46 protein-coding genes (2 of these 46 cut by a window edge) are annotated in these 57671 nt (G+C 60.2%); 16 read left to right on the plus strand and 30 right to left on the minus strand.

The window, feature by feature from the left end; translation table 11 throughout:
- Positions 1-25, minus strand: the 5' portion of a protein-coding gene (locus SH664x_RS01310) for an FmdB family zinc ribbon protein (RefSeq protein ID WP_437204352.1). The gene continues 365 nt to the left of window position 1, outside the view; 25 of the gene's 390 nt are visible here — the first part of the coding sequence; its start codon is at positions 23-25; its stop codon lies off the left edge, out of view.
- 173 nt (positions 26-198) lie between these two features.
- Between SH664x_RS01310 and SH664x_RS01315 the strand changes: the two genes are divergently transcribed.
- From SH664x_RS01315 to SH664x_RS01330, 4 genes are all read left to right on the plus strand, one after another.
- Positions 199-990 (plus strand): YqjF family protein, encoded by a 792-nt coding sequence (locus tag SH664x_RS01315; protein WP_437204353.1) that lies wholly within the window; start codon positions 199-201, stop codon positions 988-990.
- A gap of 179 nt (positions 991-1169) precedes the next feature.
- Entirely contained in the window at positions 1170-2588 is a 1419-nt protein-coding gene (locus tag SH664x_RS01320) for an ammonium transporter (protein WP_437204354.1), read from the plus strand.
- A gap of 171 nt (positions 2589-2759) precedes the next feature.
- Entirely contained in the window at positions 2760-3098 is a 339-nt protein-coding gene (locus SH664x_RS01325; protein WP_437204355.1) for a P-II family nitrogen regulator, read from the plus strand.
- A gap of 206 nt (positions 3099-3304) precedes the next feature.
- Positions 3305-3643, plus strand: coding sequence for a P-II family nitrogen regulator (locus SH664x_RS01330; protein ID WP_437204356.1), 339 nt, complete (start codon positions 3305-3307; stop codon positions 3641-3643).
- Between the two features lie 275 nt (positions 3644-3918).
- Here the strand turns inward: SH664x_RS01330 and SH664x_RS01335 are convergent, their stop codons facing one another.
- Together SH664x_RS01335 and SH664x_RS01340 are read right to left on the minus strand one after the other, a co-directional pair.
- Positions 3919-4686 (minus strand): 3-ketoacyl-ACP reductase, encoded by a 768-nt coding sequence (locus tag SH664x_RS01335; protein ID WP_437204357.1) that lies wholly within the window; start codon positions 4684-4686, stop codon positions 3919-3921.
- A gap of 87 nt (positions 4687-4773) precedes the next feature.
- On the minus strand, positions 4774-5256 hold the full coding sequence (locus SH664x_RS01340) for a DinB family protein (protein ID WP_437204358.1): 483 nt from the start codon (positions 5254-5256) through the stop codon (positions 4774-4776).
- A 276-nt stretch (positions 5257-5532) separates the two neighbouring features.
- Here SH664x_RS01340 and SH664x_RS01345 point away from each other — a divergent pair, with 276 nt between their 5' ends.
- Positions 5533-6225: an amino acid kinase family protein gene (locus SH664x_RS01345; protein WP_437204360.1), complete on the plus strand. Its 693-nt coding sequence runs from the start codon at positions 5533-5535 to the stop codon at positions 6223-6225.
- On the opposite strand, the gene bioD is transcribed toward SH664x_RS01345, so the two are convergent.
- From bioD to glnD, 3 genes are read right to left on the minus strand one after another with little or no spacing between them, the layout of a single operon-like run.
- The gene (gene bioD / locus SH664x_RS01350) at positions 6149-6847 is read right to left on the minus strand and encodes a dethiobiotin synthase (RefSeq protein WP_437204362.1); all 699 of its coding nucleotides are present in this window, start codon (positions 6845-6847) and stop codon (positions 6149-6151) included. The two genes, SH664x_RS01345 and bioD, sit on opposite strands and share 77 nt — an antisense overlap.
- Before the next feature lie 14 nt (positions 6848-6861).
- Complete coding sequence (locus SH664x_RS01355) at positions 6862-8022, minus strand: glycosyltransferase family 4 protein (protein ID WP_437204364.1); 1161 nt, start codon at positions 8020-8022, stop codon at positions 6862-6864.
- Positions 8019-10709, minus strand: coding sequence for a [protein-PII] uridylyltransferase (glnD, locus tag SH664x_RS01360; RefSeq protein WP_437204366.1), 2691 nt, complete (start codon positions 10707-10709; stop codon positions 8019-8021). Before glnD ends, SH664x_RS01355 begins: the two co-directional genes overlap by 4 nt.
- Positions 10710-10893: 184 nt before the next feature.
- On the opposite strand from glnD, the gene SH664x_RS01365 reads away from it, so the two are divergent.
- Entirely contained in the window at positions 10894-11274 is a 381-nt protein-coding gene (locus SH664x_RS01365; protein WP_437204367.1) for an SET domain-containing protein, read from the plus strand.
- Positions 11275-11486: 212 nt separating this feature from the next.
- Here the strand turns inward: SH664x_RS01365 and SH664x_RS01370 are convergent, their stop codons facing one another.
- Entirely contained in the window at positions 11487-12458 is a 972-nt protein-coding gene (locus tag SH664x_RS01370; RefSeq protein ID WP_437204369.1) for a GHMP family kinase ATP-binding protein, read from the minus strand.
- Positions 12459-12657: 199 nt separating this feature from the next.
- Positions 12658-14523, minus strand: coding sequence for a polysaccharide biosynthesis protein (locus SH664x_RS01375; RefSeq protein WP_437204371.1), 1866 nt, complete (start codon positions 14521-14523; stop codon positions 12658-12660).
- A 497-nt stretch (positions 14524-15020) separates the two neighbouring features.
- Between SH664x_RS01375 and SH664x_RS01380 the strand changes: the two genes are divergently transcribed.
- Positions 15021-17003 (plus strand): hypothetical protein, encoded by a 1983-nt coding sequence (locus tag SH664x_RS01380; RefSeq protein WP_437204373.1) that lies wholly within the window; start codon positions 15021-15023, stop codon positions 17001-17003.
- 108 nt (positions 17004-17111) lie between these two features.
- Here the strand turns inward: SH664x_RS01380 and SH664x_RS01385 are convergent, their stop codons facing one another.
- The 8 genes from SH664x_RS01385 to SH664x_RS01420 all read right to left on the minus strand — a co-directional run bounded on the left by SH664x_RS01385 (position 17112) and on the right by SH664x_RS01420 (position 29534).
- Positions 17112-18752 carry a hypothetical protein gene (locus SH664x_RS01385; RefSeq protein ID WP_437204374.1) on the minus strand — a complete coding sequence of 547 codons (1641 nt, stop codon included), beginning with the start codon at positions 18750-18752 and terminating at the stop codon, positions 17112-17114.
- Positions 18752-21367 (minus strand): ABC transporter substrate-binding protein, encoded by a 2616-nt coding sequence (locus SH664x_RS01390; protein WP_437204376.1) that lies wholly within the window; start codon positions 21365-21367, stop codon positions 18752-18754. The genes SH664x_RS01385 and SH664x_RS01390 overlap by 1 nt, the downstream gene beginning before the upstream one ends.
- Positions 21364-24939: an outer membrane protein assembly factor BamB family protein gene (locus SH664x_RS01395; protein ID WP_437204378.1), complete on the minus strand. Its 3576-nt coding sequence runs from the start codon at positions 24937-24939 to the stop codon at positions 21364-21366. Before SH664x_RS01395 ends, SH664x_RS01390 begins: the two co-directional genes overlap by 4 nt.
- Positions 24940-25014: 75 nt before the next feature.
- Positions 25015-25719: a biopolymer transporter ExbD gene (locus tag SH664x_RS01400; protein WP_437204380.1), complete on the minus strand. Its 705-nt coding sequence runs from the start codon at positions 25717-25719 to the stop codon at positions 25015-25017.
- A 76-nt stretch (positions 25720-25795) separates the two neighbouring features.
- Positions 25796-26236 carry an ExbD/TolR family protein gene (locus tag SH664x_RS01405; protein WP_437204382.1) on the minus strand — a complete coding sequence of 147 codons (441 nt, stop codon included), beginning with the start codon at positions 26234-26236 and terminating at the stop codon, positions 25796-25798.
- 64 nt (positions 26237-26300) lie between these two features.
- Positions 26301-26948 (minus strand): MotA/TolQ/ExbB proton channel family protein, encoded by a 648-nt coding sequence (locus SH664x_RS01410; RefSeq protein ID WP_437204383.1) that lies wholly within the window; start codon positions 26946-26948, stop codon positions 26301-26303.
- Between the two features lie 159 nt (positions 26949-27107).
- Positions 27108-28061, minus strand: a complete 954-nt coding sequence (locus SH664x_RS01415; RefSeq protein WP_437204385.1) for a hypothetical protein — start codon at positions 28059-28061, stop codon at positions 27108-27110.
- A 192-nt stretch (positions 28062-28253) separates the two neighbouring features.
- Positions 28254-29534: an adenylosuccinate synthase gene (locus SH664x_RS01420; RefSeq protein WP_437204387.1), complete on the minus strand. Its 1281-nt coding sequence runs from the start codon at positions 29532-29534 to the stop codon at positions 28254-28256.
- A 305-nt stretch (positions 29535-29839) separates the two neighbouring features.
- On the opposite strand from SH664x_RS01420, the gene SH664x_RS01425 reads away from it, so the two are divergent.
- A complete protein-coding gene (locus SH664x_RS01425; protein ID WP_437204388.1) occupies positions 29840-30868 on the plus strand; it encodes a S1C family serine protease in 1029 nt (342 codons plus the stop codon).
- Positions 30869-30871: 3 nt separating this feature from the next.
- Here the strand turns inward: SH664x_RS01425 and SH664x_RS01430 are convergent, their stop codons facing one another.
- The 6 genes from SH664x_RS01430 to SH664x_RS01455 all read right to left on the minus strand — a co-directional run bounded on the left by SH664x_RS01430 (position 30872) and on the right by SH664x_RS01455 (position 38063).
- Positions 30872-31696, minus strand: coding sequence for a segregation and condensation protein A (locus tag SH664x_RS01430; RefSeq protein ID WP_437204390.1), 825 nt, complete (start codon positions 31694-31696; stop codon positions 30872-30874).
- Positions 31697-31848: 152 nt separating this feature from the next.
- Positions 31849-32733, minus strand: coding sequence for a rhomboid family intramembrane serine protease (locus SH664x_RS01435; protein ID WP_437204391.1), 885 nt, complete (start codon positions 32731-32733; stop codon positions 31849-31851).
- Between the two features lie 138 nt (positions 32734-32871).
- Positions 32872-33387 (minus strand): hypothetical protein, encoded by a 516-nt coding sequence (locus tag SH664x_RS01440; RefSeq protein WP_437204392.1) that lies wholly within the window; start codon positions 33385-33387, stop codon positions 32872-32874.
- Positions 33388-33608: 221 nt separating this feature from the next.
- Complete coding sequence (gene thrC / locus SH664x_RS01445) at positions 33609-34979, minus strand: threonine synthase (RefSeq protein ID WP_437204393.1); 1371 nt, start codon at positions 34977-34979, stop codon at positions 33609-33611.
- A gap of 297 nt (positions 34980-35276) precedes the next feature.
- Entirely contained in the window at positions 35277-37217 is a 1941-nt protein-coding gene (locus tag SH664x_RS01450) for a sigma-54-dependent Fis family transcriptional regulator (RefSeq protein WP_437204395.1), read from the minus strand.
- Between the two features lie 141 nt (positions 37218-37358).
- Positions 37359-38063, minus strand: a complete 705-nt coding sequence (locus SH664x_RS01455) for an RsmE family RNA methyltransferase (protein WP_437204397.1) — start codon at positions 38061-38063, stop codon at positions 37359-37361.
- 260 nt (positions 38064-38323) lie between these two features.
- Between SH664x_RS01455 and SH664x_RS01460 the strand changes: the two genes are divergently transcribed.
- The 3 genes from SH664x_RS01460 to SH664x_RS01470 are packed head-to-tail and all read left to right on the plus strand — an operon-like array spanning position 38324 to position 41328.
- Complete coding sequence (locus SH664x_RS01460; RefSeq protein WP_437204398.1) at positions 38324-39115, plus strand: phytanoyl-CoA dioxygenase family protein; 792 nt, start codon at positions 38324-38326, stop codon at positions 39113-39115.
- Between the two features lie 60 nt (positions 39116-39175).
- Positions 39176-40018, plus strand: coding sequence for an ATP-dependent sacrificial sulfur transferase LarE (gene larE / locus SH664x_RS01465; protein ID WP_437204400.1), 843 nt, complete (start codon positions 39176-39178; stop codon positions 40016-40018).
- A gap of 41 nt (positions 40019-40059) precedes the next feature.
- A complete protein-coding gene (locus tag SH664x_RS01470) occupies positions 40060-41328 on the plus strand; it encodes a MauE/DoxX family redox-associated membrane protein (protein WP_437204402.1) in 1269 nt (422 codons plus the stop codon).
- Positions 41329-41417: 89 nt separating this feature from the next.
- Here SH664x_RS01470 and SH664x_RS01475 read toward each other — a convergent pair whose 3' ends face one another.
- On the minus strand, positions 41418-41810 hold the full coding sequence (locus tag SH664x_RS01475) for a carboxypeptidase regulatory-like domain-containing protein (protein ID WP_437204404.1): 393 nt from the start codon (positions 41808-41810) through the stop codon (positions 41418-41420).
- A gap of 416 nt (positions 41811-42226) precedes the next feature.
- Entirely contained in the window at positions 42227-43393 is a 1167-nt protein-coding gene (locus tag SH664x_RS01480) for a DUF1559 family PulG-like putative transporter (RefSeq protein ID WP_437204406.1), read from the minus strand.
- A gap of 680 nt (positions 43394-44073) precedes the next feature.
- On the opposite strand from SH664x_RS01480, the gene SH664x_RS01485 reads away from it, so the two are divergent.
- The gene (locus SH664x_RS01485) at positions 44074-44745 is read left to right on the plus strand and encodes a DUF2306 domain-containing protein (RefSeq protein WP_437204408.1); all 672 of its coding nucleotides are present in this window, start codon (positions 44074-44076) and stop codon (positions 44743-44745) included.
- 224 nt (positions 44746-44969) lie between these two features.
- On the plus strand, positions 44970-46283 hold the full coding sequence (locus SH664x_RS01490; RefSeq protein ID WP_437204409.1) for a PLP-dependent aminotransferase family protein: 1314 nt from the start codon (positions 44970-44972) through the stop codon (positions 46281-46283).
- Positions 46284-46291: 8 nt separating this feature from the next.
- On the opposite strand, the gene SH664x_RS01495 is transcribed toward SH664x_RS01490, so the two are convergent.
- The 3 genes from SH664x_RS01495 to SH664x_RS01505 all read right to left on the minus strand — a co-directional run bounded on the left by SH664x_RS01495 (position 46292) and on the right by SH664x_RS01505 (position 49945).
- Entirely contained in the window at positions 46292-47725 is a 1434-nt protein-coding gene (locus SH664x_RS01495; RefSeq protein WP_437204410.1) for a UbiD family decarboxylase domain-containing protein, read from the minus strand.
- Positions 47726-47803: 78 nt separating this feature from the next.
- Positions 47804-49084, minus strand: coding sequence for a glutamyl-tRNA reductase (gene hemA, locus SH664x_RS01500; protein WP_437204412.1), 1281 nt, complete (start codon positions 49082-49084; stop codon positions 47804-47806).
- Between the two features lie 18 nt (positions 49085-49102).
- Complete coding sequence (locus SH664x_RS01505; RefSeq protein WP_437204414.1) at positions 49103-49945, minus strand: hypothetical protein; 843 nt, start codon at positions 49943-49945, stop codon at positions 49103-49105.
- Positions 49946-50261: 316 nt separating this feature from the next.
- Here SH664x_RS01505 and SH664x_RS01510 point away from each other — a divergent pair, with 316 nt between their 5' ends.
- Positions 50262-50942: a hypothetical protein gene (locus tag SH664x_RS01510; protein WP_437204418.1), complete on the plus strand. Its 681-nt coding sequence runs from the start codon at positions 50262-50264 to the stop codon at positions 50940-50942.
- Between the two features lie 223 nt (positions 50943-51165).
- Here SH664x_RS01510 and SH664x_RS01515 read toward each other — a convergent pair whose 3' ends face one another.
- Positions 51166-51738, minus strand: coding sequence for a Uma2 family endonuclease (locus SH664x_RS01515; protein ID WP_437204420.1), 573 nt, complete (start codon positions 51736-51738; stop codon positions 51166-51168).
- 300 nt (positions 51739-52038) lie between these two features.
- On the opposite strand from SH664x_RS01515, the gene metH reads away from it, so the two are divergent.
- Positions 52039-55734 carry a methionine synthase gene (metH, locus tag SH664x_RS01520; RefSeq protein WP_437204421.1) on the plus strand — a complete coding sequence of 1232 codons (3696 nt, stop codon included), beginning with the start codon at positions 52039-52041 and terminating at the stop codon, positions 55732-55734.
- Between the two features lie 129 nt (positions 55735-55863).
- Here metH and SH664x_RS01525 read toward each other — a convergent pair whose 3' ends face one another.
- On the minus strand, positions 55864-56598 hold the full coding sequence (locus SH664x_RS01525) for a hypothetical protein (RefSeq protein WP_437204423.1): 735 nt from the start codon (positions 56596-56598) through the stop codon (positions 55864-55866).
- Between the two features lie 26 nt (positions 56599-56624).
- Positions 56625-57245, minus strand: coding sequence for a peptidoglycan recognition protein family protein (locus tag SH664x_RS01530; RefSeq protein ID WP_437204425.1), 621 nt, complete (start codon positions 57243-57245; stop codon positions 56625-56627).
- Positions 57246-57528: 283 nt separating this feature from the next.
- Here SH664x_RS01530 and SH664x_RS01535 point away from each other — a divergent pair, with 283 nt between their 5' ends.
- Positions 57529-57671 carry the 5' portion of a hypothetical protein gene (locus SH664x_RS01535; protein ID WP_437204427.1) on the plus strand. It continues 37 nt past the right edge of the window, so the window shows 143 of its 180 coding nt (coding positions 1-143); its start codon is at positions 57529-57531; its stop codon lies beyond the right edge, outside the window.

Below are 57671 nucleotides of genomic sequence, written 5' to 3' on the forward strand. Positions count from 1 at the left end.
GTGTCTGTTCCGGAACAGTCATCATCTGCCGAAAGCGGATCGGTGTAAAGTGAATGTTCTGCGGTTGCGTGTGGGAGCCGTTCGTTGGTTCTGCTCGCGTGGAAGAATCCGCGCTGCATCGCGTGCGGATCGACTGCCGTTGGGTTTCACCGTCGACGGCAGAGAACCGCAGAGCGGTCGCCGGGGAATCTCATTCTCATGAGCGTGACTTCGTCAATCGAGATCGACCGTGAACATTGGCGCCGTCGGCCGGACAGCCCGGTGGTCATGTACCAGTCCTGGCGACGTCTGCTGTTTGTCCACTGGACCGCGGACCCGGATCGCGTGCAGTTGTTGCTGCCTCCCGGGCTGAGGGTCGATACGTATGCGGGGAAGGCCTGGCTGGGAGTGGTCCCATTCGAAATGCGGAACATCCGCCCCCGCTGGTTGCCGGCTGTCCCCTACGTGTCGAACTTTCTGGAATTGAATGTCCGCACCTACGTCGTCAGTGACGAAGGAGTCCCCGGCGTCTGGTTCTTTTCTTTGAACGCCGACCGGGTGCTGGCGGTGTTGCTCGGCAGAAGCTGTTTTGGACTCCCCTATTTTACGAGCCGCATGAGCTGTCGGACTTCAGCCGATGGACAGATCGACTACCGGTGCTGCCGAATTTCGGACGGCGATCAGCGGGAAGACCGCTACTGTTACACTCCCGTCGGTCCCTTGACCGCAGCCGTACCGGGGACGCTTGAGTTCTTTCTGGTCGAGCGGTACGTCCTGTTCGCTCCTGGCCGGCGAGGTCTGAATGCGGGACAGGTCTTCCACACACCCTACCCGATTCAGAAGGTGAACACTGAATTGGCCGCCGGTCGCTTGCTGCAGGTTGACGGTTTGCCACAATGGGACACTCCGCCGGAACATGCTCTGTATTCTCCGGGGGTGGACGTGGAAATTTTTGCTCCCCGGTCGGCAGGGATGCTGTCTCCTCCGTCGTTGTCGATTGGTTCCGGCTGAATGCCGTTTGAGGAGGCAGCGTGTGTGCGGAATCGTGGCACAGGGGTTGCAGAAATTGACAGGACTCGATGCGTTGAGCCCGAGGTCTGGTCACGCTGAACCCTGCGAGCGACTGATGATTTCCCAACACTTTCCCGAACTGTGCGGCTCCGAATTCTGATCAACGCCACGAGATGACCATGCAAAATCGCTTGCGGAATCAGCTGTTGTGGGGAGCCGCCCTAGTGCTGTGCTGCTTCACAGGCGGTTTCGCGCAAGCCGAAATCCCGACGCTGGAGGCGCCTGCCGCTCCCCTCGCTGCGGACGCTCCGGTGGTGATTGACTCCGGAAAAGTGGCTTGGATGCTTACTTCGTCAGCACTGGTGCTTTTGATGACAGCACCCGGGCTCGCATTGTTTTATGGTGGGCTCGTCCGGAAGAAAAATATTCTCGGCGTGATGATGCAATGCGTCTTCCTCATGGGGCTGATGTCCACATTGTGGGCGGTCATCGGCTACAGCTTTGCATTCGGGGGAACGAGTCCCTGTTTCGGAAACTTTGAGCATGTCTGCCTGCGGGGAGTGATGGCGGGGCCCGATCTCCCCTTGGAGAAGTCTGTCGACAAAATGCTGTTCTGTATCTTTCAGGGGATGTTTTTCATCATCACTCCCGCCCTCATCTGTGGGGCCTTTGCCGAAAGAATGAAGTTCAGCACGATGTGCGTTTTTTCGGCGCTGTGGGGTCTCTTCGTCTACTGTCCGATCGCTCACTGGGTCTGGTCCGGAACGGGCTGGCTGAGCATGGCGAACTATGATGCTCTCTGTCCTGCCTATGACTTCGCGGGGGGGACGGTGGTCCACATCAGTTCGGGGGTCTCGGCCCTCATCTGTGCCCTGCTGATCGGCAAGCGACTCGGATTTCGACAGGAGCCGATGCCTCCCCATAACCTGACTTATACCTGCATCGGAGCGGCACTGCTCTGGTGCGGATGGTTCGGCTTCAACGGCGGGAGTGCCTTGTTTGCCGATCAATGGGCGATCAACGCGTTTTATGCCACCCATCTCGCAGCCGCCGGCGGTGTTCTGGGATGGGCCGGCTCCGAGTGGATGACCCATGGCCGACCGACCACCCTGGGAGCCTGCTCCGGTGCGGTGGCCGGACTGGTCTGTATTACTCCCGCAGCGGGAGCCGTCAATCCCATGCAGGGACTGATCCTGGGCCTGGCGGCCGGAGTCGTCTGCTTCCTCGCCTGCGGAAAGATGAAAAATGCCCTCGGCTACGACGATACGCTGGATGCCTTCGGTGTCCACGGGATCGGAGGGACTCTCGGGGCCCTGCTCACGGGGGTCTTCGCGACTCGCAGCGTTGTGGACGGGTTGCTCATTCAGGCGGCGGATGGTTCGGTTCGTCCTGCGCCGGTAGGGCTGCTGGAAGGGAACGCCGGTCAGCTCGCAAATCAGGCGATCGGCGTGGCCGCCTCGGCGGCGTGGGCGGTGGTGGGAACCTTTGTCCTGCTCAAGCTGCTGGACATTGGAATGGGACTGCGTGTGACACAGGAGCAGGAGCTGCAGGGACTCGATGTTTCACTCCATGGGGAAGAGGGATACATCTTCCTGTAAGCAGCAGAATCTGGTGTCAGTCATTGAATCTGACTGATATCGGAAGTCGTGATTGGCACGGTATTTGTCGAAATTTTAATAACCCCGGTTTTGGTTGGGCTCATCCTTGACTCATCTGGTTCACTGAATCAGAGTGGAGGAGCGCTTACTACCTCTCAACAGGACGATTCGATGAAGAAGATCGAGGCAATTATCCGGCACTTCAAACTCGAAGAGGTTAAGGACGCACTGACCGCTGCCGGCGTTTCCGGTATGACCGTGTCGGAAGTGCGGGGCTTTGGTCGACAGAAGGGGCATAAAGAGCAATATCGCGGTGCGGAATACACCGTGGACTTCCTCCCCAAAGTGAAGATGGAAGTGGTTGTCGCCGACAGCCAGGTGCAGACCGCTGTCGATGCAATCCTGAAGACGGCACGTACCGGCCAGATCGGTGACGGAAAAATCTTCATCAGCGACCTGTCCGAAGCGATCCGCATCCGCACCGGCGAAACCGGCGGCGAGTCCCTGTAGCGCCGGTGGCCGTTTCGCAGCCCCGCGCGGGGACGAGTCGTTCGCTACCGATTGACGTCTCGCCGGGTGTGGACCGGTCGACCTGTATTCAGGCCGCTTCCACGGACCTGAACATTCCGTTTGCATCACTCCTGGGCGCGCTCGCCCCTTGGCGGTGGTGAAGTTGTGAACCTGTTGAGAGATCATTCACCCAAGGCGCTGCTTTCATGAAGAAAATTGAAGCCGTTATCCGGCATTACAAACTCGAAGACGTCAAAAACGCTCTGACCGAGGCGGGCATCGTCGGTATGACAGCGAGCGAAGTCCGCGGTTTTGGCCGTCAGCGCGGTCACAAGGAACAGTACCGCGGCGCGGAATATACCGTCGACTTCCTCCCCAAGCTCAAACTGGAAATCGTGGTCAACGACAGCGACCTCGACAAGGCGATTCAGGCCATTACAGAATCGGCCCGCACCGGACGGGTCGGCGACGGCAAGATCTTTATCAGTTCCATTCAGGAAGTGATCCGGATCCGCACCGGTGAATCCGGCTCCGAAGCGATCTGAGAGCCGGAGTCGCTTTTCTTGACCGCTGGAATCAGCAGGTGGCCGCTCCGCAGGGGGGGCGGCCACCTCATCCTGATTGCAAAGAGTGAACACCACCCGGGCGAGTGAATCGCCTGCCGGCTCACTCACAGCACCACGGGACAGCGCCACGGGACGGCACCGGACGCCCCGTCACCAGATTTCTTCTCTGCAGGATCACGCCTGATGCCTTTGCGACGAAACCGTCTCCGCAATGATCTGCGTCCGGCCACATCGTCCGGACTGGCACGGGTCACTTACAGCGTCCGAATCGTCATGCCGCCGTCGACCTTCAGCAGCTGTCCGGTCGCATATGGCAAGTCTCCTTCCACCAGCACCCTGACCGCTTTTCCGACGTCGGCGGGTTCTCCCCATCTGGGTTCGAGCGTCAGTCCGCCGGCAATCAGCTTGTCATACTTCTCGGTCACGCCCGCTGTCATGTCGCTGCGAATGATTCCCGGGCGCACCTCGTAAACGTCGATACCGTACTCGGCGAGTCGAGCGGCCCACAACTGGGTCGCCATCCGGATGGCGGACTTGGTCAGGCAGTAATCTCCGCGGTTCGTGGAGGGAATTTCGGCTGACACGGAAGAGACGAAGACGACCGATCCCCGGACCTCTGCCTGTCCCCGGTCCTGACTCACCATCTGACGAGCGGCGAGCTGTGTCAGGAAGTAGGGACCTTTCAGGTTGATCGCCATCACCTGATCGAAACCGGCCTCTTCTGCTTCCAGCAGGTCCTTGCGTCCGGGCGATGTAATTCCCGCATTGTTGACGAGCGAGTCGATGCGCCCAAAGCGACTGACCACCGCAGCGATGAGTCGTTGGCGGTCCTCCGCCTGACCGATGTCGGCTGCACAGTAATCGACATCCGCTCCCAGGCTGCGGATTTCTTCCAGCGAGGTCTGCACCGCTTCCACGGGGCGAACTCCGTTCAGCATGAGCGACCAGCCGGCGCGGGCCAGCTCGGAGGCGATTCCCAGACCGATCCCCCGGGCACTTCCGGTGATTAAAGCGACCTTCAACGCACTCTCCTCAGCAGATCGATGGTGAAACAAATTGTGTTGTTGATGTCTGACGCGTGGCGCGGGCCCTGGAAAGAGCAACCCGCTCTAGAAGAGGGGGGGGCGTCCCAATTGCCGACGAATGACGGTCCACTGGCCGGAATGCATTAACCAGTGAACTCCCAGCATCGAATACATGGCGCCTCGAGTGGGGGCGTAGTTGACTCCGGTCGGCACGTCGAGCTGCTCGGGCTCCTCACTTGCAAGCAGGTTCAATCCGACCGCAAGCAGCTGTGCATGGAGTGCTAAGAGGGTTTCCTTGCTGTCGAAGTCGGCAGGATTGTCTGAAGCGGCATTTTCTTTGGAGTATCTCTGAGCAAACCCCGCCGGGAGATCCGGAGCGGCCCCGGGAGCAAGGATATTGAGGAACTCCCATTCCGACTGGACGAGATGCCCCACCTGCCAGGCGATATGATTCGCATTCGGAGCCGGACGATGCAGCAGTTCCGCATCGGTCAGATCCTTCAGCGAGCTTTGTGTAATCATTTCCGCGGTCTCGATGGTCGTTCGCAGCGCATCACGCACGTGCATCTCAATCTCCCGGTCCGACAACTGAAGGGTTCCAGAGCATTTTCAACTTCGATCGATGCGGGGCACGACCGGAGGAGCAGAATCTACCGCCGACTTCGGCAACAGGGCATCGGTGACGGACAAGCTGCTCCTGCGACATCTTTGCGTTTCCGCGAGCTATTGTCCAAGATTCGCCCCATCGCCTCGAGAGGGGCGGTCGTGAAAGTGGGCTCTCCGCTGCGTGGCGAGACCGGGGCCATCCAGAATCAGAATGCTCCAGAACCGGCAACTCCCTGAATGCTGACGATGAAAAATGGTCGCCTCATCATCAAGGTCGGAGGGAGCCTTTACGATCTTCCCGATCTGTCGCGGCGACTTCAGCAGGTCCTGTTCGGCGCGAGATCGTCTCAGATTGTGCTGATCCCCGGTGGCGGAGATTTCGCAGAAGCGGTCCGCAGACTTGATGAACTGCATCGTCTTTCGGCGGATGTCAGCCATCGGCTGGGGATCGCGAGCATGTCGCTGGCTGCCCGGTTTCTCGTGGCGATTTTATCCGGTTGCCGAATGGTTTGTTCTCGCGATGAACTTCAATCCTGCTGGGATGCTGCGTGCGTGGCGATTGCTGATCTGGCGAACTGGGACGAGCCTCTGAAGGCTCATCGCCTGCCGGCAAGCTGGGACGTCACCAGCGACTCACTTGCGGCTGCGGTCGCTGAAGAGCTGTCAGGAGACCTGCTGTTGCTCAAATCGGTTGATCTTTCGTGTCCGCAACTGACCTGGGAGGCAGCGTCGGCGGAGGGGCTCGTGGACAGGTACTTTCCGACCGCGGCGGCGAAGGTGGGACGTGTGTGCTGGATGAATCTGAGATCGGATTCGCCCACGACTGATGACTGGTCCGGCTCGACGCCCGACGTCATGCGAAACTCGACCAACCCTTCATCAGCTTCGTCAGCAGCTGACTCCACACAGGATCATCAGCGCTGGCGTTGAACGGAATGGTCGCCAGCAGGGGCACGGTCGTCCATGCGCGGAGCAATTCACCGTTCGTCGCTGCCGACTGGTCACTCTCCCGGCAGATCTGATTCAGAACGATCCCGGCGATCGCCCGTCCCCGAGATTGAATTGATTCCAGAGTCAAGAGTGTGTGGTTCACCACGCCCAGGCGATTGGCGGCCACCACCAGCACCGGCCAGTCCAGCTCCGACGCCAGATCCGCTACGGTCTTCGCGTCTGAGAGCGGGCACAGCCACCCCCCGGCCCCTTCCACCAGCAGCGTCCCAACCTGAGCCCGCCATGGCTCAACTCCCGCCCGCAGCAGATTCGCATCGACCTGTTTGCCTTCCTGCTGCGCAGCCAGGGGAGGAGCCAGCGGGGCGTGAAAACATTGCGGACAAATCTGCTCGCGGGGAAAACGCTGCTGCAACGTGCCCCAGATGCGTTCCACATCAGCCCAGCAAGCGTGGCCGGTGGCGGGATCAAGTTCACTGCCCGAGCAGACCGGCTTATAGATTCCAGTGGAAACGCCGCTGTTCTGCAGGGCAGCTGCGAGTCCGCAGGTGACAAATGTCTTGCCCACGGAGGTGTCGGTGCCGGTGATGATCAGACCGCGCATAGGGGGTCAGCCTTTCAGGCCGAGGTGGATTCGTTGGTGAGTGGTCGCTGGCGGATCACCTCCTGCCAGGCGTGCCAGTGCCGTTCCGCAGCCACCTGAATCGGGAAGTTGTCGCTGACCCGACGACGGGCCGCCTCGCCGAGTCGTTGTCGCAACTCATCATTCTGCAGGGCATGGGTGATCGCAGTCGCCAGCGCTTCCGGATCGCCGGCCGGCACCAGCCACGCGCTCTCTCCGTGCTCGAGGAGTTCGGGGGTTCCCCCCACGTCGGTTGCCACAATCGCTGTTCCCATCGCTGCCGCTTCCAGCAGAACGCGGCCGAACGGCTCCTGTCGGGCAGGGTGGACCAGCAGATCGACTTCACTCAGGATGTCGGCAATCCGATTCTGAAAACCGCAGCGGTGGAGCCGGTGAGACAGGCCTGCTGCTGCGAACAGTGTGTCGATTTCAGCGTCGAACTCAATGCTCTCCGGCTTGGTGGAATGGCGTTCTCCGATCAGGAGCAGATGCCATTCGGGTGGGGAATCCCCACGCAAAACCGCAGCCCGCGCCAGATCGTGCTGACCCTTGCGGAGACAGATCTGGCCGATCGTTGCAGCGAGTTTGACCTGAGGGTCGAGCTGGAGTTCGCGGTGCAGCCAGCCGCTACGCTCGCGTGGTTGCCAGAGTGCGATGTCGATGCCGTTGTGAATCGTGATGGCCTGCTTCGCGGGAAGTCCCCGTTGAATATGAAACTGACGGGTCGCCTCGGAAACCGCAAACAGCCGGGCATGTTGTTGCAGCGATTGCAGAGCAGGCTGCGAGAGCTTCACAATGTCGCGCAGGTGAGATGTTGTCGGACAGGGGAGCGCCGGGGCGAGTCGGCCGAGTTTACGTCCCATGGCCAGGCTGTTCGCATGCAGCAACTGAACCTGATGGTCGTGGACGAACTGCCGGAGTTCCGCGAGAGAGATCGGATCATTCCCCTGTAGCAGCGCGGGGCAGGGGCGATGCGGAATCCCTCGCTGTTCGAGCTGACTCGCCAGCGGTGAGTTTTGCGGGCAGATGGCAGCGACGCGCAGGGGAAGTGCTTTCAGATTGTCCAGCACGGCCAGCATCGAGAACTCGCCCCCATTGAGTGAGCCGTACTCAAAGAGGAGCCCGATGGCGAGCGGCGCCGTGTCGGCGGGAGTCATTTCCGTCTCACGAACTGAAGATGACTGGAGTGCTCGAACTGCTCGAGCGCATGTTGCAGCCGGGTCTTGATTTCTCCCAGTCGCTCCAGGGACTCGACCTTCGAGCCATCCGCCTCCTGCACGTAGAAGACGTCGACCACCTGATCGAAATGCGTCGCGATCTTGGCCATATCAATCGACAGCCGCAGGTCGTACAGGGTTGTCGCCACGGTGTAGAGCAATCCCGGACGGTCGTGAGCAAAGACGTCGACAATCGTTCGTCCGTCGGACGACTCGTTGTCGATTCGCACCCGTGTCGGCAGATCGGAGACAGGTCGCTCGACTCGTTCGCTGCCAAATCGTCCATGCCGGACGAACAGCGACTCCACTGTCACATTCCCCTGCAGAACATCGCGAAAGGCTTCGGCCACTTCATCAAAACGATGCTGCGGCGGCTGACCGCTGTAGTCCGGATCGACAACGCGATAGCTGTCGACAACCACGCCGTTTGTCGTGGTATTAATGTCGGCGGAGAGAATTTCCAGCCGCTTCGCTGCGAGCACTCCGCACATTTTGTGGAAGCAGCCGCTGGCCGCGAGGGGATTGCGAGTAATGATCCGGTACTCGGTCGTCCCTGTTTCGGGAGACCAGGAGGGGACCACTTCAATCGCGGTGGGGCTCAGCTTTTCGATGATCTTCAAGTCGGCAGCAATCTGTTCAGCGGGAGTCGCCGTCAGATAATAGGCCGAGAAGCCGCGCAGTCGTTTATCAACCTGATCGAGGGCATCGGGTCCGAGGCTGCCGGCCCCCAGATGGCCGGCCACCTTCTGCTTGACGGCCCGCACCCGTTCTTCTTCGTGGAAGGAGTAGCGCTTGCCGCTCAGAATCACCAGACAGCGGTCAAACAGTTCCGCGAGCAGCCCTGCCTTCCAGTTCGTCCACGTTCCCGGTCCGACCGAGGTGACATCGGCGGCGGTCAGAACATACAGCATCCGCAGTGTATCCGGAGAACCGATCTCCCGACTGAAATCGAGGACCAGTTTGGCATCGGTGATGTCGCGCCGAAACGCGAGATCGGCCATTTCCAGATGTTTCAGAATCAGCAGCGCCATCTGTTCCACCTGATATTCGGGCAGGTACAGGCGCGTGCCGATGCGGAGCGCAATCTCGTGGCCGACAATGCAATGGTCGCGGTCGAAGCCCTTGCCGAGATCATGCAGGAAGATGCTCAGATGCAGAATTTCCTTGTGCTTGAGCGCCCGGTAAGCGGTTCCGATGGGACCGTCATCCGTTTCATAGGAAGTGACCGTTTCAATGGCCCGCAGCGTATGTTCATCGACGGTGAAGTGATGGTACTGATTGAACTGCATCAGATTCCGGACATGGGACACGTCGGGAATGATGACATCGAGGAGTCCTGTCTCGAACATGCTGCGGACAATCGGTCCGAGCGAGCGGGTGCAGCGAAAGATATCCATAAAGAGGCGGGCACTGGCGGGGGTGACCACCTGCTCCACGGTCGGGACCGCCTGCTGAATGGCATCGGTCACTTCCGGAGCCAGGCTGACGTTGTAAAGAGCCGCCGCCTTGTAGACCCGCAGCATCGACTCCACCGAGTCGCAGATGCGGGGGAGATTTCGTTTCGACACCGTGATGCGGTCAAGCCCCACGTACAGGATGCCTTCAGCGCGATGTCCCATCAGCAGATCACTGACCCGCGAGGACCATGAACGCGGCAGTTGCAGCATCGCAAATCGTTTGGCCACTGCAGCGAGCTGGGAGCTGTGATGGAAATACTGCTGCATGAACTGTTCAACCGGCCGCTGCTGCGGATTCCCGGTGAAGCCCCGTTCCTCAGCGATGCGCAGCTGTTCATCGCGGGTCAGTCGATCCTGTGCCTTTCTGGCTTCGAGATGCAGATCAATCCGCAGCCGGGTAAGAAATTCCCACGCGTCCTTGAGCTTGGAAGCATCGGACTTGGAAAGCGCTCCGACCAGCCTCAGCGAGTCGATGTCCCGCACATTGTGGCGGGCAAAGCCGATCCAGCGGATCAGGTGCAGGTCGCGCAGTCCCCCGGATGAGGCTTTCACGTCCGGTTCCAGTTCCTGGGCAGCGGGGCGGTGTTCGCTCCAGCCTTCGGTGCGGGCCTCGAGGCAGTCTTCGATGAATTGCCGTCGACGGGAATTCACGACGGTTTTCAGAAATCGGGTCGTCAGCTGGTCAACAAGTTTTTCGCTTCCCCAAAGATGGCGGGCCTCGATCAGGGCGGTGGCAATCTGTGGGTCCTGCCGAGCGAGCGTCAGACAGGTCGGGATATCCCGCGTGGCATGGCCGAGTTGAATCCCCGAATCCCAGCAGGTCTGGACGAAGCCGGAAACGAATTCCTGAAACAGCGGATCTTCGCTGTCGTCCGACAGGAACAGCAGATCCAGATCGGAGTAAGGGGCCAGTTCTCCCCGTCCGGTTCCGCCGATGGCGACGATCGCCCCGCTGCGCATCAGCTGCTCGCGGGTAGATGAGTCATAAGTGCTCAGACATTCGTCGACGAGTTTCAGCAGCAGCTGACTGGTCGCTTCCGAGATGGCGGCTGCGATCTGAATTCCAGGAGTTCCCGCTTGAAACAGTCCGCGGGCCCGTTCGCGTACCGCTGCCACCATTGCCTTTCGCCGGGCAATTTCCTGAATCGGGGAGGGGGGTGCGGCGGACATCGGATGGGCTATCTGTGTGAGAGGAAACCTGTCTGTGAATTCTGAACGAAGTGTCCGGTTCTGTCCAATCGAGCTTTCTCGGAACAGTCGCACTTCTGTCGGTTGAAAGTGCGCGCGAATTGGAGAAGATAGCGTCCCCTCAAGGTTCTCATACCCATAGCCCGTACCCCGAACGCTGGGATCTATGCCGCATTATCAATCCGATCTCGTCGAAATCCGTTACACGAAGCACAAAGGCCGGGGCGTCTTTGCTCGACGGGATATTCGCAAAGGGACGATTATCGAGCGGGTGCCGGTGATTGTGGTGACCTGGGAGCAGATCGAGGATTCCGAACTGGCGAGCTACGCCTATTCGTGGACGGATACCAAAGCAGCGATCGCGCTCGGTTATGGTTCGCTCTATAACCACAGCTTCAAGCCGAACGCCTATTATCAGGACGAAGGCCGGCAGACCAAGGTTTATACCGCAGTCCGCAACATCACGGCAGGAGAAGAGATCACCATTAATTACAACGGTGATCCGAAAGACAAGACGAACGTCCTCGATTTCGAAATTCTGGACTGATCCTCGCCCCGTCGGGGGTTGCCCCACTTCCGGTTTCGTCGGGCAGTCTGGCCCGATGGCTGGTGGCACAGGCGACGATATTCCGGCAGGGGGAGCAGGCGTTTTGCCTGTGAAACGGATCGAATGTCGACACGGCTTGAGTGGTGACTCACTTGAGTGGTGACTCACTTGAGTGGTGACTCACTTGAGTGGTGACTCACTTGAGTGGTAACTCAGTGGACGGGCTCTGTCCACTGCAGTCGGCGCCCGGTATTGCGGGGAGTGGTCGGCAGGAGCTGGCAATGCTCCCCTTCCGGAAGCCGCTCGATTTTCTCTCGCAGCTCTTCAAGATGGGCTTCGCTGTGAGCCGGAATCGCCAGCGTCGGTCCCCAGGAAGACTGTGCGTAGCCCTCGATTCCCGCTCCGTGCAGGCGTTCGGCCAGGCTGCGGATCACCGGTGAGGAATAGACCCCGCCCTGACTGGAAGCAAAGAACTCGCCCACCCGGGTTCCATAGAGCTCCAATGCCGCGGCGAACGCCGGGAAGTCGCGCATGTGCAGGGCGGGAAGCAGTTCGGTGAGGACCAGTCGACACTGCTCTCCGGTCAGTCCGTCAGGCATAGGCGGCAGTGTCGCGAACACCTGACGTTCTTCAGCCCCATGCAGTCCTTTGGTCTGGCAGGGAGTGACTAACAACACCCGCCATTCGTCAGGCAAGGGAATCCGAACGGCGAGTTCTCCCAGCGAGTTTGCGCTGCGATGACCGGCGTCAACCAGCAGTCCCCCCTCCTGATAGCCAAAGATTCCGATGGCGGAGCGCTCACCCCGCAGTGCCAGTCGGGCCACTTCGACGGCGGAGAGGGTGACTCCATGCAGCACCGCCAGGGCTTCGGTTACCGCGAGGGCCAGTTGCGTTCCCGAGCCCAGCCCCGCATGTGATGGGATTTTCTGTTCGAGCCGCCAGTCGATGGGCAGGTGAAACTCTGGTCGATTCGCGCGGAGCGTCGCGAGGAGTTGTTGCATCCGGGGTGGGAGTCCGGAATCTCCCACTCCCCCTGCAGCGGAGACTTGCGCCCGCAGGCGAACACCCGGATGTCCGATCATCAACCCCAGACCGCCGAAGTGCCGTCCTTGCTGCGGCTGATACGACAACGGCCCGAAGTGCAGTCGCGAGCCGGTTTCGATCAGGAGTGCAGAGCCAGTCATGAACAGATCAGCGTTGAACGAGGGGTGAGAACTCCAGAGAGTCTGGATTGTGAAGAGTTTCCCCGCGTTCTGCCAAGGAACGTGCGGCTGATCGACGGAATTTCATCCTCGATTTTGTCGGAGGTCTGCTGATCGCAGCCGGTGCGGGTCGCGCATGAGCCGCCGTGAGGCGGGCGGAGACTGTCGCCAGGCGTGCCGCTCAGGCTGCACGCGAGAGTCGGGCCGGCGTCCATTCGCTGTCGGAGTACCGGGCCACCACTTCACGGAACATCGCGAGCGTTTCTTCGCGCCCCGTGGCAGCCGCTTCTTCCAGCTTCCGGACATCCGCGAGAATCAGCGGCATGGGGGGAATTTCCTGCCCCCCTCCGCAGTAGATCTTCTCGTGAATCTTCGCGGAACCCGATTCCGCGGGATAGAATAGTTCCTCGTACAGCTTCTCGCCCGGACGCATTCCGGTGAAGACGATCTCGATATCGTCAGGATACCGCAATCCGGACAGCAGGATCATGTCCTTTGCCAGATCGACGATCTTGACCGGTTCACCCATATCGAGGATCAGCACGCCGCCTGTCGGTCCGATCGCCCCCGCCTGCAGAACGAGTTGCACCGCTTCGGGGATCGTCATGAAGAACCGCTTCATTTCGGGGTGGGTCACCGTGATGGGCCCCCCCTGTTCAATCTGCCTGCGGAATGTCGGGACGACACTTCCCATCGAGTTCAGCACGTTCCCGAAACGGACAGTGATGAACCGGGTTTTCGATGTGCGCGAGAGCCCCTGCACATATTTTTCGGCGATCAGCTTGCTCGCCCCCATGACGCTGGTGGGACGAACCGCTTTATCGGTGCTGATGAGAACAAACCGTTCGACTCCGCAGCGGGAAGCGACATCGGCGACGGTCTTGGTCCCCAGAATATTGTTGAGCACGGCGGCCTGCGGATTGTCTTCCATCAGGGGGACGTGCTTGTAGGCGGCAGCGTGGAAGATCAGTTGGGGACGCAGTTCTTCCACGACCTGTGTCAGCGTCTGTTCGTCGACGACATCGCCGACAATGTAATGCATCTGGACAGAGCCCAGATCTTTCTCAGCGAACTCCTGCTCAATGGAAAACGTGCCGAACTCAGACTGATCGAACACGATCAGCATCTCTGGCTGAAGTGCGGCAATCTGGCGGCAGAGTTCGCTGCCAATGCTGCCGGCTCCTCCGGTCACCAGCACTCGTTTGCCCGTGACATAATCCTTGATGGAATCCATGTCGAGCTGATTGGGATCCCGGCGCAGCAGGTCGGAGACCGTCACGTCACAGACGGTCAGTTTGAACCGGCCGTCCATCAGGTCTCCCACGGCGGGAATGACGAACACGTTCACACCCTGCTCGGCACATTCGTGCAGCAGCTCGCGCACAATGCGACCCGGTGTGTCGCCCGGGATCAGCAGGTTCTGGGCTTTTGTCAGTTCACAGATCGTTTTCAAATCGTTCTGTTCGGAAATCCTGTGCACCTTCAGGCCGTTGATCAGGCACTGGTTCGAATTCTGGTCACGAGACACGAAAGCGACCGGCTGGTAGGGCTGCTCGCGAGGAGAAATCGCCGACAGCATTCGCAGAATGCCGACCGACGGCTGATTGACGCCAAAGATCAGTGTCCGTTTCCGGCCGGTCCGATTCAGTTTGGGACGCAGAACTTCGAACACGGTTCGATAGACCAGCCGCATGCCTCCCAGCAGCATGATGCTGAGCAGCGCATCCAGACAGATCACCGAACGGGGGATGAACAGGTCGCCATCGAGAAAGAAGTTCAGCACCCACAGCGCGACCAGGCCGACGCTGGTGGATCCCGCCAGCCCGATCAGATCGTTTACGGAAACAAAGCGGAACGATCGGCGGAACTCATTGAAGAGCGTCGCACAGTTCACTTTGATCAGCATCACGAGGGGGAGGGTTCCCCACATTAACTCAAGACGCTCGCGGGTTGGCTGGAATTCAAACCGAACGACATACGCCAGAACATAAGCCAGCCCCTGCAGGGCCAGATACATCGGCAGAATGGCGGCGAGGCGGTGGCGCATGTCGTTACTGACGCAAGACTGCGAAAGGGAACAGTCGGTTGTGTACGGTGGTCAGCCAGCTTTCTGAAACGAAAGCTGCCGGTTGAGGCGGAGTGCCCGGTGCGAATCGTGTTCTGGCAGGTCGGGAAGGAATTTCTCTGGAGATCGTTCAAACTGCGAATTTCGAGAAACTTACTTCCGATGCGGAAAAAAGGTCAAGAGGGATCCGCCTTCGTCCGCACAGTCTCCCTCTGCCGGATAGATTGGCTGGTTTTTGCTGTGTTTCAGCCAACATTCCCACCGCGAGTCGTCTGCATGGGCGGATTGAAAGCTGTGCGGACGGCTGGGGCTTACAATTGTCTTTGGCGCAATTTCCCGCATTGCCGCTAAAGTTTGCCAAATTGCTTCAAGCTGCAGCGTTGTCAATGTCGATCTCCGAGTAACTCTGGTCGTGCGCCCGGATTCCAGTGGTCTGGATCTGCGGCTGAGCCTGACGAGTTGAGTGCAAGGAGATCGTTATGCGTCGGAGTGCGTGCTTCCTGGCCCTGTTAGGATTATCCGTACAAACTGCGGTCGGCGAAGATGCTTCCAAAGCCGCCACCCGACCCGCGACCCCATCGCAGCGGAGCATGCAGTTTTTCAGTGCTGCTCCGGTCACCCCGGTTGCGGAAGTGACACCGCAGCGCTTCTCTCGCTCGACCGCGACCAAAGAGCAGGAATCGGATCTGCAGAACTACTACAAGGAACTGTTTGGCGAAGCGGACATGCCGACCGCCAAACCAGCTCAGCCGGCCAAGCCGAGTGCCGAAGCCAAGAGCCGTGTCGTGCAGGCGGAATACCAGGCCGACCCGGTCGAAAAAGGGAACGAGATTCAACAAGTCCGGGCCGAGCGGTTCAACGCCCGCCCCTTCCCGGGAGCTGGAAAAGCTGCCGAGCCGACAGCGGCGACTCCCGCGACACCCGCCACGAGTCCCGCAGCATCCAGGAGTTCACTGACCCAGCCGATCTCCACCAAGCCACAGCCCGCACCGGAAACTCCCGCTGGCGGCCTCTCCATCTCACGTGGAACACCCGCAACCGCTGCCAAGATCAAACGGGCCGAGCCGACCGCGCAGCCCCGGATCACTCAGGAAGAATTCGGAACCGCCGCTCCGGCCGTCTCGGTAACCTGGCGGAAGGAATCGGAAATCAACGTTGGTCAGGAATGCCGCTGCCATCTGGTGGTGAAGAACTCCGGCCAGACCGCCGCTCAGGAAGTGCAGCTGCGGGCCTTCTTCCCGGAAAACGTCCGGCTTGTCAAAGCGGTTCCGGCTCCGGCCTACAGCCAGGAATTCCTCGGGTGGCAGATCAGCGAACTGAAGGCCGGCGAAGAGCAGGTGATTGAAATTTCCATGATCCCGCTGCAGCGGGGAGACATCGCGACCCGCGCCGACGTCCGCTTCTCGGGGACGGCCAACGGTCTGTTTGCCGTTGCCGAACCGATGCTCGGACTGGAAATTGAAGGTCCGGCCCAGGTCCTCATCGGTGAACCGGCTCCGCATACGGTGACCGTCACCAACCCCGGAACCGGCATCGCCAACAACGTGCAGATCGAAGCTCATATTCCGGAAGGTCTGGAGCACGCCCGCGGTCACCGACTGGTGATGGAACTCGGTTCTCTGAACCCCGGTGAATCCCGCAGCGTCCGGCTGGCACTGGCCGCCGTGAAGGGTGGCTCGCAGAACCTGCAGGTCGAAGCACGTGCCGAGTCGGGTCTCGTACGTCATCAGGCGACGGAACTCGTCGTCATTGCTCCGAGTCTGAATACCACGATCGCCGGTCCCTCGATGCGATATCTCGGACGCCAGGGGACATTCGCCCTCACGGTGTCCAACGACGGTGCGGCCGCTTCCGACAATGTGCGGGTCATGCACAAGATTCCGAGCGGATTCGAATTCGTCAGCTCCGATCGTGGAGCCCAGTACGATTCCGCCACCGGGCTGTTGAACTGGTTCGTCGGTCGTCTCGAGAAGGGACAGAAGGCTGAGATCAAAGTGACCCTGCTCGCCAAGGAAGCGGGTGAACAGCGACACCTGGTGCGGGCGACTTCCGAACATGGCACGACCAGCGACGCCGACATGACCACGATGATCGAAGGGACCTCCTCACTCGCCCTGCAGGTCAAAGATCTCGAAGATCCGGTCGAAGTCGGCTCCGAAACGGTCTACGAAGTCCGCGTGAAAAACGAAGGGTCCGCCGCGGCCCGCAATGTGGCTCTCGGTTGCGAACTGCCCGCCGGAATGTCCTTTGTGAGTGCTGAAGGCCCGGTCGAGTTCCGTGCTGAGCGGGGGAGCGTGCTCTTCCGATCGATCCCCGAACTGGGGGCCGGCCAGTCGGTCACCTTCAAGGTCAAGGTTTCGGCAGCAGCACCAGGCAGCCTGCGGTTCCGGGCTCTGCTGACCAGCGAATCGGTGGGAGAACCTCTGGCCGCCGAAGAAATGACGAAGTTCTACGGGGAATAACACAAGTCCCTGAACGTCATCAACCTGTCTGATCAACTGAGACAGCCATCCGGATTTTCGGGTGGCTGTTTTTGTTTTGGGGATCGGAAGTGATGAACCCCACAGCCGCTACTTCGGGCGACCCAGATTCACGTCGCGCCGAAAGTCACTGATGCGCAGCGGATCGAGATGCTTCTCCGCCGATTTGCGGACCGACTCACACAGCCGTTTGATGCGGGCCTCGGCCACTTTGTCCTTTGCCTGCTGCGCCTTGTACACCGCCTGGACCTGCAGGGTCTCGATCCGGCCTACGAACTGAACGAGTGTCGGCAACCGGCTCAGTTCCCCCAGAAAACGATCGACTTCGCTCCAGCGATTGGCTGCCGCGGCTGCGCGAGCCCGCGACATCAACACTTCCCGTGTCGCCACCAGATCGATCAGTTCCGTCTGCAGCAGCGAAACTTCCCCCTCGACATTCAGCCGGGCCCGATCATCGGGGACTTCGATCAACAACTCCGGCACGTTCCCGGGGATGAGGGGAATCCTCGCCAGCAACGCCTCGCCACTGAACACATGCAGGTATTGCAGCGGATGTTCAGGAATGACCGGCACGGTAACAATGCCGCGGCGGTCCGTGATCAGTTTCAAACGGTCTTCGACCGGGTCCTGATCGGTTGGATTCCGGTTCAGGAGTTCACAACGGTAACCGACGAGCGGATTCACCAGATCTCCGCGAGGGGCGATATGAACCTCGGTCGCCGGCAGGTGGGGTCGAATCCGCATCGCCATCACTTCCATCCGTCGACGGGTGGCGGGAATCGGACTGCGGAATGTCGAGATGAGCGACAGCACCAGTCGGCTCCGCTGGACAGCATCTACCTTGAGGTACGTCCAGGGGAGGAGCTGAATCATCCGCAGCTCTTTTTTGCGATCGAGATAGCGAAGGTAGGGGACCAGATAATCGCCGGGCTGAAACGGCGCCAGTGTCGGGTCTGCCGGAAACAACTCTCCGGCCCGCACCAGAAACTCGATGCGGTTCCCTTCCAACACTTCAATTTCGGCGAGCGGCCGAAAGGCGTCGGTCACGGCGTTGGCGATGAGCGCCGGCAATTCCCGTCGATCGACCGTGCTGAAAATGTATTCGCTGCTCAGCGTCCGCGAACTCGTATCCCATTCGCGACAGTGGATTGTATAGCTGCCCAGCGCCGCCTGAACCGTGACAAAGAAGACTTTGTCTTCGGGCACCAGTTCGAACCGTTCGAGCACCGCCGCATCGGTCCAGCTGGAGAGCGAAGTTCCGGAAACCGGCAGCGACGTGACCAGCTCCTGCTTCAGCGACCACATCTGCCGGAATCGTGCAGTGAGAATCGCTTCCGTCTGGGCGACGATCTGATTGCGGGTGGCGTACGGGAAGGCGGGATCAGCGTCGATGCGAATCAGGACCTGTACGTCATACGGTCGCAGGGTGACGGGGATTGATTCCGGTGCGGGGGTCTGCGTGGCGACTGCCGGAGCCGTCGTGGCAGTCGATGGAGCCGCTGCGGGCGTTGAGCCGGTTGGCCCCCCTTCCGTCACGGGGGTGGAAGGAGACTCGATGCGGTCCGTGGCTTCCTGAGTCGCCGCGGGGGCGGCGGTGTCAGCCTGTGCAAAGACCCACGAGGGAACGGCGCCCGCGCCAACCAGCAGCAGCGCAACGATCAGCAACGGACCGCACCGTCGTGGCGATGTCGTTGTGCGGGAAGAGGTGTTTTCGAAGAGCTCAGTCGGCATCACGGGAGCTCCGTCTGGTACCAGGGATCAATGGTCCAATGGTCGATTTCATCGTAGCAGTGCACCATTCCCTGTCGAATCCCCGGCGGTGTTCCCTGAGGAAACCGCTGAATGTTCTTCCGCAAGACAAAGTACTGTTCGATTTCCCACAACGGGACATAGGCCGTGTCGTCCCAGAGATGACGATGCAAGGTCTGCAGGGCATTGACGGCGCGGCTCTGGTCACTGGTCCGATCCAGCTGGACCAGCTCCTGCTTGAGCCAGTCCGGATAAATATCCAGATCCTTCAGTCGGGCCTGTTCCTGAAAGGTGAGAAAGGGCCACATCTCCACAAGCGGTTCAGTCATCTGCAGCGTGCGGTAGACGATGTCCCATGACTCCGGCTTCGGCTCATGCGCGTAAACCAGATTGATCTGCAGACCGGTTCTTTTCCACGTGGCAGCAATCTGTCGGGCTGCCTCTTCGACTTCATCCCCCGGGGCGACAATCATGGTCAGGGGAGGAATCTTTTCGTTCAGCTGCTTGCTGGCTGCGATGGTCAGTGCCAGGCAGGCGGAAAGGTCAAAACGCCGCGCCTGCACGAGCACGTTTCGTCCTGGGCTGTCGGAAAGAAATGGCGTCGTGATCGTTTTTCCATGAGCAGCAGTCGGGTCTCGCAAAATCACGTCCCGCAACACGCGTTCGCGATCGACACCATATGACAGGGCCGTTCGCAGTTCGCGATTGCGGAGCGGCCGGCTGGCGGGATTGAACTGCAGCAGATGTGTGGTCGGCACCAGACTTTTCAGGACGAAGAAGTCTTTGAGGAATGCCTGATCTCCCTGCATTCGGCGGATGATCCAGTCCGGCAGCTGCGGCAGCATAGAGACTTCACCCAGCGAAAGGGCCTGCACCGCTTTCTCGGGAGTGTCGTAGCGATGCTCAATCACTTCGGCCACATGAAAGCGCTTAGAGGCTTCCGGCTCAGGGATCACGCGGAGATACGTGGCGGCCTGTTCGGTCTGTTCCATCAGTCGAAAGCCGCCGGGGTTGGCGAGGGGACCGATGGCGAGGGGATCATCGTTGTCGTGGTGCAGACGGAAACCGGACAGCAATGGTTCCAGCCGGGGAGGGACCCGGCGAAAGACCAGTCGAAACTGGGTGGGCGATTCGACGATGACCGACTCCACGAACGACGACAGCCGCTCGTCGAATTCCGTGTCCGAAGGATCGAGTCGCCGCAGTAAGGGCGAGACCACATCGGCTGTCGTGACGACCCCCTGCATCTCATAGGGCTGGCGGAACTGACGGAGTGTGAACCGCATCTCCTTCCCCAGATTCAGCGGCTCCCACTCATCGAAAAAGCGAGTCCGGTAATACGCGGTGCCGTCGCGGACCCGGTCAATTTCAAACAGCGGCAGTTCCGTCAGCTCGCGACGTCGCAGATCGGCTGCCGAAGGAAACGGATAGGCATCATTTTCACCCGGCAGTGATGTCACCCCGACATGGAGCCGCTGATATTTCTCCGTGTAGAGCCGATACTGCGAGCGCAGCTCGGGTGCACGGGGCCAGATGCGAGCCGCCACTTCCGCTTCGATGGCCGCCTGACGGGGATCTCCCTGTTGCAGCGCGGCAGCGGCCTGTTGCAACGTGCTGCGGGTCTGAGCCGCCAGCTCCGCAGCATATCTCTGGTAGACCGGGTGATCGGGGAAATTCTGGAACAGCCGCTTCAGGTAAAACAGGGCACGGCGTTCATCGTGATCCTCCCGGGCCTGTTCAATCAGCTGCTGGACAGCGATGCCGGTTTGCTCCGACAGCCCCGGGTAGTTCTTGTCCCGTTCGAACAGCTCATCGAGGGGGATGAGTGCGGACAGGGGCTGCCCTTGAGCAATCCGCTTTTCCGCGTCGGCCAGCAGGACCTGATGATACGCTTCGGTGACTCCCGGCCAGGTCGGTGCGGTCCGTTGGAGTCGGGTGAGGAGCTCCAGCGCGATATCGATCTTCTGTTCCTGCAACAGCATCGACATCCGCTTCAGCAGATTGGTCTCGTAGTAGATAATCTCCCGGACCTTTTTGTACTGAATCCGGTATTCCGGACTGGAAGGGACGTCGGCCAGAGTTAACACTAGATGCGCGGCGTCATCAATTTCGCGCAGCAGCCGGTCACGATTTTCGAGGGTCGCCTTGGCCCGCTCCGCTTCTTTCTGGCTGACCCGTTCTTCGATCTTCTTGAGCGTATCCGGACGGGGAGTGACCGGATCGACGATCAACACCTCATCCGTGAACAGCACTACCCAGTCTTTTCGTTTTTCGTTGAGCAGTTCTTGTGCAGTGGGAACCTGCAGATCGGCCAGCTTCGGCAGCGCGGGCTCATCCTGAGCGTGGGCCACCAGCGGCGTCAGCGCTGCCGACAGCCAGAAGAGCCCCATCAGCAGGCGCAGCCGACAACAGACCGAAACCTCGCGACGGAAGACAAAGGCAGACGGCATCGCCGCCCAGCTTGTCGCCAATGAATTCAGGCGATTCCCACGCTCGCGACGGAAGACAAAGGCAGACGGCATCGCCGCAGCCTCCGGGCAGGTTCGGAGGAAGTCGCGGGGGACGTCGGGCTGAGTCAGGGTGAAAGAGCTGTTCATGGCAATGCGATCAGTGTGCCGTCCGTGGTCGCGACAAAGATCTTTCCTCCAGTCTTCAGGGGGCCCAGTGACAGCGGTGACCGGGTGTCAAACGATGTGAGAACCTCGCCTGTGCCGGGATGAACCGTCAGGACCATTCCATCCTGACGGGCGATCAGCAGCTGGTCATCGATCAACTCGATTCCGGCCACGGGGAAGCGATCCAGCGGCAACGTCCACGCACTTTCCAGATCGCGTTGCGGATCGAGGGCATGCAGCGTCGTCCCATCCACTTCGACGAAGATCTTCCCCGCAGCAATCCAGAGTCGATTGGAAACGGGAGCGTCAAACTGCCGCTTGCCTCGCGGTTCCAGATGATCGGTCGCAAACACGGACACCTGCTGCGTGGAGTCGACCACCGCCAGTAATCCTTCAGCGGCCGCAGGGAGTCGCTGCAAGGATTGTCCCAGTTCCACCCGTGCTCCTTCGGCCAGGTTCGGACGAGGCGATTCATTGAGCCGCAACTGCAGGATCAGACCATCCTTGGTGAAGGCCAGAGAATTCGATTTGTCGACCGGCAGGACGGACAGCCAGACGCGCGGCTCGCCAGTGGGCTGCAGGTAGTCCTGCACGGCTGCCTGACCAGACTGACGGACCACGTGCAGCCGTCCCGGAAGTGGAACCACGATGAAATTTCCGATGCTCGAAGGCGCCGCCTGTGGAGGTCCGGGGAGCTGCGGCGACGCTTCGATCTTGCCGGCGGCATTCAGAATCCAGACGCGCGGCTCCGGGTTGCCGCAGGCGATGGCCAGACGTTCTCCCGGAATGGTGGCGGCGAGAAGCGGATCGACCAGATCCGCGTGCAGCGGGAGACGCTCGGTCGGTTCGGTGATGAACTTGCTTTCACCAAACTGGCGATCAGTGATGCGAAAGGCCTGTCCGGCGGAGTTCACAGCTGCGATGTTGAGGGGGCCTGTCGGTTTGCAGACCCAGGCCAGAATTCGGCCACCGACCACCGCCTGCCAGTCGCTGGTCAGTTCATCCCGATCGGTGCGGGTGAACGTCACCGCCTGCGTATAGGGGCGGCGACGGGCATTGAAGAGGTATCCCGAGATGAACTGCAGCGGTTGTGTGGCGACTCCCTGCGCCACCGGATTCCCATCGAGTTGCAGTGAATCGGTCGACAGCTGCAGCCGTGCCAGTGCACCCGTGGCCATCCAGAGTTGACGATCGGGCCCCGTCAGCAGAAAGACGGGTCCGGAATGCTTGCCTTCACCGCGATAAACGGGACCGGTGGTCAGTGGCGGCTGTCCGGGATCGGCTGACAGTGAAAAAGCGCTGACCCGTTCGCCAGAGGAGGGGACAAACAGATCGCGTCCCCGTAATACAGCGGGATCGATGACCCGTCCGTTCACTCTGGCACTGGCGGCCTCGGTCAGCGGCTTGGCGGGGTCTTCCACCGTCAGCAGACGCAGCGTCGCCTGATCGGTTCCGTTCTGAATCAGCAGCAGATAGTTCGAGGCCGAAAGGAGCGGTGCCTGCACCGAAGCGGGAGGCTGTCCCAGATAGGTAACCGTTTCACAGGCAAACGGGCGGCGTGTGAGCGTATACAACACCTCTTCATTGCCGGCGACGACGATTCGGGATTTGTCGGACAGTTCGACGGGCCCCGAAACGGTCTGCGAAAACAGCAGCTCGTTCAGGATCTCGCCCGATGCGACGTCGACGGCGAGGAGACGCCGGTCGGCAGTCGCCACGTAGATTGCATCGCGCGTCAGCAGCGGTTGTCCAATGACATTCGTTCCGAGCGGCTGTCGCCACAACAACGCTCCGGTGTTCTGATGGAGCCGGACCAGCTCCTGATGCCGAGTATCGAACAGGAACACGCTCGGATGCGTTTCTTCCGTCATCGGGAAGAAGGGGGTGTCAAACCCGATCTCGCGGCGCCACAGCGGGAGGCCGGTGACCATCTCAATCCCGAACACGCAGTCCTGTGCGACAACAATGACGGCCCGCCCGGAAGCCACTTCGTCCTGTCGGGTTCGACTCTGCGAAGCCAAAGTCAGGAGGGATTTTGGCCAGTCATGGTCGGTGGTGAGCGCCTTCTGGTCCAGGTCCTTCTGCAGGACCCGATCCTTTTCGGCAGCCAGCGTTTTCTGCGTGGCAGCGACGACCTTGCGATCGGACTCGAACGGGGGATAGCGGATCAGCAGATCGCGACGAGCTTTCAGGGCTGCCAGCGGATCGTTCCGCGCCAGTGCGGCGTCAATCGCGGCCAGCTGTTCTTTGAAGACACCTTCCTTCAGGATGGCGGCCTCGGAAGTTCGCATGGAACGTTCGATCTTTTCGAGCGTTTCCGTCGGCGGTGTGGCTTTGGGGGCATAGTTCTTCAGAATGGTGCGCGCCTGATCCGCAATCTGCAGCAGATTCGGATCGAACTGTTTGCCGGCCGCAACGGCGGCTCCCAATGAAATCGTGCGTGCGTGATCTACGAACTCTTGATGCAGACTCTCAAAGCCATTGCGGTCTTTTTCGGAGTCGATGAACTTCCGCAGTTCGGTCAGACCTTCGCTGTATTTGGGAGTCGCACTCTGGATCTGCTGTTTCACCCGGGCGGAACCGAGAAGGTGCCGGGCATCGGTTGCCAGTCCATCCTTCGGATGATTGGTAATGAAGCTCTGCAGCGATTCGATTCCCGCGGCATACTTTCCTTCATCGTAAAGTGACTTGGCGGCGTCGAAGGCCTGCTGCGTCGACTGTCGCGTGCCGAGGAAGTAGACGATCAGCCCGGTCAACGCGAGCACGACCGCACCGCCAGCCAGCCCGAGGACCAGCGGAGACCGTAACGGATCTTCCTCTCCGGGCCGCACCTGCCGGGCACGCATGACCTGCCGCATGCGGTCAGACATCGCGTCCATTTCTGCGGGAGCGGGCCGTGCCACGGGAGCGGTGACCTTCGGGGTCGGTGCGACAGCCGGACTCGCACTCACGGGGGAGGGGGCTCGCGCGGCGGGAGGCGTGGGCTCAGCGACAGGCCTCACCGGTTTCGGTGGGTTGACGGGGGACTTGGGAGTTCTCGATTTGGGAGTGACCGGAATTTCCGCAAGACTTTCGGCGGCCAGCGCATCGAGTGCGGCGGTCAGACTGTCGAGATTCGGCACCTCCACATCCCGTTCGGGGCGGGCAGAGGACCTCTTTTTATCGGGCTCGCCGGTCGGCTTTTTCCGTTTGGCGATCTCGTCGGAAATCGGTTTCAGCCCCTGGTCGCGGGCCGGCTTCACTTCCGCGGCGTGCGAGCCGTCGTGCTCCCCTTCGCGATACCGGATATCCACGGTGCCGAACCGCAGCACATCTCCCGCCTTCAGCGTCGTCCGCTGCATCGGTGTGCCGTTGACTTCGATCGGATCGACCCCGGCAGCGACTGCCTCAAAGCCGGTGCTGCCCCAGCTCACGCGGCAATGCATAATGTCGACGCCGTCTTCGTCGATGCAGAGATCATTCGACGGGTGACTGCCGATTGTGATCGGCGTCTGCTTGGACAGTTCCCGGCGTTCGTTCTCGCCGGTGTAGTGCATGATTTCCAGGAAGGCCATGCGTGAACTAACGTTGCTAGGGAATGGATTACCGCTTGGTCCGGTCGGCGGCAGCGAGGGCTGCTGCGGTCCGGCTCAGTCATCATCGCGTTTCGAGGATCGTCGGATTTTCTGCATTTCAGCAGCGAGTCCCGCATCCATCACCGACACCACCGTGCCGTGCGTCGATTGCGGATGCGCTTCGATCAGCAGCTCATTCTTCTTTTCATCGCGGATCTTCGACTTCAGAACTTCGACCAGCTCTTCGACTCCGGCGACAGGGACGTCGTCCACGCGAATGGCGTTGTTCTCATCGATATCAACCACCACGGAGTCCGACTCGACATCCTCCGCCGAGATCGCCTGTGCCCCGTAGCCGTCGCTGGCCGGTTCCGGAGCGGTTGACTCCAGTGACTTCTGCGTGCTGAACGACGCGGTGATCATGAAGAAGATCAGCAGCAGCATCACCACGTCGACCATCGGAGTCATGTCGAGCCCCGATTCCGGAACGACATCTTTCCCGAAGGAGAGTTCCAGCTCCTCCCCTTCTTCCTCTTCGTCGTTCCAGGGGTTGTGTTCTTTTTTCCAGGCGGACTCCACCGGCAGGTTGTCGGTCGACGCGGGGCGGACCAGATGCAGGCCCCCACCCGCCTGATCTTCAGCACCGACGGGAATCGGTTCTTCGGGCACGGGCACGGTCGTCCGGTGCAGACATTGCGGACAGGTCACCGCCTTCCCCGCTTTCCGCTGGGAAATGCTCAGCAGCTGTCCACAATGATGACATCGAAACTGAATAGGCATACGTGCTACCGGGTAAATTCTGCTGCCAGAGCGGTCGCGGAACAGGAGGATTCCGGCCTGAGTGCGCGGCGTTTCGCTACTTCAGGCGGTCGACCACTCCCATGTAATATTTCAGGTCCGGATCCACTTCGCTCGCAGCCCGTGCCACTTCTTCGACCACACCCGAGGGGACATCGCGGTCGGCCTTGAGGATCAGCACATTGCGATTTTCCCTGACCTGCTCCTGCACATACTCTTTCACAGCCGCCAGATCGGCGGGACCGTTCTCCTTGCCGTCCGACAGATAGATCTGCGGATCACTGTCCGTTTTGAAGATCGAGATCACGATCGATTTGTCGGTGGGGACTTCAATGCCGTGATCGGCCGGCGGAATCTTCATTTCCGTCGACTTGCTCATGTTCGACGAAATCATGAAGAAGATCAGCAGCAGCATCACCACGTCGATCATCGAGACGATGTTGATTTCATCGTCTTCGGGAGGCTGCTCGCGGCCTTTGCCAAAAAGTCCTCCTGCCACGTCTTGGTCCTTGTCCGGGGTCTCGAATCGATGCGGGGTGACCGCCACTCAGAAGCGTCGCGCGTCAGGTGGTCTTCATCGCCTTTTCCAGATCGTGCAGGAACTCGCTCAACTGCTCCTGCACATTGTCCGTCAGCTTCCCTTTCTTCACGTGCACGGCGGACCCCAGAACCGTCATCGAGACCGCGATCGACAACCCGAACGCTGTCGCAAACAGCGCGATACTGATCCGGCGGGCGAGGTCGAGCGGGTCGACTCCGGTTGTGGAAGTGGCCAGAGCCGCGAACGCCGCGATCATCCCGGCCGTCGTTCCCAGCAGTCCGAGCATGGGGGCGATCTTCACAATCGTGCCGATCCAGGCGTTCCGGTAATCGAGTTCCGCGAGCACATCACGCTCGTACTTTTCTCCGAGCAGCTGTCGCAGCTTGTTCAGCCCACGGTCGCGATTGGCGAGGGCCACGAGAATCAGCTGCGCGCTGGCCTTGCTCCAGTAAGGAGGCGAGTCACACAACTCAGCCACACCGTCAAAATCGTGGCTCGACAGTTTGACCCGAACCTCATCCAGGAACTCACTGGCCCGCGCCGGTGAGCTGAAGCTCTTCTGCCGGATTTTGCGATAGATCAGCACAGCACAGAAGATGCCGTACAGCAGAGCCAGCCCCTGCAGACCGTACACGGCCGGCTCAACCACCAGCCTGATAAAATCGTCCATTCACACACCCTGAAGATCGGTGGAAATTCGCTACCCGGATTCCGGCTCTCACAAATCACGCATTCAGATTCAATGATTCACCGCCGGAACGCCGGAAATATGCCTCAAAAACCGGCCAGATTCCGAAAGATCAGGCCTCCGCCTCGTCTGTCAGCTGACTCAGCGCAGATGATTCTGCCGCGTGACCACAAACGCATACCCACTCCCCTGTTTGACCACGGAGAAGTAAGTGCGGCTGATGTCCATCGTCCGCTTTTTGGCGTAGGCATACTCCTGTGTCAGGAGCAGCTGTTCCGTCTGCTTCGGATAGAAATGAAACAGCGTGGCCCCGGTGACGTCGACCCCCGCCTTGGCAAACAGCTTGACGTCGGCTTCCTTGCGCGAGCCTCCCTGCCAGGTCATGTAGAGCCGTTGCTCGTCTTTCCCCGAGCGGGTTTCCCGTTTAACCGGCTGTGGCTGTGCGACCTTGCTGAGATAGACCATGCGCCCGTCACGGAAGAGGGCTCCCAGTTCAATGTTGAAGAAGTCCAGCTGATTGGCGTACTCGTTGAGTCCCGCTTCATCCGCGAAGCGAACAAACCAGCGCTGTTCGTTGCCCAGGCCTCCTCCTCCGGGGCCGGGGCCATTCCCCAACCCGCGGCGATTTCCGGTTCCGTCGGAACTGCCGGGGGTCCCCCCCACGGTCACGACTTCGCCGAAGTTCTGCTGCTGGGGTGCCACCTTGGTTCCGAACTCGGAGAATTCCAGCGGCTCGCCGCCGGCGGGAGCTTCGCTGATGGCACTGACCAGTGAGTCATCGATGGCGTCGGCGACGGGAGAAGCGTTGTCGGCGTAGTCTTCGGGCGATTCCACCCGCAGGGACTCACCCGCCACTCCATCCGGATCGCCGCCGCGGCCATCCATCATCTCCATGGGGGCGAGGATCATGGGCGGAGCGGGTGGGCGGTTTGTGAACCACCAGATAAAGACGCAAAAGACCGCCATTGCCAGCCCGAAGACGAGCGCAATCATCCCCGCGCTCAGCCTGTCGAAGAATGTGACCTTCAATACCGGCTGAACGACGTGCGATCTTTTCACCCCTGCCTCGGCAGGCGGAGCACTCTTCACAGCCATGCAGTTCACCCAACTTGAACAGCGCTGCTGTAATTCTCTGAACCGATCTGGTTCAGACGAAAGATAGCAATCAGAAAAGAATTTTGATGCTATGACCCCGGCCAGGCAGTGTCAACAAACAGACACGCCCGCCGGGTGGTGCTCCCCGTCTGGCTGTAGCCCGGACCCGAGACTGGCGCGGATCGCTGTCCCTCAGGGGATAATCACCGTCTGTTCGCGATCCGGTCCGATCGACAGATAGCCGACTTTGGCTTCCAGCAGTTCGGAAATCGTGTCGATGTACTGCCGGGCTTCTTTCGGGAAGTCTTCCAGTCGGCGAACCCCGGTGATGTCCTTCTTCCAGCCGGGAAGCGTGCGGTAGACGGGACGAGCTTTCGCCAGATCGTCGATATGGCTGGGGAACGCAGTTGTCCGCTCCCCATCGATTTCGTAGGCCTCGCAGATCTTGACTTCATCGAGCTTGCTGAGGACATCCAGCAGCATGATGGCGATGCAGTCGATGCCGCTGATCCGCGCACCGTAACCGGTTGCGACGGCGTCGAACCAGCCACAACGACGGGGACGGCCGGTGACGGTTCCGTATTCGTGACCTTCATCACGAATGTGCTGGCCGATCTCATCGACCAGTTCCGTGGGGCAGGGGCCTCCACCCACGCGTGTGGTGTAAGCCTTGACCACGCCGATCAGACGATCAATCGCCCGTTCGGGGACACCGCTGCCGGAGTGAATTCCACATCCGGAGCTGTTGGATGAGGTGACGTAAGGGAATGTTCCGTGGTCGATATCGAGCAGGCTTCCCTGGGCTCCCTCAAAGAGCAGGCTTCGCCCTTCCTTCAGTGACTTGTGCAGGAAGGTCGTAGTATCGGTGACATGCGGACGCAGCTGTTCCGCGTACCCGCTGTACTCGTTGAAGATCTCATCGACCGAGGGAATCTGCGCTGAAGGATCGAGAGCTTCGATCACGATCTTCTTCTGCTCAATCACTTCGGTGAGGCGTTCGCGGAACAGTTCGGGGCGGTACAGGTCGCCGACGCGAATGGCGTGAGTCCGGCCGATCTTGTCCCGGTAGCAGGTCCCGATGCCGCGCATCGTGGTGCCGATCGCTTTCGCACCGCGGGCTTTCTCCAGCACCGCCTCTTCGAGCAGATGATACGGGAAAATGACATGGGCCCGATCGCTGATCAGCAGCTGGCCGACTTCCACTCCCTGCGCGCGGACGGAGTCGATTTCCTTCAGGAGGGCCTTCGGATTGATCACAACCCCCGTGGCGATCACCGAGGTGACCCCCGGTCGCAGAATTCCGGCGGGGAGCAGCGAGAGCTTGTAGGTCTTGCCACCGAACATCACGGTGTGTCCGGCGTTGTTGCCTCCGAGAAAGCGGCAGACGATTTCGTGCTGGTCGGTCAACAGATCGACGATTTTCCCCTTGGCCTCATCACCCCATTGCAGACCAATTACCGCAGTCACCGACATTGTTTTTTCCCGGAAATCAAAAGCATTCAAGCAGGAACGGCGCGCAGGCCGGTTCCATCCGACAGACAAATACTCAACGAGTGTAGCGGCCCTTCCCGCGAATGTAGAGCCCCGACCCGGACAATCAGCCGGCGGGTGGGGTTCGACAAGCTTCCCGGCGGGTGGCGCGGGGTGGCAGCCTCGGAATTGCATCAAGCCTGGCAGATGGGTTATTTTGCAGAACTTTTTCAACGCTCGGGTGATAAAAATGGAGAGCTTCTTCCACGACAATCCTTTTCGCCCCTCGCCGGTGCAATGAGGCTGCAATGGCGCCCCGGAATCGCAAATGGCTGACTGATTTGTTCAGGCGACTTCTGTCGTGCAGTCTCCTTGTTCATCTGCTGGCTCCCCAAGTCGTGTGGGGAGCCCCTGTTTCCGAGACGGAGCAGGTCAGCGTCCCGGCCGTTTTCTCGGAACCGGTCCCCCGCACCCTCGACGATCTGAAGGCCATCCAGAACCACGTGACCCGCCTCGTACCGAGACTCTCCGCAGCCACGGTCAGCGTGAAAGTGGGACGAAATCAGGGGAGCGGAGTGATCGTCACCGCGGATGGCCTGGTGTTGACCGCCGCCCATGTCTCGGGGAAGCCGGGCAATGCAGCGTCGATCATTCTCTCCGACGGCCAGCGTCTTAACGGGACCGTACTCGGTCGAAATGACACACTGGATGCCTCCATGATCCGTCTGCAGTCGACACGAACCGACTGGCCCCACTGCCCGTTGGCTCGTGAGGCACCTCATCCGGGGGACTGGTGTCTGGCGATGGGGCATCCCGGAGGTTACATCCGGGGACGTGAACCTTCGGTCCGCCTCGGACGCCTGATTCTCATTAACAGCTGGATGGTGCAGACCGATTGCGATCTGGTCGGGGGCGATTCGGGTGGACCGCTGCTCGACATGCAGGGCCGGGTCATCGGCATCAACACCCGGATCGGTGATCGGACGGATTACAACTTTCACATCCCGGGTCAGGTCTTCGTGCGGGACTGGGATCGGCTCGTGGCCGGTGATGATTTCCGCTCTCACAGTGGCGCCTATCTGGGCGTCGTTGGCGATGAAGCCCCCGGTCGCAGCGGGCTCCTGATTAAAGAGATTGTGGCCGGAAATGCCGCCGAGAGAGCCGATTTGCGCGTCGGCGATGTGATTCTGGAGTTCGAGGGAAAGCCGGTCACCAATTTGAAAGAGCTTTCGGAGTATGTCGGTCAGGAGCCACCGGGAAAAGCGGTGAATGTCCGCTACTCGCGACAGGGTGAAGTCAAGGAAGTCAAAGTCCGACTCGGGATGCGCTGGGACTGACCGTCACGGAGTCTCCGGAGGCGGGTGAGCCGCTGACTCTTCGGAGGCCGCTGGGTGTGCCACGGGAGCACTCTCGTTTCGCTCCTCTTCGGGGAGCGGCGAGAGAATCAGAATCTCTCCGAAATCCTGTGATTGATCGACACGGAATCCGTGGTGCCGGATCAGTTCCAGAATCGCCAGAAACATGCCAACGATCTTGCTGCGAATCGTTTCGTGATCGAACAGCGATGTAAACGGCACGGACCCCAATCTGCGAACGTGCGAACCGATCTGCTCGACATACGTCTGCAGCGGGGTCTCGTCATAGCGGATGGTGGTGTCCGATTCGACTTCCTTCCGTTTCAGGATCCGGCCCAGCGCACTGACCAGGTCCCACAGCTCGACCTCCTTGATCCGGTCGGCGGCCGGGTCTTTGCTGGTCTGCGGGCGCTCATCCGAGAGCCGCGGATAGCGTTCCTGCCATTGCAGTGCCTGTTCCTGCAGGGCAGAGGCCGCTTCCTTGAATTTCTTGTATTCAAGCAGCTGCTGAATCAGATCAGACCGCAGATCACCCGGAGGAAGTTCCGCGGCGGCGTCATCTTCTTCATTGACTGTGGGGAGGACGCTGCGGCTTTTAATTTCGACCAGCATGCTGGCCATCACCACGAAGTCGCCGATCAGGTCGAGATCGATCTGCTGCAGGACATCCAGGAACTCCTGAAACTGCCGGGTAATCTCGGCAATCGGCAGATCGACAACGTCGACTTCGTTACGTCGAACCAGATAGAGCAGCAGATCGAGTGGACCTGTAAACAGGTCGAGCTCGACACGATAGTTCCGCGTTTCCATCGATTCATCCGGCGAACGGGCAGCTGGGGAGCGGTTACTTTACCCCCCGCAACGGCAATGCGAACAGTGCAGATCCGTGAAGTCGCCGAGACTCCGGCCGGACTGCAGACCTGCCGGGAAGGCAAATCAGTGGCGCGGACTGCCACGAGGTTCTATCCCCGCTGGCGGTAGCGACGGCTGGCGTCGGTCAAAAACTCACGTTCTTCCCGCGTCAGGCTTGCTTCGCCTTCATCGCTGATCTTCTGCAGCAACTGATCGAGACGGGCGGAAATGTGGGGCGGAATCGTTGCTTTGACTGCGGGGCGGACTTCATCTGCCACGTCGGGACGATGCACCCGCAGCTTCGGTCGACGGCGAAACATCTTCCGGAACGAATCGGTCCAGTCGAGAATCTGCCAGCGGTTCCGGACATACAGATACGCGAACAGCATTCCCCCGGCGTGCGCTGCGTGGGCCACTTCGTCACCTGCCCCGGCCCGTCGGCCCAGCTGTTGCAGCATGGGGAAGATGTCGAAGGCTGCGGTCAGGATGGCGATCCACATGACCGGCATGGGGATGATTCCGAAGATGAACCAGCGCTCTTCCGGCCAGTTGAGCGCGTAGACAATCAGAACGGCAACGACAGCACCCGAGGCCCCGATCGCGGGATTGCTTTGTCCCACGACAAGATTCCACAGCAGATAAAACGCTCCGGAAAAAATCCCTGCCAGCAGGTAAAAGCTCAGGAATTCCTTCGATCCATATTTGGATTCCACCCGCGTCCCGGCCATGTACAACAGCCACATATTGAACAGCAGATGCCAGATGCTGGTCGGATCATGCAGAAAGTCATACGTGGTGAACCGCCAGAGCTGCCCTTTCAGGACAGCATCCTCTGTCAGCATAAACCATTTTTCGACCCACCCGCCGACAACGACCTGAATGACGAAGATCACCACATTCGTGATGATCAGCCCCTTGACCATGGTCATGGCGGGACGTCGCTGGAAGCCATAGCCCGGCTCGTCCTGCATATATCCGCGGTATTCGATCCCCATTCCGGTCTCTGCTCCGACTCGCCTGGCGGTGAGTTCTGAAATCCGTTTCCTCGCGCGTGGAAGACCGGCGCGATCCCGCCGGCTGCCCTTTCCACGACTCTGTTCCCAGTTCCGCCGATCCTAGCACAGCCTGCCGAATCAGGTCAGCGTGAATTCATCGTTCGGCTCCCATTCGATAAGCTCGTCGAGAACGGCCCGCAACTCTACGTGCTGACGGACTCCCGCAATCAGGGCGGCGGGGGAAATTCCGTGCTGCAGCAGACTGGGTCTCAAACCGGGCAAGATCTTCTGTCGAAACAGCTTGCGCTGGCGAATCCGAATCCATTGAAAGACGGCAAACAGCAGCACGAAGGCCAGTCCCGGCACGAAAAACCAGCCGGACCAGCTCAACAGGTGCATCAGATGCAACAGAATTCCGGCCCAGACGACCCCGATCACACTCAGCCAGAGAGGTAAAACCCCCGCGGCGTGCAGCCGCTCGTTGGCTTTGACCAGCAGACCGTACAGTTCGGCGTCCTCAATTCCTCCCCGCAGGTTGGAACGCGACACCGACTTGCAGATCAGTTCGCCCGATTCCCGGCTGACGAGGAGCGTCTCCCCCTCTTCGGGAAGATGATCCGCCAGATACTCCAGCTCTTCATAGGGACTGTTCATGACCACAACTCCAGGCGGCAAGATCTGGACTGGCAACTACCTGCCGTGGCCCGCATTCCAACATTGACAGCGTCCGGCGAATGCCCTGGGCATTCCACGCCGCTGATCTTCAAGAGCACTTTTCCTCGAGAGTCTTATGCACCGCTCCCTCCTGGCCGGGAAACTCTACTGCTGACGGGAGCTGCAGGATCCCTGCGCGGGAAAGACCGATCAATTCCAGCTTAACTGATTCCCCGGATGACATCCATAATTGTTTCGAAGTCATTTTTGACCACGATCGGCTGATTGCGGAAGGAGGCCCCCCGCGCTGCAGCCTCATCTCCCGCGTGGTAATTGACCGTCGCGGTCGGATCTTTCAGCTGATGACCCGTCAGAATGCAGACGACCCGGTCGCTGGGGGCGATGACTCCCTGTTCGCGGAGCAGACGGGCGCCGGCGACGCTGGCGCCGCTGGCCGGTTCACAGCCAAAGCCCCCCGCCCCGACCTGCGCCTTGGCGTCGAGCATTTCGGCGTCGGTGACTTCCCGGACCACACCGTGACAGACGTCGAGTGCTCGCAGGCATTTCTCCAGATTCACTGGACGATTGATCTCAATCGCACTGGCCAGTGTGTGAGCCCGATGGTTCTCGCGATCCATCGTCTGATAGAAGGTGTTCACCAGGGCCTCGTCTGGGGCGCCGTGATTCCACCGGAGCCCCTGCTTCTCATACAGCTGATAGAGAGTATTCGCCCCCGCCGCGTTGATCACCGCCAGCCGGGGAATGCGGTCAATCAGTCCCAGCTGCTTGAGCTCCAGAAACGCCTTGCCGAACGCACTGGAGTTCCCCAGGTTTCCGCCCGGGACAACGATCCAGTCGGGGATCTCCCAGTTCAGCCCTTCCAGCACCCGATACATGATCGTCTTCTGCCCTTCGAGCCGGAAGGGGTTCACGCTGTTGCAGAGATAGATCCCCGCCTGCTCGCAGACGGCGCGGACCTGTTTGAGGGCGTCGTCGAAGTCCCCTTCGATCTGCAGGGTGACTGCGCCGTAATCGAGGGCCTGGGAAAGTTTTCCGTAGGCAATTTTGCCGCTGCCGACGAAGACGATCACTTTAAAGTGTCCGGTCGTGCCGGCGTAAATCGCCAGCGAGGCACTCGTGTTCCCGGTCGAGGCGCAGGCTGCGAGTTTGGCTCCGGTCATGCGGGCGTGCGTCGCGGCAGCGGTCATGCCGTTGTCTTTAAAGCTGCCCGAAGGGTTGAGACCTTCGTACTGCAGATACAGTCCCCCCGACTTCAGCCCGACATATTTCCCGACCTGATCCGACTTCTGCAGAATGGTCTGCCCTTCGCCAATCGTGACGATCTGGTCATCGGGAGCAAACGGCAGCAGCTCGCGGAAACGCCAGACGCCGCTGAAGTCGAGCGGATGATTCCGATTGCTCCACCGCTTCTCAAACTCTCGCAGCGATGAGGGGACCGCGACTTTGTTCCAGTCGTACTGCACATCCAGCAGGTCACCGGTTTCCGGGCAGGCGGTCAGAACTTCTTCGATCCCGTAGCGTTGAGTGCGACCGGAGCGGATGCTGGCTTGAAAAGCGACGTCGGCTGGCATGGAACAGATTTCTAATGGCGTTTGTCGGAGGTGGCGGGGCGTGCTGTTTTTCGTCAGAAAGGCAACAATCCGCGAGACACCGGAATCGATCAGATGAAAACAGGAGGCTCAGTTTCGAAACTCTTCGAGGTCAGTGCAGATGGTCCATTCATCGGCACGGATCTTCAACACTGTTCAGTCACACTGTGGAGAGAGGTTCATTGTCCTGACGATCCCCGCCGGAAGCAACGCTACTCCGGGAATCGGTACGGGACGCCTGCCCCGTGTTCTCCGCAGGAGCCGCTCGAGTCGGCCGGGCTAGGGTTTGACATCGTCCACTTCCATCCCCAGCTGCCGCATCTTGCGATACAGGTTCGAGCGATGCAGACCGAGGAACTCGGCCGCTTCGCTCATGTTTCCCTGCATCCGCTTCACGGCCCGTTTGATGTATTCGCACTGAAAGTTTTCGGTCGCCTCCGTCAGGCTGACTCCTTCGATCAGATCTTCGAAGGCATCTTTTTTCGGGCTGAGGATGAAGGCGAGGTCTTCGCTCTCGACCCGGGGGCCGGTCGTCAGAAACGCGATCCGCTCCATCAGATTGCGGAGTTCGCGAACATTCCCCGGCCAGCCGTGCATCTGCAGCCGCTTCTCCGCATCAGGCGAAAAATTCAGCGGCGAACGCTTGGCATCCCGGCAGAAACGTTCGAGGAAGAATTTCGCCAGCGGCAGGATATCTTCCGGACGTTCCCGCAGCGGCGGCAGTTCGACGGTGACGACACTCAGCCGGTAATACAGGTCGTTGCGGAATTTCTTCTCCCGGACCATGTCCGCCAGATGGGCATTCGTGGCCGCCAGCACCCGCACGTTGACAGGGATGATCTGCGTCCCCCCCACCCGGGTAATGACCTTCTGCTCAAGCACCCGCAGCAGTTTTGACTGCCCGCCGAGACTCATGTCTCCGATTTCGTCGAGAAACAACGTCCCCCCTTCGGCGAGCTCAAACTTGCCGACATGGGCATCGTGGGCATCGGTGAAGGCCCCTTTCTCGTGTCCGAACAGCTCGCTTTCCAGCAATGTTTCCGTCAGGGCCGCGCAATTCACCGCGACGAACGGGCTGTTGACCCTGGGGCCCTGCTGATGCAGCGCCTGCGCAGCCACTTCCTTACCCGTTCCACTCTCTCCCAGAACGAGGACCGGCAGATCAGTGGCGGCGAGACGCTCGATCGTTCCCCGCAGCGCCTTGATGGCCGGACTCTCTCCCACAATCTGAATGCCGCGCGAAACCTGCTCGGTCAACTGGCGATTGCTGCGGACGAGACTTTCCAGCTCGCGGGTATTGGTGATGGCTGTCGCGGCCTGAATGCCGAAGTCTTCGAGTGCCAGCTGGTCTTCGGGAGTGAAGTCGCCGCTGACCTTGTTGATCAGCTCGAAGGCGCCGATGCAATTCTCTGCGGCATCAAACAGCGGAACGCAGAGCAGATTCCGCGTGCGGTAGCCCGAACGTTTATCGACGCTCTGGTCAAAGCGGGGATCCTGATACGCATCGTCGACGATCACCGGTGAGCGGCTATGAATCACATCGCCGACGATCCCCCGGTTATCCGGAAGAAACAGACGGCCGTCGGCCACCCCCAGAGCCGGGCAGGCCACCAGCTGATTGTGCTCTTTGTCCCAGATGAAAATACTCGCGCGGTCGCTTCCCAGCAGCCGCGCCGATTCCTCCGCCAGCCGTTCCAGCAGATGTTGAGTATCCCGTTCCCCGGCAAACGAACGGGCCAGTTTCAGTGTGCTCCGCAGCCGCTCGGCATGCCGTTCCACTGACTGCGTCCGGAGCAGCTCATCCACCCTGCGGCCGACCACCCGTCCGACAGCGAGGGCCTCATCGAGCAGATCTCCGGTCAGGCGGGCCCCGGCCAGCAGCAGCACATGTTGTTGGCGGGAAGGGGTCGGCACCAGCAATGTGGGACCGAGAGTCTTGTCACGGAACCAGACGGCGGCATCCCGATCGATGACGTTCCCCAGCAGGGTGTTCGGCAGGGAGGTTCCCTGATCTCCCCGCCCGGCGACGATTTTCCATGTCCCTTCGCGGACCAGCAGCAGGCAGTTGGCGACTCCGAATTCCGCGGCGACGTTGGTGACGATTTCCGAGAGCTGCTCATCGCGCAGCAGGCGGTCCACCAGACGAATCAGAGAGGCAGCGGGTGAGTTTCGCTGCATCCACGGGATTTCGCTCCAAGACATCCAGCGAGATTCATCCATGATGGAAAACTCCGCACACGCGATACGAATTTGCCCGGCTCGCCGCGGTTGCTCGCGAATTGACGGCGCCCGTTCACTGGTGAGCATTGTTTGAAGACAGGCGGGTGACGTCAAGCCGACGACAAAAAACCGTCTGCGGCGTCACGCCGATGGGGAAAGAGCGAAAAACCCAGCGAAGGCAATCGCAGCGGTTTCGGTACGTAAAATATGCGGCGACAGCGAGATCGGTTCGGCATTCCAGCTCCGGACGAGTTCCCGTTCCGACTGTGTCAGCCCCCCTTCCGGGCCGACGATCGCCAGCTGCGACGTCGCTGGATTCGCCCGCGGAAGAGCTGCAGCCGCATCGGCGTCCCCCACCCAGAGAGTGAACTGATCGAGCGGTATCCGATTCGGCAGCTCCGCCAAGGAACAGAGGTCGCCAATTTCCAGCAACGTACTGCGGCGACACTGTTTACACGCGGTGATTACCGTTTGGGAGAGCTTCTGAAGCTTCTGGGCCCGGGGTTCGACAACGGATCGCTCCGTCTGCAGCGGAATCCAGCAGTCGGCCCCCAGCTCGGTCAGTTTCTCAATCATCCAGTCGAGCCGCTCCCCCTTTGGGACAGCGGAGGCAATCACCCGCGTGGACGTTCGAGTGGGCTCGCTGTCGACCGAGACAATTTCAACCCGGACCGACTTTTTCCCCACCGATTGAATGCGACCCTGGCCCGACTTGCCGTGTCCGTCAAAGAGCTCCACCGGATCGCCGACCTCTGCACGCAGGACCCGGCTGAGGTGATGGGCCTCGGTTTCGGGGAGATCAACAGCAGCCCCCCAGTTCCCGGGACAGTAAAAGCGGTCAGGCATTCCAGATTTCACAAGAGAGTTCAAAACCACAATTGACGACAAGCCGAGCAAGATCCATTCTAGAGCGAACGCCCCCTGGCGTCGCCCGGTCCTGAATGGAGCAGGTTTCTCCCCGGTCGACTCCTCTGGACACCGTCCCGCCAGGGAAGGAGACATCTGCCGATCTGCACTTTGCAGATTCAGACCTCTTCACCCGCCGGTGCGGCATTCACCCTGCTGACTCGCGCAGTTGCAATTAAACTGAGAAAGATTTGCGTTCGATGACAACCCAGGTCGAATTGGAACCTCCGTCTATTGAGTTCACTTCCGAGGAACTTCAGAACTTTCATCAGCAGGGATACGCCATCGTCCGGGGACTCAGTCCGGAAACCTTGCGGCAAAGGATGCTGGAAGTCACGAAGGCCGGTGTGCAGCAGGTCATCGAACCGGTCGAGTATGAAGCGGATCTGAAATATCCGGGCGCCCCTGCCTCTGCTCTGGGAGAGGGGGGACGGACCATCCGCCGCCTGAAGCAGGCACTCAGCCGCGACATCTCGTTTGTGAACTGGGTTCAGCATCCCGGCGTCGTCGGTCGACTCAAGCAGTTGCTGGGGCCGAACGTGGTCTGCCCGTTGGCACACCACAATTGCATCATGACCAAAGAGCCCCGCTTCAGCAGTGATACGGGCTGGCATCAGGACATCCGTTACTGGTCTTACACCCGGCCGGAACTGATCAGCGTCTGGCTCGCTCTGGGACCGGAACGGGCCGAAAACGGATGCCTGCAGCTGATCCCGGGATCGCACCGCGCCCAGTATTCCAAGCAGGCATTTGATGAAGCGGTCTTCTTTCGCGACGACCTGCCGGAGAACCAGCAGGTGCTGTCGCAGCGGATTCTGGCCGAGCTGAATCCGGGCGATGTGCTGTTTTTCCATTGCCGCACATTGCACGCCGCGACCCGCAACCGGACACAGGACACCAAGTTTTCGGTCGTCTTCACCTTCCGCGGTCTCGATAATCCCCCCCTGCCCGGCTCCCGATCCGCATCGGCTCCGGAACTGCTGATTCCCTGAGGGCCGGTGTCGTCTCTTTCCCCTCCGGTGCGGCAGAGCAAAACTGCTATCATGAATGACATGAATTCCGATCTCTCGCAGAAACGTGATCGTCTGTTGGCGCTGTTGAAAGGCTGCGGACGCGTGGCCGTCGCATTTTCGGGGGGCGTGGACAGTGCACTGGTCGCCAAGGCTGCTGCGCTGGCATGCGGCGACAGGGCCATTGCGGTCACCGCCGTCAGCCCCTCACTGGCGTCGGGAGAACTGGATTCAGCGCGAAAGGTGGCGGCGGAAATCGGCATCCGCCATGAAATCATTTACACCAGCGAATTCAACGTGGCTGGCTATCAGGCCAATGCGGGTGATCGCTGTTACTACTGCAAATCCGAGCTTTATCAGGGGCTGGATCTGCTGGTGGAAACACTCGACGTCGACACCGTCTGCAACGGCGCCAATCTGGATGACCGGGGCGATCATCGTCCCGGAATGCGGGCGGCACTGGAACACAAGATCCGCAGTCCGCTGATTGAAGCCGGCATGACCAAACAGGATGTCCGGGATCTCGCACAGGAGTGGCAACTTCCCGTCTGGGATAAGCCGGCCAGCCCCTGCCTCTCCAGCCGCATTGCGTATGGTGTGCAGGTCACACCGGAACGGGTTCAGCGTGTCGATGCCGCTGAAGTCTTCCTGCGGCAACAACTTGACGTGCGCGAATTGCGGGTCCGTCTGGAGCAGAATGACCTGGCCCGGATCGAACTTCCGGTCCATCAATTGCACCGGCTGGCGGACGACAATGTCCGTCAACAGATCGTAGAGAAGCTGCGAGAACTGGGATTCCGCTACGTGACACTGGACCTGGAAGGCTTTCGGTCGGGGAGCCTGAATGCCGCACTCCCCCTGGTCTCGCTGTCGACTCGTTCATAGACGGAACGCGCTGACCAGCGCGTTCACAGGAAGATCAGAACATGCTGTCCCCGGCGGAAAAACGTCTCTGTCTGCTGCGGCGGGTGCTGGCGGTGTTCACAGCGCTGCTCCTGTCGTCGACCTGGCGACTGTGGATCGAACCCCCTGCGTTGCTGAACCCGCAGATTCCCTGGATCGACTGGTTCTGCACTGCTCCGCCGTGGCTCGATCTGGCCGCACTTGGTCTGCTGGGGATTGGAATCTTCAGCATGCTGGGGGGAACGTCCGCACTGCGGACGACACGGTGGTCAGCGTTGCTGTACCTGCTTGGAATGTCGACGCTGGTCGCCTGCGATCAGCATCGCCTGCAGCCGTGGGTCTGCCAGTTTCTGTCGCTCGGCGTGATTCTGATGCTGGCTCCGAACGCCATCGGTCTGCGTTGCTGGCGCTGGCTCGTCTGTGCGATCTACATCTGGTCCGCGTGGTCCAAGGTGGATTTCAGTTTTGTGCAGTCACACGGGCAGATGCTGCTGAACGGCCTGACGGAGTCGCTGCACATCGACACGGCACTCTGGTCGGAGAATCGACGACAGGTGGTCGCGGCCAGTTTTCCCGCAGGTGAAATGCTGGTCGGGCTGCTCCTCCTGTTTCGCAGAACAAGATTTGCCGGACTGGTCCTTTCGATCGGCATGCACCTGCTGCTGATCTGGACGCTGGCCGTCGGCCTGAAGCATGAGGCGGGGGTCCTTGTCTGGAATGCGTTTTTTATCGTGCAGAACGTGCTGCTGTTCCGCGATCCGGCGATGGCGACCGCTCAGAATGCTTCACCGGGCCGAAGAAGCTTGCCCGAACTGGTAGCCCTGACCTTCACGACACTCGTGATTCTCCATCCCCTGGGAACTGCGTGGGGCTATTGCGATCACTGGCCGGCATGGGAAGTTTATGCCTCGCGCCCCGAACAGGTGCGGATTCTGCTTCGCCGGGATGTAGCTGATCAATTGCCGCCGGAGCTACGCATGCACCTCCGGGAATCAACTCCGTTCGATGAAAGCGTTCCGTTGAATCTCGACAACTGGGCCTATCGCGGCCGACGTTGTCCGATTTATCCCCAGGCCCGCTATCGGCTGGCACTCGCCCTCGCTCTGCTGGACGGTCAGATTCCGCAGGATGGTGTCCAGGTGCAGGTTCTCTCTTCGCCGCAGCGATGGAACGGCCAGCGGCAGCAGACCATGCTGAGCGGACTCGATGCCCTGCGTTCCGCCTGCGAGCGATTTACGATCAATACCCGTCCGCGGACCGTTGGTCCCCCACCCGCTGCGCCGGGGGATTGACTCCGGGAAGGAGAGTGTGCAGGCCCCCGCGGCCGTTGCTCCCGTGGCTTTCGCCGAGTGGGGCTGAGACCCCGGCGAAGTCACGGGCCTCACTTCGAGACGAGCTCAAAGTTGAAGACGTTTTCTCCCGGCTCGACGGTTCTTCGCAGTTCGGAATTCAGATTGTACTTGGCCGGAATCGTTTCGGGATGATCGATTGTCAGCGTGCTGATCCGCACGATCACGGGGCCGACCAGTGCACCGGCTGTGGCGGGGGCATACTCCATCACGTATTCCCCGTTCTCATTGGCGAGTCCAGCCGCTCCCCGTCCCGGACCTTCGGGCTCCAGTGTCACCTGCGCCCGGGGAACCGGTTTGCCGTCCATGGTCACCTGCCCCCGGACACGTCCAAGCTCTGGCCCGTTTCTCCCGCAGCCCGTCAACGCCACGGTCAGAACCAGAGCAGTCATGATCAAGATCGGCTGCGACAACGGAAGTTTCATGACAGGCCTGTCCTTTGAATTCAGTATGGGCACGTTTCGTCCGTGCAGGGATCGTGAGGGGTCAACGTCCACATCCTTGACGGTGAGCGCGACAACTTGAATGGGGCTCACGGCTGAAAGCGGTCTGTGGCAGCTTCCGTTTCCGCAGCGCGGCGCCCGCAATGATCGATGCGGGGCACCGCCCTACAGGAAACGTGATGAACCGATGGTACGAGAATTTTCCCGGACTTCATCTGCTCCTTCTCGTCGCGCGGCAGTGAGCATTTTTTCAGGCGAAACGCCGGCTGCCCGTAGGCTGGAAAGAGCAACCTGCACTCGTGCGAATCTCACTGACGTTTGGGGTCCTGGCGGCGGAAAACAAAGCGTTCTACAAAGATTTCCCACGCAAACGCCGCCACACTTCCCCGGGATCGGGGCTAGAACTCGCCGGTGGCCAGACCTTCATCGATTCCCAGAATGCGGGAGTAAACCCGAAAATTGGCGACGGCGAAGTTGCTGGTGGCCCGTGAGGCATCGATATTCTCGCTGATGAAGCGGACCGAGCCATCCCCCATGACGAACTGCACTCCTCCATCATGGGTGCTGGCGAAGGAATGCCGACCGATGCGCTGGCAGTCGGTGTTGATTGCTTCCGGAGGATTCATCACGTTGTCCCCACCCCCCAGCACGGTCATCAGGCCGACCGTCGTATTCCCTCCCGTGTCTCCGGGGGGTGTTGTTGGCAGGTTGGTGACATTGGTGCAGGCCCACCAGTGTGACCCCTTCTGGCACCAGGCATTAGAAGCCCCGTACACGACTCCCCGATGCTCATAGGCCCGTTCGCCGACAGCGACTGTATTGCTGAGACCATCGGAGACATCACGAATCCTGACACACAGCCCGCCACGATTCGGCATCACGTGAGTGGAGCGGGTGAGATGCGCCCCTCGACCGATGGCACCAAACATTCCGTTATTCCACCGATTGGTATTCCCGACCTGTCCGCTCGCGGGAATGCTGCCGATGGTCGGCCAGAGTTTTCCGGCTCCGTTGTTGGCCACGTAGTTACACATCGGAAATTCAACCCGCGTAATCGGAGAATCGGTCTGGAAGACCGGATACTGCGGGTTGCGCTCTGCACCGATATCGCTGGGGCAGCGAAACACAGGGACCGGCTTTTCAAGGGCGTTTCTCTTGTCGATGTCCTGCAGGGCCCGGCCGAGTGAGGACTGGTCGTCCCCCGTGCCGTAAGAGCCGACCCCCGGCTGGATCAGGTTGTAGATTGGGGCCATTTCCAGAAACGGAGCAATCAGCAGCGTCCAGGCGACATTCGGCCGACGTCCATACTGGGCATCATCATCCGGCTGATCCCACACCGTTCCCGGGGGAAAGCAGCCATGCGTTGACTCGTAATTGTGCAGTGCCAACCCGATCTGCTTCAGATTGTTTTTGCATTGGGAGCGACGAGCCGCTTCCCGCGCCTGCTGCACCGCAGGCAAGAGCAAGGCGATCAGGACCGCGATAATCGCGATCACCACCAGCAACTCGATCAGGGTGAATCCCCTGACCCCTGTGTTCAAGATCCGGCTTCGCGAAGTTGACATGAGGCATCCTGTTCAAAAGAAGAAAAGGATCAAACCTGAAGACAGGTTGAAAGCTCTCACGATGTCGTGCGGGAAGAAGCTCTGTTCAGAGATCGCTCGCTGGGCAGGTCTCGATCACCGGAAATGATCTGGAAGAAATGATCGAATGAATCGGTCGAATAAATTCGAGGAGCGCCAGAAGCATATTTAATGTATATATAATTGTCGGTGGATTACTTGTCAATTCTGAAAACGTCCCGCTGCCCCTTCACCTGCTGTTTGTGCGTTGTCCCCTTCAATTCCGGTCCCCTCTGGATGCGTCGAGGCCGAATAGATCGCATGGTCGGTGAGGTCGTGCAGGGCTGCTCACTTTGTTACCGTCGCGATCCTCGCCAATCGGGCGTTCTGACTCTGAAATGCCCGTCCGCGCCACGGGTCAGTCAGCGCTGCACCACACGAAACGCTTGTCGCGCGGGCACAAGACAGAGCAACCTGCTCTAAAATCGGAAACCGAACTCGCAATCAATTGCGGCGAGACGTATTTCCTGTCAGGTGTGTCCGCTCGTGAAGGGATCGGCCCATCATCCGGCATGAAATTCCGTTGACGCACCCAGAGGGCCCTTGTGAATCCTTCCGGTCCGACAATGACGCCCCCCCGGGAAAGCCGCTTCCCGTCTGGAAAGCCTCGGTGGACAAAGTCTGTGGAGAGTCGTCCATCGCAACTCCCCCCTCGTCACTCTGCGTTCCGGAATGTCATTCGGGTGCTGGCGGTTCTCGTTGTCGCCAAGACCACGGTGGCGGTGCTGTTGAGCTATCGCGACTACTTTCCTCCCCAGTTCAATCGAGGCTTTTTGCAGGGGCGGGAAGACCATTTTTACGGGGTCTACCATCTCGCGTTTTCTGCACACGTTCTGGCTGGTCCCCTCTCCCTGGTACTCGGCCTGCTGCTGATCAACGGTCCGCTGCGAGTCCGATTCCCCGCCTGGCATCGACGACTGGGTCGGCTGCAGGGAATTGTTGTGCTGCTGTTTCTGGTTCCCGGAGGACTGGTGATGTCCTTCTATTCCGCTGCCGGTCCGTGGGCGGGCCTCGGCCTGTTCTCTCTGGGAGTGGCAACAGCCGTCTGCATGCTTCTCGGCTGGCGATCCGCACTGCAGCGCCAGTTCAGTGAACATCGATGCTGGATGGTGCGCTGCTTCGCCTTGCTGATGTCAGCTGTGGTGATCCGTGTTCTCGGGGGCCTGGGGACGCTGCTGCTGGTCCAATCGGAATGGTACGACGTTGCGAACTGCTGGATCAGCTGGCTGCTTCCACTCGTCGCCGCCGAACTGGCCTGTCGACACCGAGGGGTCACCGGTTTCGACTCTCTCTGATCTTGTGGGGGGGCAAGTTTCCGGGGGGATGCATGGGAGTCGGCTGGCTCGCCGAAGCCGGCAAGTGGATCTGTGACAGTCGACACGTGTCCGGGGGAGAAACGACCTGAGTCTCCGCGAACCTTTTTCCAACGGCATTCTCCTTTGTGATTCCCCATGTCCCGTCGGCGGGAGCGATTGCTGTCGACTGTTGCCAACTCTCTTCCCTCTGATACGCTCAGGAAATGAATCAGCCGACACTCTCACCCACATCTCTGCCTGTCCATTTCAGTGACCGCCGCGAATACACCCGGGATCTCGCGATCAGCTTTCTGATGCAGCAGGCTGTCGAAAATCCGCAGGTGATTTCTCTGGCTGCCGGTCTGGTCGATCCGGAAACGTTGCCGGTCCAGGAAGTCCAGCAGGCCTGTTCGCAGATCTTCGGATCGGGATCCTCCGGGAAGCTGGCACTGCAATACGGAACGACCCCCGGTAATCTGCGGCTCCGTCGTCTGCTGCTGGAACATTTCGCGCAGCTGGAGCATTGCACTCCCGATGACTTGCGGGTGGGCGTGGATCAGGTGCTGCTGACGACCGGCTCCCAGCAACTGCTGTCACTCGTCTGTGAAGTGCTGTTCAATCCGGGCGATCTCTGCCTGCTGGCGGGGCCGACCTATTTTGTCTTTGCAGGCAATCTGAGCGGCGTCGGCGCCCGGCCGATCACGATTCCGACCGACAGTGAGGGCCTCATTCCGGCGGAACTGGATGCCGCGCTGGATCGTCTCGATCAGGAAGGGGAACTCCCCCGGGTGAAGCTGATCTACCTCGTCAGCTATTACGACAATCCGTCAGGCACCTGCATTTCCGCTGCCCGTCGACAGGAGATTGTCCGGATTGCCCGCAAGTGGTCGCGGACTCATCGCATTCTGATTCTGGAAGATGCCGCCTATCGGGAACTGCGTTATGACGGTGAAGAGTTTCCCAGTGTCTGGTCCTGCGATGAACAGCGCGATCTCGTGATCTATGCCCAGACCTTTTCCAAGTCGTTTTCACCGGGAGTGCGGGTCGGCTACGGGATTGTCCCGCCCGATCTGGTACAGCCGCTGTGTGACCGCAAGGGGAACGAAGACTTCGGCTCTTCCAATTTGACACAGCACCTGATGGCGAACGTGCTGCAGGGGGGGCTGTATGAATCGCATCTGGTCGAGGTCCTGAATGGATACCGCCGGAAGCGGGATGCGATGGTCGCCGCGGCGCATCGGTATTTCAGCCACCTCCCCGGTGTCAGCTGGCATGAACCGCACGGAGGTCTCTACGTCTGGATGTCACTGCCCCCTCACATTGAAACCGGATTCCACAGCCATCTGTTCCAGACCGCCGTCAATGCCGGTGTGATGTATGTGCCGGGTGAAATCTGCTATGCGAATCCGGTCGGTCGACGACCCTCCCATCAGATGCGATTGAGCTACGGCGTGCAAACCGTGGAAGGGATCGATGTGGGGATGCAGCGGCTGGCGACCGCGGTCTCGGAGGTGCTGTCTCAATCCGCCAGCGCCTGAACGGGGACTTAAGTTTCGGCGGGATGCTGTGATGCCGGCTCGGAGTTGTGCGACTCCCCTTCGAGTTGCAGCCCGAGTGCCTGCATGGTCGCCCGCACCTGCTCCAGCGTGCGACCCGGGGGGCGGGCCCGTTGACTCCGGCGGTTGCCGGTCGCGTTGAGGACCGTCCGCTGACCGACGGCAGCACTCTCGAGGACCACCGGTTGATCGCTCACTTCCTGCCAGACGGCCTGCAGATCACGCACGTTGACCGAGGCCTCGACCACGACGACCAGCTGGGCAGGAGAAGTGAGCGGCAAGCTGCCGATGCTGCTCACGGCTGCGGCGACAGCGGGGGCCGAACTCTCCTCCACGCTGACAATCACGGCATGGGCAAAACGCCCGAAGCGGGGAAGATGCAGGTCCACGATCGCCGGCTGCCATAACCGCAATAACTGCAGCGCGAGAAGTTCCGTCAGTGCGGAAGTGCAGCCATCTTCCTGCGTGGCGAACGAACGAATCGCCGCGGGGAGCAGCGGATTGGCCCGATGCGTCAGGGCGGAGAGCTGCACGATCGGCAGGTCTGTTCGCTCACGCAGAATGCCCGAGCGGTCGGCGAGCACTCCCCGTCCTGCGGCGGGTGCCGGATCGATATAGCCCTCGAGGACCAGTTCTGCCGATGCGGGCAGATCGAGTTCTACCGAGCGTCCGCGAATCAGACTGACACTCTCATTTCGCAGAATTCCTGCGAATAACCAGGGATCCAGAAATCGGGGAATGGGCAGCGTGGCGGCGTAATCGCAGAGAGGATCGCCCCCGAGCGTGATCGCCACCGGCAGCTGACGATGCGCTGCCTGACACTCCTGCAGCAGTCGATAGCTGGGGCTGCTGCGCTGCCAGTGGAGTTGAACGGTATCCTTCGCCAGGATTTCGACCGGGACCGATTCCACGCTGACTTTGCCATCGGGGCCGGCAACGATCGTCTGCGCGGCGGTCAACGCCCGGTTCGATTCCCCTTCCCAGCTCTGGAGCGCGGGAAGTTCGCCCAGATCGAGATCCTTGCCGAGCTTGATCACCTGCTGGCACAGCCCGCGACGAACGACCCGCGGCGCGAAGCGGGCTTTGTCACCCGCAGCTCCGGCGGCCAATCCAAACGTCCAGTCCCGTCCCGTGGGAAACGGATTGAGCGCCTGCGTCAGCCGACTGACCACTTCTCCCAGCGAGTCCGCTCGAAGGGCTCGCAGAAACCGGGGAAGACTGCCGAGCAGATTGGTCACCACGGGAATATCGGAATTCTGGACCCGTTCAAACAGCAGGACCGGACTTGCTTCGCCACTGAACTGCACGAGCTGCTCGGAGAGTGCTGCGAGCTCATAAACGGGGTCGACTTCGGCGGGAATCCGGATGAGGTCTCCGGAATCCGCAGCTGCCTGCAGGAACTGGGTCAGGTCTTCAAAGGCCATGAGTCGTCAGCAAGAAGTCCGGGAATGGGGGATACGGCTGCAGCATATCGACAGTCTGTTCGACTCGACAGCGGAGAGTCAGTCGCGAAGCCGGAACAGCTGCTTCAGCACATCGAGCAGGCTGTGGGGCGTTCCGGTCCGGGCTTCTTCGCGCAAGGCTTCCAGCGGAGGATGGAGCAGCTTATTGACGATGCGCCCGATCGATTTCTCGATGATCTGCCGCTGACGGTCATCAAGTTCCGGCAGCTTGCGGTACAGCAGCTCCAGTTCCTGCCGGCTGATGTCGTGCCAGTGATCCCGCAGACGTTTGACCACCGGCCCGGTCGCCTTGTGATAGACATCCTGCATGAAATTGGCGGTCTCTTCTTCGATGATCGCCCGGGCCTTCTGCACTTCATGCGCCCGCCGCTGCCGGTTCGCCTCGCAGGTCGCTTCGAGATCGTCGATGTTGTACAGATATATCGCGTCGTCGAGCGTGCCGACCGCTTCTTCCACATCGCGGGGCGCCCCGAGGTCCAGGATGAATACCGGCTTTGACCCGGTCGCCTTGCGGACCTGGCGAAACAGCTCCGCCGTGACCACCGGCCGATCGGCCCCGGTGGTACAGACAATGACATCTGCAGCCCGCAGGAGCACGGGCAACTGATCCCAGCCATGAGCCTCACCGCCGAACTGTCCGGCCAGCGACTTTGCCCGTTCGAGGCTGCGATTGCAGACGATGATCCGGCAGACCCCCTCATCTTTCAGATAGGTCAGCGTCTCGGAGGCCATCTCGCCTGCGCCGAGGATCAGGACGCATTTGTCATCGAAGCGGTCGAAAATACTTTTCCCGAAATCCCCGACCGCCACGCTGGCGATGGAAACCCGTCCTTCAGACAGACGCGTTTCGGTGCGGACCCGCCCCGAGACCGCCATCGCCCGCTGAAACAGAGCGTTGGTGAGCGGTCCATTGGCTTCGCTGGCCATCGAGATTTCGTAGGCCGACTTGATCTGGTTCACGATCTGGCTTTCGCCCAGCACCATGCTGTCGACGCTGGAGGCGACTTCAAACAGATGCCGGACCGCCGCGGGCCCCTGACATTCGAGCAGATCGTTCGTGAACTCGTTAACCGGCAGGTGATGGAAGTCGGAGAAAAAGTGGACGAGCTGGTCGTGCGTGGGGGCGTCGGCGGGGTCTTCCTGCGCGCTATAGACCTCCACACGGTTGCAGGTGGAGATCACCACATGCTCCGACTTCGGAAAGCGGGCCCGCAGCTCATCATAGGCTCGCTCCAGTGATTCCTGTGAGGGAAACGACAACTGCTCCCGCAGGGCGAGATCAGCTGTCCGGTGATTGCAGTAAACAACCTGAACGTTCATGGTTCTGTTGCAGCCCTTTCAGGCGGCCCCTCCTCCATGAATCCCGTCGGCACTCAGCACTTTAATCACCAGCAACGTCACCAGCAGAAACGCACAGGCCCAGATGGTTCGCCACGCCACCGTTCGACCAACCGGTCGACGGGCGGCGAGCAGCCAGCCAAACAGGACCGCCATCGCCACCCAGATCGTCGCATTAGCGGCAAAGGCGATGTTCACCAGATTTACGGGATGGTCCCCTCCTTTGGAAAGGTGGGTCATCCAGAGTCCGCTCGCCATTCCCAGTGTCAGCATGGGGACGGAAAATATCACCAGCCACCAGTTGAGGCGGCTGAGTCGCTCTAGACTGAAGAGATGCAGCGCGGGCAGCTCCAGTCGTTTGTGTTTCAGACGATAATGCTGCACCAGATACATCAGGCTGACCAGCAGCGCCAGCGACACCCCCAGGATGCCGAAGACCCAGAATGAGGCGTGTAGCATGCTCCACCAGCGCAGCTCACCCACACGAGGATTGGGAGCGGTGTTCACAAACTGCGAAGTCACCACCAGTACCACCACGAGCGGCAATGCGAAGATGCCGATGGCAAGATCCCGGTTCCAGAGCTGAATGCCGCAAAACATCACGACGATCAGCCAGGCGGAGACCAGTAGCCAGTCGTGCGTCGACCCGAGCAGCGGCGGAAGGGAATGCTGCCCGCTCCGGACCACCAGATAAATGGTCTGGGCGACCAGTCCCGCCAGTGACAGAATCACCGTCCCCCAGCGCAGCACATGGCTGCGGCGCAGAAACTGCGTCGCTTCCAGCAGCAGGGCCAGCACGTAGCAGGCCAGGAAGCAGGTGACCGATACTTTCTGTAAATCCATTTGCCGCAGGAGGTAAAGTGCCGAAGCTCACGGCTTTCGGGAGAATGGGAGGTCTGCGACCGGGGGGATCGAGATTGTCTGTCCTCTTATGATTCCTCGGTTCGGCAGCGGCGTCAACATTGGGGAGGTGTTCCGTCCAGATTCGGGAAGCCCCGGCTCGCTGCTCGTGGAGACTGCGAACGGGGCCGCGCTTCTCCCTTTCAAATTCCCAACTCCCCGGGAAATGCCATCTCGACGACAGACTGGACAGCGCTAGTAATTGAATCTGAGGCATTCTTCTATCCTCTTTATTCTTGTCATTTGCGAGGAATCGTGCATGTTTCAGATCTGGAAAAGGTGCGGCCTCCCGGCTGCCTGTTTCAGCCTGCTGGCCGGGTATGCAATGGCGGATACGGTCGTGCTCATCAATGGTGACCGTGTGCAGGGGGACGTTCTCGGGGTGAACAAACAGCAATTGCAGCTGCGCAGCGAACTGCTGGGAGAATTGGCAATTCCGCGCAGTAAGGTCCACTCAATCTACTTCGGGGAAGGAGGACCTCTCCCGGCGACTGCCCAGCCGCAGACATCGGTTCCGAAGACCGGGGATGCACCCCCATCGGCGACCACTCCCGAACAGCTGCTGGAAAAACTGACCGGGAAAGCCCTCTCCCCATCAGCCGCGGATCGGGATGGCAATCGTCAGTTGCTGGAGTCACTGCAGCAGCAGGGATTGAATCCCCAGGCATTGAAAGAAGTGGAGCAGTCTTTTCCGCTGTTGGCGGTCCCGGAGGTCAGCGAACACTTTCAGAAGAACCTGGGTGGCCTGATGAGTGGCAAGCTGGATCTTCAGGATCTTCGCAAACAGGCTATCGAAGCCCGCGACCTGTTGAATGACCTGAAGCAGGATCTGGGCCCGGAAGCAGCCGCACTCAGTGGCTACTTCAGCATTCTCGACAAGTTCATCAACGAGACAGCGCCGGCCGACGAGCCTTCGGCGTCCACACCGGCAGAGAAGTAACGTCTTTTCAGCGTGTGGTCGGGCCCGTGGCGATGCGTCTGCGGGTCCGGCCGTTGTTCCGGTGCGTCGTGCGTTCTCTGAGCAGACTCGCCCGCTGTGGAGACGGCCGGTCACCTGCCGGAGCAACTTGACCTCTTCCTATTGAACCATTCCCGCCGCGCGGCGGCGAGCCTTTCATTACCGGCAATGCTTGCTGCACAGGGACGGCAAAAACCAACCCGTTTCAGCGGGCCCAGCTCGGCTCGGCAAACAACTGGGCGACCGGCATGGAGAAACCGGAGAGAACCGGATCGCCTGAGAGCGTGTCTTCTGCCGAGAGCCGCTGGTTCTTCCCCTCACGAGGGATCACCACATGCACCGATTGCTGCTGGGGATCGATCAGCCAGACGACCCGTGTGCCGTGCTTAATATAGACGCTCAGCCGCTCGCTGATGTTTCTGCGCCGATCACCGGTCGTCAGCAGTTCTACAATCAGCGCCGGGACTGTCTCCGTATATTCCTTGTCCGCTTCGGCGAACCGGCTCCCTTCCAGGAAATAACTGGCTGCCGGAAAGAAAATGGAATCGGGCTGTCGCTCGACCCACAACCCCAGGTCAAAACAGGGATAGCCGTTCAATGTGGACTGAACATACCCGGCAAAGGCCTTGGAGAGATTAAGGACAATCGTTCCATGATCCAGATCAGGCGGCTGCAGCGAGACCGGGACTCCACGAATCAGTTCCGACCATTGCCCGGCATCCGGCAGATCCGCACGTTGTTCTGAGAATTCTCTCGCGGTCATGCTGCGCTGGATCATGGACTTTCCCTGAGATAGATGAACGCGTGACGGAAACTCCCAGTTTATGAGCAGGTATTGCTGAGGAAAAGTGGCCGGGAACGTCGATCACAGGCGACAAGGCCGCAGAATCGGGAGAATCTTCGCCGGACGGCAACGTGAACGGGAGAGCAGACTTCCCGTCACATCACCATTTCTGGATAAGTCGGTTCCCGGGTTTGCCACCCCTTGTGTCCCGAGGGCGGCATTCCGATGATAAAGCCCGAACACGAATCTGCCTCAAGCGGGGCAACCCTTCCTTCTGATCCATATCTATTCCACATGAATTCGATTGCTGACCAGCTGCATGATCTGATGTCCCGTCGCATTCTCGTGATCGACGGGGCCATGGGCTCCCTGATTCATGAGCATCATCCGACCGAAGAAGATTATCGGGGCAAACTCTTCGCCAAGCATCATATCGATCTCAAGAATGCCAGCGATGTCCTCTGCCTGACCCAGCCCGACATGATTGCCGGGATCCACCGCCGCTATCTCGAAGCGGGGGCCGACATCATCGAAACCAACACGTTCAATGCGAACATCATTTCGCTCGAGGAGTTCGGGCTCGGAGACTATGTTCGCCAGATGAACAAGGCGGGGGTGGAACTGGCCCGCCGTGTGGCCGATGAATTCACGAAGCGGAATCCCGATCGCCCCCGCTTCGTCGCCGGCAGTATCGGCCCCACGAAGATTCAGCTGTCGTTCAATGCCGATCAGCCGGGGCATCGTCCCGTCACGTTCGACGACATGGTCGAATCGTATGCCGAGCAGGTCCGCGGTCTGCTCGACGGGGGTGTGGACATTCTGTTGCCCGAGACCTCCTTCGACACGCTCAACATGAAAGCGTGCCTGTTCGCGATCGACAATGTCTTCAAGGAACGGAACACCAGCGTGCCGGTGATCTGCTCCGGAACGGTCTTCCTGGGGGGAGTCACGCTGACCGGTCAGACACTGGACGCCTTTCTGGTGTCGGTGGAACACTTCCCGCTGTTCGGGATGGGCCTGAACTGTTCGCTTGGCCCGAAGGAAATGCGCGGCTTCATCGAAACCGTGAGCAACCGGACCGACGCCTATGTCAGCTGTTATCCGAATGCCGGGATGCCCGACGGGATGGGTGGCTTCAATTCGAACCCGGCCGAGTTCTCTGCCGCCATCCGGGAATTCGCCGAGCAGGGCTGGCTGAATATCGTCGGGGGTTGCTGCGGCACCACGCCCGATTACATCAACGCGGTCGCCAAAGCTGTGGACGGCGTCGCGCCACGCGGCCGTCAGAAGCACCCGCGGCAATCGACGTACAGCGGAGCCAAGCTGTGTGAGCTGCGGCCCGATTCCAACTTCATGATGATCGGCGAGCGGACCAACGTGACCGGGTCCCGCAAATTCGCCCGGCTGATCAAGGAGAAGAAATACGACGAGGCCCTGCAGATCGCCAAGGAACAGGTGCAGGGAGGGGCCAATGTCATCGACGTGAACATGGATGAGGGGCTGCTGGACAGCAAGCAGGAAATGGTCCACTTCCTCAATCTGCTCTCCGACGAACCGGGGGTCAACGACGTTCCGGTGATGGTCGACAGCTCAAAGTTTGACGTGCTGGAAGCGGGGCTGAAATGCCTCGCCGGCAAGGGGATCGTCAACTCGATCAGCCTCAAGGAAGGGGAAGAGAAATTCCTTGAGCAGGCCCGGCTGATTCGCAAATACGGTGCGGCGGTCGTGGTGATGGCTTTCGACGAAACCGGACAGGCGGTCACCGCCGACGACAAGGTCCGGATCTGCAAGCGGGCCTACCAGCTGCTGATCCACAAAGCAGGGTTTCCTCCGGAAGACATCATCTTCGATTCCAACATTCTGACGGTGGCGACCGGGATGGAGGAACACAACAACTACGCGGTCGAGTTCTTCGAAGCGGTCCGGCGGATCAAGCAGGAATGTCCGGGGGCGAAGACCTCGGGCGGCGTGAGCAACGTCTCCTTTTCGTTCCGAGGCAATGACGTGGTCCGCGAAGCGATCAACGCCTGCTTCCTGTACCACGCCATCAAAGCCGGTCTCGATATGGGAATCGTGAACGCCGGACAGCTGGAAGTCTACGACGAAATCCAGCCCGAACTGCGTGATCTGATCGAAGACGTGTTGCTCAATCGTCGTCCCGATGCGACCGAGCGTCTGCTGGAATATTCCGACCGGATCAAGTCGACCTCCAAAACCAAAACGACCGAGACGGTGGCCGAGTGGCGCAACGGAACCGTTGAAGAACGTCTGAAGCACGCCCTGTTGAAGGGCATCACCGATTTCATCGATCAGGATACGGAAGAGGCCCGGCTGAAATACGGCCGTCCTCTGAATGTGATTCAGGGTCCGCTGATGGACGGCATGAGTGTCGTCGGCGAACTCTTTGGCGCCGGAAAAATGTTCCTGCCGCAGGTGGTGAAGTCCGCCCGTGTCATGAAGAAATCGGTCGCCTATCTCGAACCGTTCATGGAGGCGGAAAAAGCGGCTGCTGCCGCCGCCGGTGAAGCCTACAACGAGCAGACCAGCCGGGGTGTGATCGTGCTGGCGACGGTCAAAGGTGACGTGCACGACATCGGCAAGAACATCGTGGCGGTGGTCCTGCGCTGTAACAACTTTGAAGTGGTCGACCTGGGGGTGATGGTTCCGACGGAGAAGATTCTCCAGACCGCCCGGGAACGCAACGCGGATATCATCGGCCTGTCCGGACTGATCACGCCGTCTCTGGAAGAGATGATCCACGTGGCCAAAGAGATGCAGCGGGAAGGCTTCACCATCCCCTTGCTGATCGGAGGAGCGACCACGTCGGCCCGGCATACCGCCGTCAAGATCGCGCAGCACTACGAACAGCCGACCATTCACGTCATCGACGCTTCGTTGTCGGTCCCGGCGGTGGAATCGCTGCTGGATCCCGCCGGCAAAGCGGCGTACGTGACGAAGGTCCGCGCGGAGCAGGAGCAGGAACGGTCCCGGTTCGATCAGCGGATGTCGCGCAATCTGGTCTCGTACGAAGAGGCCCTCTCCCGTCGCTTCACCTGCGACTGGCAGAACGTCGAGCTCCCGCAGCCCAGCCAGTTCGGCACGGTGCAGCTGAAGGACTTCCCGCTGGAGAAGCTGGTTCCTTATATCGACTGGTCCCCGTTCTTCATGACCTGGGAGCTGAAAGGGAAGTACCCGAAGATCTTCGAAGATCCGCAGGTCGGCCCCGAAGCTGCCAGACTCTACGACGATGCCCAGAGTCTGCTGCAGCGGATCATCCGCGAGAAACTTTTTGTGGCCAACGGGGTCTACGGCTTCTGGCCGGCCAATACCATTGGCGACGACATTGTGCTCTGGAAGGACCGGGACTCCCGCACGGAACTGACACGCTTCCCGATGCTGCGACAGCAATGGGAACGGGTCGGGCAGAAGGATTTCCGCTCGCTGGCGGACTACATCGCGCCGGTCGAATCCGGGCGCGTTGATTCCATCGGGGCGTTTGCCGTCACCACCGGACACGGCTGTGACGAACTGGCGGCGAAGTTCGAAAAAGAGCATGACGAGTACAACTCGATCATGACCAAAGCCGTCGCCGACCGATTGGCGGAGGCGTTCGCCGAGTACCTGCATCAGTATGTCCGGACGCAGGTCTGGAAATACGAAGGGACCGACGACCTGAGCGCTGAAGAGCTGATTGACGAGAAGTATCGCGGGATCCGCCCGGCATTCGGATATCCCGCCTGCCCGGACCACACGCGGAAACCGGCGTTGTTCGAGCTGCTCGACGCCACCAGCGCCACGGGAATCACATTGACCGATTCCTACGCCATGTGGCCCGCAGCGGCGGTCAGCGGTCTTTACTTTGCCCATCCGGACGCCCGGTACTTTGCGGTCGACCGGATCACCAAGGATCAGGTGGAAAGTTACGCCGCTCGGGCCGGCATGTCGCTGGAGCAGGCGGAACGCTGGCTGGCTCCCAATCTGGCGTATTGAGAAAGCAGCCGCATCGACTGCGATTGCCGCAATGCTCAAATGAAAGAACGCTGTGCCGCCTGACCAGGGCACAGCGTTCTTCGCTTGGCATGTTTTCGGAATGTCGTGCGCGGGATCGAGACCACTCTCTCAGAACACGGCGGTGGCGATTCCGGCCATCAGCCAGTGGTTGATCAACGCCGGACGGGAGAGTTCCCGGTCCGCGGCGATCGAAATCTCCAGGCCCGCTTCTTCCAGGGCATCGATCACGGCGAATTCGTCAGCTTCCGTCGGCGGTTCGAGCAGCAGCAGTCGTCCGGTGGCGAATGCCGGAATCGGGGGGAGCAAATTCGGCCATGTCTTCGGCAGGCTGCCGCAGATGATGCTGCCGAGCATTGGCAGGCTGTCATCGAGTCCGGACTGTTGCAGCAGAAACTGTTGCAGGGCGATCAGCGCTCCCTGACCTTCACCCAGCAGCGTGATACGCTCGCTGTGCACATTCCAGTCTGCCTGCACGGCAGCCAGGCCATCCCGTAGGACCGCGACCGAGGCATCAGGACGATGCGACATCCACCGGTAGCGACCAGGCATGCCGAGCGTGCCAGGCAACGAAGCCCGGACACCCAGTCCCAGGAAGTTCTGTTCGCTGATCCGGGGGAACCAGTTCCAGAGATCCCGCTCCGAGCGATCGTTGTCGTGGAGGTAGACCACGAGCGGATAGGCATAGCTGGCGGTGTAGGTTTCCGGAGCGAACAGCGACAGGCCGGTCATCTCCGGATGCTTGAGCGCTTCGCGCCAGCGGGCGGATTCGACAGCCTCGCCCCCCTCGCCGTGGAGCGGGCCGGGGAACATCTGCTCTTCACGAATCAAAGACCGATGCCACATGCTGAACTCCTCCTTGTATTCCGGGCTCACGGGGAGCGCCGACTCCTGGACTCTTCGCCGCTGACGGGAATCACAATCTCCGATTGCTTTCCCAGGAGCAGATCCATGTTCAATAGCTTCCCCGGACAGGCTGTGGCTTTCAAGTCGCCGTGCCGCAGCAGCTGTTCATCGGTCAGCTGAAATTCCTGTTTCAGGTCGCGCACCAGCGTGCGCAGGGTTTCCAGTTGTGCCTGTGTGGGACCGGCCTGTTCGAAATTTCCGATCAGGCAGATGCCGATTCCGTAGTCATTAAACTGCTTCTGTCCGGCGTGGGCGCCGCTCAGCTGGTTCTCCCAGCGGAACGTCGGCTCCACCCGACCGTCACCCAGACCGTTGCCATTTCCGATCACGAAGTGGTACCCGATTCCCTGCCAGGGACGTCCCTTGGAATCGAGTCGCTGACGATGTTCTTTGTCGATGCTGCTCACGCTTCCGGAGGTCGTGGCCGAATGGTGGATGACGACGTATTTCCAGTTGCGATAAGGAGTTTCTGGTTCTGAAAAGCTGCGAGGTGAGACGTTGACGTGTCGTGCGGTCGCGGTGGGATTTCGCTCCTGAGCGGGCAGTCCGGGAGCGCCTGTCGTGAATCTGATACCCAGTACCATCATCACACAGCAGAGACGCAACGCGTGCAGCCGACTCAATTGTGAAAGGTGTGTCACGAAGCGGGTTGTAGGACTGGTCCCCCGCGGGTGTCAACGCGATTCATCCTGAATCACCGATGCACCGGCAGCAACCGGCAACCATTGCCCGTTTCCTTCCGATGCCCGGTTTCTCGTTCTCCGGATCTCGCACCGCGATGCGCGACCCCTGACGACCAGGACTCGAACGGACGAACGGTCAGCGTGCGTTGATCGCGCACAGACATGTTCTGAACGATGGCATCGATCAATGTCCGAATCGACTGCGCGACAGCGTGCGCAGCTGCTCGTTCAACAACCACCTCTCGTCACCGTGCCGATGCGTCGAGTTGTTGATGGCACGGTCGTCATGAGGTCGACATCGATCATCGATCTGTGTGCGCTGAGTGGAGC

Origin of the sequence: Planctomicrobium aquicomposti, assembly GCF_051466325.1 — a bacterium.
Classification (GTDB): domain Bacteria; phylum Planctomycetota; class Planctomycetia; order Planctomycetales; family Planctomycetaceae; genus Planctomicrobium.

Bases quoted from the DNA above. Each gene is read 5' to 3' on its own strand.
- SH664x_RS01370 (WP_437204369.1), bottom strand. From the start codon at position 12,458: ATGACTGGCTCTGCACTCCTGATCGAAACCGGCTCGCGACTGCACTTC.
- SH664x_RS01400 (WP_437204380.1), bottom strand. From the start codon at position 25,719: ATGCCTATTCAGTTTCGATGTCATCATTGTGGACAGCTGCTGAGCATT.
- larE (WP_437204400.1), top strand. From the start codon at position 39,176: ATGAATTCCGATCTCTCGCAGAAACGTGATCGTCTGTTGGCGCTGTTG.
- SH664x_RS01515 (WP_437204420.1), bottom strand. From the start codon at position 51,738: ATGATCCAGCGCAGCATGACCGCGAGAGAATTCTCAGAACAACGTGCG.
- metH (WP_437204421.1), top strand. From the start codon at position 52,039: ATGAATTCGATTGCTGACCAGCTGCATGATCTGATGTCCCGTCGCATT.
- SH664x_RS01390 (WP_437204376.1), bottom strand. From the start codon at position 21,367: ATGAACAGCTCTTTCACCCTGACTCAGCCCGACGTCCCCCGCGACTTC.
- SH664x_RS01345 (WP_437204360.1), top strand. From the start codon at position 5,533: ATGCTGACGATGAAAAATGGTCGCCTCATCATCAAGGTCGGAGGGAGC.
- SH664x_RS01480 (WP_437204406.1), bottom strand. From the start codon at position 43,393: ATGTCAACTTCGCGAAGCCGGATCTTGAACACAGGGGTCAGGGGATTC.
- SH664x_RS01385 (WP_437204374.1), bottom strand. From the start codon at position 18,752: ATGCCGACTGAGCTCTTCGAAAACACCTCTTCCCGCACAACGACATCG.
- SH664x_RS01425 (WP_437204388.1), top strand. From the start codon at position 29,840: ATGGCGCCCCGGAATCGCAAATGGCTGACTGATTTGTTCAGGCGACTT.
- SH664x_RS01470 (WP_437204402.1), top strand. From the start codon at position 40,060: ATGCTGTCCCCGGCGGAAAAACGTCTCTGTCTGCTGCGGCGGGTGCTG.
- SH664x_RS01375 (WP_437204371.1), bottom strand. From the start codon at position 14,523: ATGCGCCACCGCCTCGCCGCCATTCTGCCGATGTATCTGGCCCTGCAG.
- SH664x_RS01330 (WP_437204356.1), top strand. From the start codon at position 3,305: ATGAAGAAAATTGAAGCCGTTATCCGGCATTACAAACTCGAAGACGTC.
- SH664x_RS01450 (WP_437204395.1), bottom strand. From the start codon at position 37,217: ATGGATGAATCTCGCTGGATGTCTTGGAGCGAAATCCCGTGGATGCAG.
- glnD (WP_437204366.1), bottom strand. From the start codon at position 10,709: ATGTCCGCCGCACCCCCCTCCCCGATTCAGGAAATTGCCCGGCGAAAG.
- SH664x_RS01395 (WP_437204378.1), bottom strand. From the start codon at position 24,939: ATGGCCTTCCTGGAAATCATGCACTACACCGGCGAGAACGAACGCCGG.
- SH664x_RS01455 (WP_437204397.1), bottom strand. From the start codon at position 38,063: ATGCCTGACCGCTTTTACTGTCCCGGGAACTGGGGGGCTGCTGTTGAT.
- SH664x_RS01435 (WP_437204391.1), bottom strand. From the start codon at position 32,733: ATGGGGATCGAATACCGCGGATATATGCAGGACGAGCCGGGCTATGGC.
- hemA (WP_437204412.1), bottom strand. From the start codon at position 49,084: ATGAACGTTCAGGTTGTTTACTGCAATCACCGGACAGCTGATCTCGCC.
- SH664x_RS01315 (WP_437204353.1), top strand. From the start codon at position 199: ATGAGCGTGACTTCGTCAATCGAGATCGACCGTGAACATTGGCGCCGT.
- SH664x_RS01530 (WP_437204425.1), bottom strand. From the start codon at position 57,245: ATGATGGTACTGGGTATCAGATTCACGACAGGCGCTCCCGGACTGCCC.
- SH664x_RS01460 (WP_437204398.1), top strand. From the start codon at position 38,324: ATGACAACCCAGGTCGAATTGGAACCTCCGTCTATTGAGTTCACTTCC.
- thrC (WP_437204393.1), bottom strand. From the start codon at position 34,979: ATGCCAGCCGACGTCGCTTTTCAAGCCAGCATCCGCTCCGGTCGCACT.
- SH664x_RS01410 (WP_437204383.1), bottom strand. From the start codon at position 26,948: ATGGACGATTTTATCAGGCTGGTGGTTGAGCCGGCCGTGTACGGTCTG.
- SH664x_RS01325 (WP_437204355.1), top strand. From the start codon at position 2,760: ATGAAGAAGATCGAGGCAATTATCCGGCACTTCAAACTCGAAGAGGTT.
- SH664x_RS01505 (WP_437204414.1), bottom strand. From the start codon at position 49,945: ATGGATTTACAGAAAGTATCGGTCACCTGCTTCCTGGCCTGCTACGTG.
- SH664x_RS01320 (WP_437204354.1), top strand. From the start codon at position 1,170: ATGCAAAATCGCTTGCGGAATCAGCTGTTGTGGGGAGCCGCCCTAGTG.
- SH664x_RS01415 (WP_437204385.1), bottom strand. From the start codon at position 28,061: ATGGCTGTGAAGAGTGCTCCGCCTGCCGAGGCAGGGGTGAAAAGATCG.
- SH664x_RS01440 (WP_437204392.1), bottom strand. From the start codon at position 33,387: ATGAACAGTCCCTATGAAGAGCTGGAGTATCTGGCGGATCATCTTCCC.
- SH664x_RS01490 (WP_437204409.1), top strand. From the start codon at position 44,970: ATGAATCAGCCGACACTCTCACCCACATCTCTGCCTGTCCATTTCAGT.
- SH664x_RS01340 (WP_437204358.1), bottom strand. From the start codon at position 5,256: ATGCACGTGCGTGATGCGCTGCGAACGACCATCGAGACCGCGGAAATG.
- SH664x_RS01380 (WP_437204373.1), top strand. From the start codon at position 15,021: ATGCGTCGGAGTGCGTGCTTCCTGGCCCTGTTAGGATTATCCGTACAA.
- SH664x_RS01420 (WP_437204387.1), bottom strand. From the start codon at position 29,534: ATGTCGGTGACTGCGGTAATTGGTCTGCAATGGGGTGATGAGGCCAAG.
- SH664x_RS01355 (WP_437204364.1), bottom strand. From the start codon at position 8,022: ATGACTCCCGCCGACACGGCGCCGCTCGCCATCGGGCTCCTCTTTGAG.
- SH664x_RS01475 (WP_437204404.1), bottom strand. From the start codon at position 41,810: ATGAAACTTCCGTTGTCGCAGCCGATCTTGATCATGACTGCTCTGGTT.
- SH664x_RS01365 (WP_437204367.1), top strand. From the start codon at position 10,894: ATGCCGCATTATCAATCCGATCTCGTCGAAATCCGTTACACGAAGCAC.
- bioD (WP_437204362.1), bottom strand. From the start codon at position 6,847: ATGCGCGGTCTGATCATCACCGGCACCGACACCTCCGTGGGCAAGACA.
- SH664x_RS01495 (WP_437204410.1), bottom strand. From the start codon at position 47,725: ATGGCCTTTGAAGACCTGACCCAGTTCCTGCAGGCAGCTGCGGATTCC.
- SH664x_RS01525 (WP_437204423.1), bottom strand. From the start codon at position 56,598: ATGTGGCATCGGTCTTTGATTCGTGAAGAGCAGATGTTCCCCGGCCCG.
- SH664x_RS01430 (WP_437204390.1), bottom strand. From the start codon at position 31,696: ATGGAAACGCGGAACTATCGTGTCGAGCTCGACCTGTTTACAGGTCCA.
- SH664x_RS01510 (WP_437204418.1), top strand. From the start codon at position 50,262: ATGTTTCAGATCTGGAAAAGGTGCGGCCTCCCGGCTGCCTGTTTCAGC.